This window comes from Pseudomonas sp. FSL W7-0098 (assembly GCF_005930585.1).
GTDB lineage: Bacteria > Pseudomonadota > Gammaproteobacteria > Pseudomonadales > Pseudomonadaceae > Aquipseudomonas > Aquipseudomonas bubulae.
Genome location: NZ_RXHW01000002.1, coordinates 114,551 through 172,221, shown reverse-complemented (window position 1 = coordinate 172,221; position 57,671 = coordinate 114,551). Strand labels below are relative to the sequence as shown.

The following is a 57,671-nucleotide window of genomic DNA, read 5'->3' as shown; positions in this document are numbered from 1 at the left end:
AAAGAAAAATCCCAACGGACCTTGTCTTTGGCAAGCAGCAGGTTGATCGAGGCCTGTTCGCTCTGCACAATCGTGCTCAAGTACTGGGGTTGCTTGGCCTGTGCCACTTTAAATGCCGTCGCCTGATCCAGTTCAAGCCGGGTCACTCGCAAGCTGTCACTGGCGCGCACGGGCGTTGATAGGTCAAGCGCCAAAAGCTTGAGCAGCAACAAGCGGCTCGCCTCCAACTGATTCTTTGCATCTTCCACCGCCAGCTCCTGACTCGCGATATCCGCCTCGATCTGCACAACATCAAACTCGGCTACTCGTCCTGCTGTGATCAGTTGCTTGTTGACCTTGAGCAAAGCGACTGCCCGTTCCAGCGCCTGCGTGGCGATCGTCACCTGATTCTGGGTTTTAAGCAGTACGCGATAAGCCGCAATGATTTCGTAAATGGTTTGGGACACACTGGCTTTCAAATTAAGCTGGTTGACTTGCTCAGCCAATTTCGCCAAGCGCAAGGGCGCAGTTGTGACGTTTTTACCCGCCCCCCGAAGCAAGGGTTGAGTCAAGGTCAACGCGAGGCCATTACTGCTCAAATCACCCGAGTTTCTCGTGGCATTGAACTCCTGGTTCCAGCTCAATTCCACGTTGCTCCCATACTCACCCAGCAGGCTCACCGAAGGCCCAATACCTGTTGCACGACTGCTGTCCACGCTCCCTTTGGAAAGTTTGTGAGTGCCAATGAGCTTGAGCTTGGGGTTAAACATGTCATCAGCGACAAACAAGTCGAACTTCTCTCGCACGCGCTGAAGTTTAAGGCTGCGTATGTTGTAGTTGCGGCGCAAGCCCAGAGACACTGCTTCGACCAACGACAAATCAATCGAGTGCTGACTCATCAAGGCTGTGGGGGGAGCATTAGGGGCCGGCACGTCTGTTTGCGCAGATGCCACCAAGGATTGCATCGCCACACCGCACACCACGGCCAGAATCAGTCCTGTTTTAATAATCACGCAGGGCCTCCACCGGAGTCAGGCGAGAAGCCGTAATGGCAGGTTTCAAACCAAAGAACACGCCGACCAAAACCGTGCTTGTGACGCCCAAGGGGATGGCGCTGAATGCCATGGCGAACACCCAACCCGATACTTGGGCATAAATGTAAGCCAGTGCCATGCCCAGCCCAGCGCCCAACACAGCCCCTAAAACGCTAAGCGCAGCGGCTTCGATCAGAAACAAATTGCGAATGTCCTGACGGCGGGCACCCATTGCCATACGTAAACCTATTTCACTACGGCGCTCAGAAACGTTCATATACATAACGTTCATCACCGCCACTCCGCCGCCTACCAGCGTGATGACCCCCAAGGCCATCAAGAGGTAATGGAAAGTGCGATTCTGGCTATTCATCCCCTCGATCATTTGCACAGGTGTAACCACCTCAATGTCTCGGGACTTGAAAGTACGGGTCAGCATTTCACCGAAGGTCGAGGCTACGTTTTCACTTTTTTTGTGAAGGGGGATACGCGCAACCAAATCATCTATTCTGGCCTCGCTTGCCACACGATTCATGGCCTGCAACGGTACAAAAACTGAAAGATCGGCGGAGACCGGACTGATCAGTGAGTGCGTTCGAGATTGCAATACACCGATAACCCTAAACAGGTAGTTATTGATTTTGAGCCAGTCACCGGTCTTGATCAGAGTTCCATCGCTGCTCAGTGAGGTTGCGATATCGTGACCAAGCACAACCACATTTTCGTCCTGATCAAAGGGATGCAAAAACCGCCCATACGCTAACGACAGTTTCATCACGTCTAACAGGGAAGGCTCGGTTCCTACCAGGCGGATATTGATAGTCCGGTGGTTAAATCCGGCCTGGGCAGGCACTATCGCTGCAGGAGCGATCAACAGACCTTCCAGGACCAACTTCCTGAATGTTGCAGCCTCGATAGAGAGAGGTGACGCTTGCCGCCCTTGCTTGACAGAGAAACTCACCGCAAATGTATCGACGCCCATGTTGTGGAAGACACTTGCGACCTCCTGCCGTGCGTTATGCCCGATATTGATGACTGCGATAATCGAGGCGCTACCTATCACGATGCCTAACAAGGCGAGAATCGAGCGCTTGCCCAGCGTGCGAAAACTGTCTGCTGCATCTGCGCCCACTTGCAGCAGTGATGGAGGCAGGAAAGTCATCAGGGCTAGCACTTGCCCGCCTCCTCAACCCGCCCGTTACATACACGGACTTGCCTGCGCATAAGGCCTGCAACCAGTGGGTCGTGGGTACCAATCAATAATGTGACGCCTTGTTCTTTCTGGATCGACAGCAACAGCTCGAGAATTTCACTGGCCGTCTGGCCATCCAGGCTGCCGGTCGGCTCGTCAGCCAGTATCAGGGATGGCTGCCCCACCAGAGCCCGGGCAATAGCGACGCGTTGCTTTTGCCCTCCCGACAGATCGGCAGGCTTGTAGCCTGCGCGATGAGCCATCCCGACCCGTTGCAACATCAGCATCGCCCGTTCCAGAGATTGCCCGCGGTCAACCCCGTGATAGCGAAGCGGCAAGGCTACATTTTCGACAACATTTAAACGGGGGATCAAATTGAAATTCTGAAAGACAAATCCGATGTTCTTCTTTCTCAGGGCTGCCAACTCGTCACTCTGTTTTTTTGTGACAGGACGTCCCATAAACAGGTACTCACCCGCGTCGGCAAAGTCCAGCAGGCCGATTATATTCAACAATGTACTTTTACCGGATCCGGACGGACCAATAATGGCGCAGGAGTCTGCGACCGCGATATGAAAATCAACGTGGCTTATGACCGGGCTCCCTCCCCCTTGGCACGCATAACTCTTGCTGACCCCCTTCATTGAAATGCATGCCGGGCTGCTCATGACAACACCGCCCCCCCCTGCCCGTCAGACCTGTATTCGACCCATGCACAAACATAAATAGCTGGGACTGACAAACGACCAGAAGAACAAAGAACAGTTGGCTGCTCACATAAAAATGAAGGCATAGAAAATCTCTGAATTTTAAAACTTTGAGCCCACTACAATTAAAACCGCCTAACCAGCAAACACATTTAATCACTGGCCGACACTAGAAAATGTAGGGGCTCGCCTCACAATATGTAGGTAAAGACCACGCGACCAGCTCAATAAAATACGCCCCCAGAACATATAGAACTTGTACCCGCTTATGCTAACTTTAAGCGAGCCGGTTCAGAGTGACCAGAAACAGCTCGGCTGCCAGCTTTCGAGCCATCGCATCTATATACTCACAAGGGTCGTACCGCATTATCAGAGCTCAGTGTTCAGGCGCCGAAAAGCATGACGTTTTTTCCCTGACAATCGAGCGAAAGCCCATATCAGGGCGGACTGTCTTCCTGACTCAACCCGAACAACAGCCAGAACTAAAACTGAGTTCCAATCGCCGCAACAGTCGAACAAACAAATCAAAGAATAAAAAGGCCGACCTAGTATTTCATTATTTTTTTAAATACTGCAGCCCCACGCAGTGCAACCACGCTCAAAACACCACCCTGGCATCTCTATGTACGCCTCCGCGGATTTTATACGCTGGTAACCTTAGAATTTCTTACGCAGAACGCAGGAAAATTTTTGCACTTTACCATTCGCTGATAAGTTGACACTAAACTCAGGTGCTGGTGCATAGGTACGCAGTACAATATTGGCTGGGGTCCAGCTATCACTCATCTTAAAAATCTTCGCCCCAGTAAGCTGCTCGCCGGTAATAAAAAATGATGCGGAGACGCTCCCATAAAAACGTGAACGGTCCACAGGGGTGATTTTGTATTTTGTAACCTGCACAACGGTATGCTTCCCGCTAACAAGCGGAGTAATAGAGCTTACGCCTTCAATTTGCGCAGTCACACCCGACGCACTGCAACTCAATGCCAATGCGCTCTGTACCGCTGGCCCTACAGGCACCTGCGATGCTTTTCTGGCTGCATGGCTTTGTTTTGCACTCTTTAGCGTTTCGGCTCTGCGTGCTGCTAATTTTGCGGCCTTATCTGCTGCTTTTTGTGCTTTATCTGCGGCCACTCGCTTTCGGATTTGTTCGCCGATGGCATCATTTTTTGCATGTACGGCGGCCGCTTTTTTTCGTGCCTCTTCATTTCTGAGTTGGGCTTGTTTTTGAAGACGCGCTCGCTCCTCAGCTTTTTTAATGTATTCCTGGGTTAACAGTTTCTGAAGCTGTTCCTGGGACATTTTATTCCCGGCTTGAACAGAAGATACGGCCCCCACAGATGCACACCCGAGAGCAAGTACTGCAATAGTTTTTTTAAAACTAGCTGAAAGCATTATAGGCACCTGATCATTTAGTTTTTGAACAAATTTACAAACTCAATTTAGCCGTTGTATTTGAGCATCAGAAAAAAACAAATAATGTAGGCCTAGACTTTGCAATCAGTAGGAAAACAGCAAAAAAACAAACCAACCACCAAACATTTCCGGTGTGTAGCCCCCCCCTGAGCCAATTTGCACACGTGAATTTCCGCATAAAAAAACCCCGCTCTTCTTTCGAAGGCGGGGTTTTTCACTCTGGACAGATCAGTGCGCGTAAGTCAGTAACAACTCGGCAGGCGCTTTGAAATCCAGGGACATCATGACGCTCAGCGCGGTGATGGTGAAGATCGAGAACACGAACAGCTTGCGTGCCCAGACCTTGTCGTCGACGGCCTTGTAGCCCGTCCACGCCATGTACAGCCAGTACATGCCCATCGCAGCAGCCACGGCCATGTAGCTCATGCCGGCGTAACCGCCGAGGGTGAGCATCAGGGTCGCGATCAGAAACGCGAGGATGTAGAGCAGGATGTGCTTCTTGGCAACCTTGATCCCGCGCTTCACTGGCAACACCGGAATCGATGCAGCCAGGTAATCGTTGAAGCGGAAGATCGCGATGGCGTAGGAATGCGGCATCTGCCACAGGCTGAACATCACCAGCAAGGTCATTGCAGCCATGTCGAAGCTGTTGCTCACAGCTACATAGCCGATGACCGGAGGCATTGCACCCGACAGACTGCCGATAAGCGTGCCGTGAACCGACTTGCGCTTGAAGTACAGGCTGTACAGACCGACGTAGATCACGAAACCGATCGCGGCGAACAGAGCCGCCAGCGGGTTGGCTACGCGATACAACAGGTACAGGCCGGCGCCCCCCAGCAGGGTGGCGTAAACCAGCGCCACCTTGAGGGAGATCAGGCCTTGAACCAGTACGCGGTTCTTGGTGCGGTCCATCTTGATGTCAATGTCGCGGTCGATGCAGTTGTTGAACACACAACCGGACGCTACCACCAGGGAGGTGCCGATTACCGCGGCCAGGAACAGGGCAAGATCGAAATGCCCCTTCGAGGCCAGGAAGAACCCGCCTGCCACAGAAAGCACGTTACCGAAAATGATCCCCGGTTTGGTGATTTGGATAAAGTGCTTGAAGGACATCGGGTCTTACCTCACTTCGCCATCATTTCAGTGTGGATGCTGAACATGATCCACAGGGACAAGCCCACCAGCAGCACAATTACCAGCGCAGCAAATACCAGCGCGGTGACGTTGTTGCGTTGTGCAGGCGAACGGTCCAGGTGCAGGAAGTACACCAGGTGAACAACCACTTGCACCACGGCGAACAACAGTACGATCGCCAGGGTGGTGAATTTGGGCAGCGATGGGTACATCACCAGCCCGAACGGAATAACGGTCAGGATCACCGACAGGATGAAGCCGATCGCGTAGGACTTCACGCTGCCGTGGTTGGCGCCGTCGGAATGTGCGTTAGCCATTACAAAGTCCCCATCAGGTAAACAACGGTGAATACGCAGATCCACACCACGTCCAGGAAGTGCCAGAACAGGCTCAGGCAGCTCAGGCGGGTCTTGTTGGTCGAGGTCAGGCCGTTTTTCTGCACCTGGTACATCATGATCGCCATCCAGATCAGACCGCTGGTCACGTGCAGACCGTGGGTACCGACCAGGGTGAAGAAGCCAGACAGGAAGCCCGAACGGCTAGGGCCGTAGCCCTCGGAGATCAACAGGTGGAACTCGTTGATTTCCATGGCGATGAAGCCTGCACCGAGCAGGAAGGTCATGGCCAGCCAGAACAGCACCTGCTGTTTCTTGCCCTTGAACAACGCCAGCATGGCGAAGCCGTAGGTGATCGAACTGAACAGCAGCAGGGCAGTTTCACCCAGTACGTACGGCAGTTCGAAGATGTCGTGGCCCGACGGGCCACCTGCAACGTTGTTTACCAATACCGCGTATACCGCGAAGATCGATGCAAACAAGATGCAGTCGGTCATCAGGTAGAGCCAGAAACCAAAAATGGTTGTCTCGCCCGCGTCGTGGTGTTCCTCATGCTCATGGTCGTGACCATGAGCGTGTCCAGCAGTGGTCGCTAAGTTCGACATGGTTTAAGCCTGTTCCAACTTGGTTTCAACACGAGTAGCCGGAATTGCTTTGGCGGCTACCAGACGCTTGTGCTGCTCGGCCTCGATACGCTCGATGGTCTCGACCGGCACCATGTAGCCTTGGTCGTCACGGGCGGCGTGAGCAACGAAGACAACAACCGTACCTACCAGACCCACGATGGCCAGCCACCAGATGTGCCAGATCATCGCGAAACCGAAGACGGTCAGCAAAGCACCCATGTACACACCAGTAGCGGTGTTGTTAGGCATGTGGATAGGCGAGTACTTGGCCGGAACCTGGTACGCAGTGCCGTTTTCCTTGGCTTCGGTGAACGGGTCGATACCGTCGACTTTTGGCAGTACAGCAAAGTTGTAGAACGGTGGTGGCGACGAAGTCGACCATTCCAGCGTGTGAGCATTCCATGGATCGCCGAATTCGCAGGCGTTCTCTGGCTTGTTGCGGTCACGGACGCTGACATACAGCTGGATCAGCTGGCTGGCGATACCCATGGCAATCAGTACTGCGCCGAACAGGGCTACGTACAGGTAAGGCACCCACTCAGGGTTGGTGCTGGCGTTCAGACGACGGGTCATGCCCATGAAGCCCAGTGCATAGAGCGGCATAAAGGCGATGAAGAAGCCGACGATCCAGAACCAGAACGCGCGCTTGCCCCAGGTTTCGTTCAACTTGAAGCCGAACGCTTTCGGGAAGTAGAAGCTGAAGCCTGCGATGTAACCGAATACTGCGCCGCCGATGATCACGTTATGGAAGTGAGCAATAACGAACAGGCTGTTGTGCAGTACGAAGTCAGCACCCGGGATGGCCAGCAGTACGCCAGTCATGCCGCCGATGGCGAAGGTCACCATAAAGCCCAGGGTCCACAGAACCTGGCTGGTGAAGCGCAGACGGCCCTGGTAGATGGTGAACAGCCAGTTGAATAGCTTCACCCCCGTCGGGATCGAAATCAGCATCGTCGCCAGACCGAAGAAGGCGTTGACGCTGGCACCCGAACCCATGGTGAAGAAGTGGTGCAGCCAAACCATGAAGCCCAGCACCGAGATCGCGCCGGAGGCGTAGACCATCGAGTGGTGACCGAACAGACGCTTGCCGGTGAACGTGGAGATAACTTCGGAGAAGATACCGAACGCCGGCAGAATGAGGATGTACACCTCAGGGTGACCCCACGCCCAGAACAGGTTGACGTACATCATTGGATTGCCACCAAGTTCATTGGTGAAAATGTGGAAATCCATGTAACGGTCAAGTGTCAGCAGTGCCAGGGTAGCGGTCAGGATCGGGAACGAAGCCACGATCAGGACGTTTGCCCAGGTGCAGGTCCAGGTGAAGATCGGCATGTCCATCAGTTTCATGCCTGGAGCACGCATCTTCAGTACGGTCGCCAGGAAGTTAACCCCGGTTAACGTCGTACCTAACCCCGATAGCTGTAGAGCCCAGATGTAGTAATCCATCCCCACGCCCGGACTGTACTGCAAGCCCGACAGCGGCGGATAGGCAACCCAACCGGTCTTGGCGAACTCGCCGACGCCCAGCGACAGGTTGACCAGCACAACGCCGGACACCAGCAGCCAGAAGCTCAGGGAGTTGAGGAACGGGTAGGCCACGTCACGGGCGCCGATCTGCAGCGGCACTGCAAGGTTCATCAGGCCGGTGAAGAATGGCATCGCCATGAAGATGATCATGATCACACCGTGAGCGGTGAAGATCTGGTCATAGTGTTCAGGTGGCAGGTAGCCAGGCGAACCCTCGGTGGCCATGGCCAGCTGGGTACGCATCATGATTGCGTCGGCAAAGCCGCGCAGCAGCATGACCATGGCGACGATGATGTACATCACGCCGATTTTCTTGTGGTCGACTGACGTTAGCCATTCGGTCCACAGGTAGGTCCACTTCTTGAAATACGTGATTGCTGCAAACAGTGCCAGACCACCCAGCGCGATCATGGCGATGGTCACCATCACGATCGGCTCGTGGAACGGGACCGCTTCCCAACTTAATTTACCAAACATCGTTTACTCCTCTGCCCCGGCAGCTGAATGCGAACTCATGTCCACCACATCGGTCCCGGCCACTTCTTTCTTCTCGTGCTTCACCGGCTTGCCTGGCGTCATACCTTCGTACTTGTCGACGATTTTCTGAAACAGGTTCGGTGTGTACGAGGAGAACAGTTCAACGGGGTTGTTCTGACTTGGCTTGCTCAAGGCTTCGTATTCAGCTTGGTCAAGCTGTTTAGGTGATGCTTTGACTTCACTTACCCAAGCATCGAAATCAGCCTGAGTAGTCGCGATCGCTTTGAATTTCATGCCCGTGAAACCGGCACCGCTGTAGTTGGCAGAGATGCCTTCCATTTCAGCGTTGCGGTTGGCAATCAGGTGCAGCTTGGTCGTCATCCCGGCCATGGCGTAGATCTGACCGCCCAGGCCTGGAATGAAGAACGAGTTCATGACCGTGTCAGAGGTGATACGGAAATTGACCGGGGTGTTGGCCGGGAACACGATCTTGTTGACGGTAGCGATACCCTGTTCCGGATAGATGAACATCCACTTCCAGTCCATTGCCACCACTTCGATGGTAATCGGCTTGACGTCGGACTCGAGCGGACGATAAGGGTCCAGCGCGTGGGTCGACTTGTAGGTGATCACGCCCAGGGCGATGATGATCAGAATTGGCACAGTCCAGATCACGACTTCGATCTTGGTGGAGTGCGACCATTTAGGTGTATAGGTAGCGCTGGTGTTCGACGCGCGATATTTCCACGCGAAGACGAGGGTCATAATGATGACCGGCACCACGACCAGAAGCATCAGCAGTGTTGCAGTGATGATCAGATTCCGCTCTTCGATCCCGACCTGCCCCACCGGATCGAGCAATGTCATGTTGCAACCTCCCAGCAGCAGCGTGCCGAAAAGTGGCAATAAGCCAAGGAGTCTGGGGTACCTTTTTTTAGTCATCTCACGACCTCTAAAACAGCTTGCACAATGCAGTTGGTTTTTTTCGCCAACACTTCGCCCTGCCAAGGGTTGGCTCTTTTCCGGAATTGAATGAAAGCCTGCTCTATCACCATCAGGCGAACGGGCAAAATTCCGGGTTAGCAGTGATTTCTTATTCGATACGTGGTCAATGGCCTTGTCACAGACCAATTCCATTTGGTGCGGAACTTAGAAGGGTTGCCAGTACCTGGGAGTCGCATGGGACGCCTGTATTGAACAACCCAGTCGGCCTTCAACTTCCCGCTTGGGCTCAGGGATGAGCAGGCTGGACGTTCAGTGCGGGCGATTGTAGTTAGGTAGCTCTCTATAAACCATGTCTCATCCCGAAATAATTCTTATCGGGTACGGTAACAATCCCTGCCTATTATTACGCCAAGCGTTCAAGCCCCCCCTTGAAACAGAGTTGTAGCACGTCTTTAGCCCTGAACTTTTATGCCCCTTTTTAGCGCATGAACACACCCCCCTGACCCCGCCTGAACGCCCAAATAAAAAGGGCTACAGCCGATTTGCGTTGAGTCTCGCAACCCTGATTTCAACCCCTTTGCCAGCGTCAAAATGCCTCAGCTGGGTTACACGAAGTCATACGTTTAAAAGACCACTGGTCAGACCAAAACCAGCCCTGCGACACCCTGCGCGTGACAATATGTCGCAGTGTCGCACAGCCTTTTTCGACGTGAGGATCACGCCTTCTTTACATTTGCGCAGGGACAAAAAAACGCCCCGCACTGCCGAAGGAAGCACGAGGCTGCTCAAGCAAAAATTGGTGGCTGGCTCAGCTCGATTGTTTCCGGTTGCGATAGATGCCCAGTGGCACCAGCACCGCAGTCATTACAAAGGCCACCAGTGCCCACTGTGCCAGCGACAGACCAAGCACCGGCGGATAGGGGGTGGAGCAAAATCCGTCGACCTGAAACCCCAGGGGGAACACGGCTGCCAGCGGCAGACCATCGACGATTGGCTGCAACACATCAAGACCGCAGCTCACGGCCGGGTGAGCGAGGATATAGACGTGGCGCCCGGCGGCGGCAATACCACCGATGGCACTGAGCACCACCAGCACTTCAAACACGGTGAGGCTGCGCCGGCCAGGCATGGCTGCACCGATAAAGGCAAAGATCGCGATCAGCAGCAGTGCATAGCGTTGCAGGATACACAGCGGGCAAGGTGCCTCGCCGAGCACGATCTGCATGTACAGCGCGCCGCCGATCAGCGCCAGGCAGATCACCCCGAGCAGGACCAGGAAGCGTTTCTCCCGGCCCAGTTGCAACATGTCATTGGTCATCCCGCGTCCCTTTGCCTGATTATGTGTAGGCCGCACAGTTTACACCCAGACCCCGGGCCTGGATGTATCTGAACGTTGCAGGAAAAGTGGCGCAAGGGGATTAATGGGGGATTAAGGTCTTGCCTGCTTCTTGTAGCAGCCTTCGTTCCTCGGCAGCTGCCACGCGCCCTACTTCAGCTCGGCTGCCGGGCCGAAGAACTCGTAGCGGCTTTGCTGCTCCGGCACACCCAGGGCTTTGAGATGACGCTTGACCGCCCCCATAAAGCCTTTTGGCCCCAGGAAGTAGGCATCCAGGTCACGCTCTTGCGGTAACCACTGAGCCAGTACTTCTTCGGTCAAAAGCCCTACATGATCTGCAGACTCGCCCTGCTCGTCATAGCAGTAGAAACGCTTCAATTGCGGATGCTGGTCTGCCAGTTCATCGATCCATGTGCGGAAGGCATGCACATCGGCATTGCGGGCACAGTGGATAAAGTGGATCGGGCGTTTTGTCGCCAGGGCCGCTTCAAGCATCGCCAGGGTCGGTGTTATGCCCACACCGCCACTGATCAGCACCAGCGGTTTTTCGCTATTGGCCAGGGTGAAGTCGCCCGCTGGCGGGAACAGTTCCAGGGTATCGCCCACATTCAGACGATCGTGCAGGAAGTTTGACACCACCCCACCCTTCTCGCGCTTGACGCTGATACGGTAGCGACCGACCTGAGCCAGCGCCGACAGTGAGTAGTTGCGACGCACTTCTTCGCCATCGATCATGAGTTTCAGACCGATATACTGGCCCGGGGCAAAGTCGAGGATCGGTTGCTGGTCTACCGGGCGGAAGTAAAACGAAGTGATTTCAGCACTTTCCTGGATTTTGGCAGCCAGTTTGAACTCGCGCCCGCCGCGCCAGCCGCCGGGTGCTGCAGCTTTTTCGTCGTAGATGGCAGCTTCGGCACCGATCAGGATATCGGCCAACTGGTTGTAGGCCGCTCCCCAGGCGCTGAGCACTTGCGGGGTCGCGATGTCGCTGCCCAGCACTTCTTCAATAGCCCGCAGCAGGCAGCTGCCAACAATTGGGTAGTGCTCAGGGAGGATTTGCAACGCAACATGCTTGTTGATGATCCGGGCCACCAGATCGCCCAACTGGTCCAGCTGATCGATGTGCCGTGCATACATCAGCACGCCGTTGGCCAGTGCTCGCGGCTGGTCGCCACTGGCCTGGTTGGCCGGGTTGAACAGCGAACGCACTTGCGGGTATTCCGAGAGCATCATGCGATAGAAGTGGGTAATCAGCCCTTCACCGCCGCTTTCCAGCAGTGGCACGGTAGATTTAACGATGGCACGATCCTGAGCAGTAAGCATATGGGTGACTCCTGAGCACGTAGGCTTCAACAATTACCCTTTACTTATCAGTTTCCGTGCCAACAATTAAACCCTTTAAAATCAGCAAGTTAATACAAACATAGTCATTTTGACACGAGTTACTATACAGTCATAAAGACTACGCGAGGTCAAAATGACTGCAAAACTGCTACTGACCACCCTGCTGCCGCTGGTGGACGATCTGTCCCGTGATCTGCCCGAGAGCGAACGCTATCGCCGCTTGCTGCACGCGCTGCGCACCCTGCTGCCTTGCGATGCCGCAGCCCTGCTGCGACTGGATGGCGAATGGCTGGTGCCGTTGGCTGTTGATGGCTTGAGCCTGGACACCCTGGGGCGGCGCTTCAAAGTCAGCGAGCACCCGCGCTTTCAGGCTTTGCTCGCAAGTCCAGGGCCCACCCGTTTCCCCAGCAACTGCGAACTGCCAGACCCCTACGACGGCCTGGTCGACGGGCTGGCCGAACACCTGGAAGTCCACGACTGCATGGGCTGCCCGCTGTTTGTAGAAGAGCGCCCATGGGGGCTGCTAACCCTTGACGCACTGGATTCCAAACGCTTCGAGCCGGTCTCGCTGGATGACCTGCAGGCCTTTGCCAGCCTGGCTGCCGCTACGGTCAATGTGGCTCAACGGATCGAACGGCTGGCATTGCGGGTCGAGGATGAGCAGCGCAAGGCCGAACTCTATCGGCAAGCCAATGGTTCGCCCAACAAGGAGCTGATCGGCCAGAGCAAGGTGCACAAACGCTTACTGGAAGAAATTGCCCTGGTGGGCGGCAGCGATCTGACGGTACTGATAACCGGTGAAACCGGTGTCGGCAAGGAGCTGGTGGCCCAGGCCATTCACGCAGCCTCGCCACGGGCAGACAAACCGTTGATCAGCCTTAACTGCGCGGCCTTGCCCGACACGCTGGTTGAAAGCGAACTGTTCGGCCATGTGCGCGGTGCCTTTACCGGTGCCACCAACGACCGACGCGGCAAGTTCGAGCTTGCCAACGGCGGCACGTTGTTTCTGGATGAAGTGGGCGAGCTGTCGCTGACCGTGCAGGCCAAGCTGTTGCGGGTGCTGCAAAGCGGGCAGTTGCAACGCCTGGGCTCGGATCAGGAGCACCGGGTCGACGTACGCCTGATCGCAGCCACCAACCGCGACCTGGCCGAAGAAGTGCGCAGCGGTCGCTACCGCGCCGACTTTTACCATCGCCTTAGCGTTTACCCGCTCAGGGTGCCAGCCTTGCGCGAACGCGGCCGTGATGTGTTGCTGCTGAGCGGCTTTTTCCTGGAGCAAAACCGCTCGCGCATGGGCCTGGGCAGCCTGCGCCTGAGTCCCGACGCGCAGGCGGCGCTGGTGCAGTATTCCTGGCCGGGCAATGTGCGCGAACTGGAACACCTGATTGGCCGCAGCGCCCTTAAAGCCTTGGGCAATTGCAGCACGCGGCCGCGCATCCTGACCCTGACGGCGGCGGATCTGGATTTGCCGACCTCCGGCGCCAGCGCTGCGCCGATCGCCCCCCAGAACCTGCCGGATGCCGTGGGCGACTTGCGCCAGGCCACTGAAAATTACCAGCGCCAGCTGATCAGCACCTGCCTGGAACGCCATCAGCACAACTGGGCCAGTGCGGCGCGGGAGCTGGGGCTTGACCGGGCAAACCTGGCCCGCATGGCCAAACGGTTGGGCCTGAAACCCTGATCCCGTAGCAACTGCCGAGGAACGCAGGCTCGACAGCTGCAGGAACACTGCAACTGTGGGAGCGAGCCTGCTCGCGAAGGTCGTTCGCGAGCAGGCTCGCTCCCACAATAGGGCTTGACCTGCAACAGAGTATCTACAAGGGGATTTATGCCGACCGGTTAAAGCCCGTAACATTCAGGTCGATAACCCCGTATCGCTCCCAGCACAGAAGATTTTTATGTCATCGAACAATGCCCGCGCAGACTCACTCTCCCTTCTGCTCTTCACTCTGCGCAGCGGCAAGTTGTTGGCGATCAACCTGCTCAAGGTCAGTGAAATCATTCCCTGTCCGCCGCTGACCAAAATGCCCGAGTCCCACCCCAATGTTAAAGGCATCGCCGTGTTGCGCGGCGCGGCACTGTCGGTAATCGACCTGAGCCGTGCCATCGGCGAGCAGCCGCTGCTCGACCCGGACGCTGGTTGCCTGATCGTCACCGATGTCAGCCGCTCCAAACAGGGGCTGCATGTGCAGGCGGTGAGCAAAATCGTGCACTGCCTGAGCACCGATATCCGTCCGCCGCCCTACGGCTCCGGCAAGCGCTCGTATATCACCGGGGTGACCCAGGTCGACGGTGTATTGGTGCAAGTGCTGGATATCGAAAAAGTGATCCACGGCATCGCCCCGGCCAAGGTCGAGGACGCCAGCGACAGCCTCAGTAAAGAAGAGTCAAAACTGCTGGCCAATGCCCGAATTCTGGTGGTGGATGACAGTCAGGTGGCCCTGCAACAGTCGGTCATTACCCTGCGCAACCTGGGCCTGCATTGCCACACCGCACGCAGCGCCAAGGAAGCCATCGAGCGGTTACTGGAGCTGCAAGGCACGCCGGATCAGATCAACGTGCTGGTGTCGGATATCGAAATGTCGGAAATGGATGGCTACGCCTTTACCCGTACCGTGCGCGACACCCCGGACTTTGCCCATCTGTATGTGCTGCTGCACACCTCGCTCAACAGTGCGATGAACAGCGAAAAGGCGCGCCTGGCGGGGGCCAATGCGGTGCTGACCAAGTTCTCTTCACCGGAGCTTACACAGTGCTTGATCCTCGCCGCGCGCACGGTTGCCGAGCAAGGTTACTGAGTAGCATGAGCCAGTATTGCCTGTTGCTGCGCAAAGATTTGCGCCAGCCATTGCCACCGGCCCACTGGCCCCAGGGCTTCACCCTGGTAACGCTCACCGAGGAGCTGCTGCAACCGGTACATGCCCTGATCAGCCTGAGCCATACCGACGGCACCGGCAGCATGCAAACCCTGCAGGACTGGCAACACGGCCTGCAGCATGACCCCGAGTACGATCCCGCACTGTGTTTTGTGATCCTCCTGGAGGGCCAGGCCGTTGCGGTTGCCCAGGCCTGGACCAGCGCCTACCTCAAGGATCTGGCGGTACACCCGCACCACCGGGGCCGGGGCTTGGGCGGCGCACTGCTCAACCATGTCTTTGCCGTTTTCCGCCAGCGCCGTGAGGCTTGTCTGGATCTCAAGGTCATGGAGCACAACCACAACGCCCGGCGCCTGTACGACAAGCACGGCATGACCCTGATCCGGCGCGAGGCGCTTTAGCGCCGGGTTTGCCAGAACTCTTGCGCAAGCGAGCGCAAACCTGCGGCCAGCTCGGCGACATCCCCTGAATGGCGATGGCTCTGTTGCCCGGCATCCACAGTGACGTCACAGGCACTGCGAATCCCGGCGATATTACGGTTGATATCTTCACTGACCACGCTTTGCTCTTCGACCGCCGAGGCGATCTGCACACTCATCTCGGTGATCTTCTGAACTTGTGCACTGATCCCGTCCAGCGCGCAACTGGCCAGTTGGGTCTGATTGACACTGCTCTGAGCGTATTCACTGCTTTGCTGGATGACCTGCACCGCCGCCCGGGCACCTTCTTGCAGAGCGCTGATCATGGCCTGGATTTCACTGGTCGACTGCTGCGTACGCTGGGCCAGACCACGAACCTCATCGGCCACCACGGCAAAGCCGCGGCCCTGATCACCTGCGCGGGCCGCTTCGATAGCGGCGTTGAGCGCCAGCAAATTGGTTTGTTCGGCAATACTGCGGATCACTTCCAGCACCGAGGAAATATCGCTGCTGTGACTTTCCAGGTGATGCACCACCTCGGTGGCTCGCTCCAGCTCCGTCGCCAGGTGCTGCACCGTGCTGCGGCTCTGCGTCACCAGCTGATGGCCTTCACGGGTTTCACTTTGCACCCGATCGGCTGCTTGCGACGCCTGCTGGGCGTTGATCGCTACCTGCGCCACACTCGCCGCCATTTCGTTGATAGCAGTGGCCACCTGATCGGTCTCCAACTGTTGATTCAAGGTGCTGGCATGGCTGCTTTGCAGATGCTGAACCAGTTCGCTGGCGTGCCCGGCCAATCGCTGCGAGGCATCACCGATACGCCCCACCACAGCGCCGACCTGGGCCTCAAGCATATGCAGGGCAAACTCGATCTGGCCGAACTCATCACGGCGCCCGGTATAAATCTGCTGGCTCAACGGATTGTCGCCAACGCCTTTGGCGCGACGGGTCAATGCATGCAAAGGCCGCAGCAACCAGGCAATGGCCAGCGAACTCAACAGACTGCCCAGCAGCCAGATCAACAGCCCGGCCTGTGCGTCAACGCTGGCCAGCCACAGCGTGCCCACGGCTGTAACGGCGCCAAATACGGCACTGACAAACAATGCCAGCCTGCCCCCCAAGCCAAGGCGCAAGCCGGCCGGCAACAGCGGCTTGCGCCCCGAGCGTAGAGCGGCGTAGTGGGCCTCGGCGACCGCGACACGTTCAGGAGTCGGGTGGGTACGCACGGATTGGTACTCGACGGTCTCGCCATTTTTCATCACCGGCGTGACATAGGCGCTGACCCAATAGTGATCACCGTTTCTGCAACGGTTTTTCACCATCCCCATCCACGAGCGCCCCGCCTTGAGGGTCTGCCACATATGGCTGAAAGCGGCGGGCGGCATGTCGGGATGGCGCAGCAGGTTGTGCGGGGTGCCCAGCAACTCGCTCAGTTCATAACCGCTGACCTCGATAAAGTCAGGGTTGGCGTAGGTGATGGTGCTGTCGAGATCAGTGGTGGAGAGGATGTTGGCGTCGGGGGCAAAATCAACGGATCGGCCGGTAATCGGTAGATTGATTTTCATGACGGGCGCGCTCGGATTATTAGAGAAGAGTCGGCAGGGTCGTCGACTCTAAGCGCACCTATTAAGCAAATACTGATCTGGCGCATGACTAAAGGAGTTAATCAGGCCTGAACAAACACTAATGGCATATTGCCACTTTTTAGGGCATAAAATTAGCGTTTGCCCATGGTTTTGCGGGTGCCATGAGGGGGCGCGTTAGGGGTTTTATCATGACCGCCGAGGCCGCTTTTTTGGTAGTACGCCTTGCCCTGGGACTTGGCCTTGGCAAACTCCGATGGCTTGAACGGAAAAGTGAACGCAGGAATGACCGGTTTTTCCGGGGTATCGAGGTTCTCGGTGCTCACGGCATCAGGAGCGGTCGTTGGTGTAGGAGAAGTCATGAAAGCTCCGATATACGGGAAATAAACAGGCCGGATGGCGCAAGACCGCCCAGTATACCTGCGCACCCTGTATAGGTTGCACTCGCTGGTCGTAAAAATAATCCAACCCGCGGTGAAAACCCGTGACGTAGCAGCTGCCGAAGGAACGAGGCAGCTGCTACAAACCTTAAAGCTGTCACAAATGTCAGTTAGCCGTCACCGTTATGACCGGGTCCACACGCTATAACCTTTCTATAAGCCCCCATTCCACGCACACGGCGTCTATCCGGCATGCCCAATAAAACCAAAAAAATCTTGCTGGGCACGCTGCTGATTGCCCTGATGGGTAGCAGCGTCTGGTGGCTCAATCGCCCGGCGCCCGGCAAATCGGCAGGTAGCGCGCCAGTGCCGGTGCGGGTCGTGCAAGTCCTGCAACAGGATGTACCGCGCTATATCAACGGGATTGGCGCCGTACTGTCGCTGCACAGCGTCATCATACGTCCGCAAATCGACGGCATCCTCACGGGTATTCGGGTCAAGGAAGGCCAGACGGTCAAGGCTGGCGACCTGCTGGCTACTCTCGATGACCGCTCGATCAAGGCCAGCCTGGATCAGGCCAGGGCCCAACTGGGACAGAACCAGGCGCAACTGCAGGTCGCATTGGCCGACCTCAAGCGCTATCAGTTGTTGAGCGTGGACAATGGCGTGTCCCGGCAAACCCTCGATCAGCAGCAAGCCCTGGTCAATCAGCTCAAGGCTTCGGCCCAGGGTGATCAGGCGGCGATTGCCGCGGCACAGGTGCAGTTGTCCTATACGCAAATCCAGTCCCCGGTCAGCGGGCGCGTGGGCATTCGCGCAGTAGATGCGGGTAACTTTCTAAGGGTCAGCGATGCCCAGGGGCTGTTTTCCGTGACCCAGATCGCCCCCATTGCCGTGGAGTTTTCCCTGCCCCAGCAGCACTTGCCCCTGCTCCACGACTTGCTCACGGCCAAACAACCGGCCCGGGTCAAAGCCTTTGTCGGCAATACCGGCAGTAGCGGCACGCAACTGGGCGAGGGCCGCCTTAGCCTGATCGACAATCAGGTCTCGGCAACCACCGGCACAATCAAGGCCAAGGCTCAGTTCGACAACTCCACGCAAAGCTTGTGGCCGGGCCAGCTGGTCAATGTCGAAATCCAGACCGGACTGGACCGCAACGCGCTGGTGGTGCCACCGCAAGTGGTGCAGCGCGGGCTGGATAATTACTTCGTCTACCGGGTCAGCGGCGACAAGGTCGAAACCGTTCCCGTGCAGCTGACTTTTCAGGACACCGAACTGAGCATCATCACCGGCGTCAACCCCGGCGACACACTGGTCAGCGATGGCCAGTCGCGGCTCAAGTCCGGCTCGCGGGTTGAAGTCCTGAGCGGGCCAACGGCTGCCCGGGTGCAGCCATGACCCGCAGCCGCTCGGTGTCCGCCTGGTGTGTCGATCACCCGGTCGCCACGGTATTGCTGACCTTCGCCCTGGTGCTGGTGGGGCTGATTGCCTTTCCACGGTTACCCGTGGCGCCCTTGCCCGAGGCGGAATTCCCGACCATCCAGGTATCTGCGCAATTGCCCGGCGCCAGCCCGGACACCATGGCGTCTTCGGTGGCAACGCCCCTGGAGGTGCAATTCAGCGCCATCCCCGGCATGACCCAGATGACCTCCAGCAGCGCCCTGGGCTCGACCACCCTGACCCTGCAATTCACCCTCGACAAAAGCATCGACACCGCCGCGCAAGAGGTTCAGGCAGCGATCAACACCGCGTCCGGCAAACTGCCCAAGGACATGCCGACCCTGCCGACCTGGAAGAAGGTCAACCCGGCCGACAGCCCGGTACTGATCCTCAGCATCAGTTCGCTGCAGATGCCAGGCACTGAACTGAGCGATTACGTCGAAACCCTGCTGGCCCGGCAAATCAGCCAGATTGATGGTGTGGGCCTGATCAATATCACCGGTCAGCAACGCCCGGCGATCCGCGTCCAGGCCTCGGCCGACAAGCTGGCGGCCATCGGCCTGACCCTGGCCGATATCCGCCTGGCGATCCAGCAAACCAGCCTCAACCTGGCCAAGGGCGCGCTGTATGGCCCGTCGAGCATTTCTACGCTGTCGACCAACGACCAGTTGTTCGACGCGGATGAATATGGCCAGTTAATCGTCTCGTACAAGGATGGCGCCCCCGTGCAGCTACGGGATGTGGCACGGGTTATCAACGGTTCCGAGAACGACTATGTTCAGGCCTGGTCGGGCCACCAGCCGGGGCTCAACCTGGTGATTTCGCGCCAGCCGGGGGCCAATATCGTCGACACGGTAGACCGCATCCAGGCCGCCCTGCCCGGTCTGCAGGCCATGCTTCCGGCTTCGGTCGAAGTGACGGTGCTGAGCGATCGCACCAAGACCATTCGCGCCTCCCTGCATGAAGTGGAAATCACCCTGCTGATCGCCGTGCTGCTGGTGGTTGCGGTGATGGCGCTGTTTTTGCGCCAGTGGTCGGCCACGCTGATTGTGTCGGCGGTACTCGGCGTGTCGCTGATCGCCAGTTTCGCACTGATGTATGTGCTGGGCTTCAGCCTCAACAACCTGACGCTGGTGGCCATTGTGGTGGCGGTGGGCTTTGTGGTGGACGATGCGATTGTGGTGGTGGAGAACATCCACCGCCATCTGGAAGCCGGAGAAAGCATGCGCGACGCAGCGATCAAGGGCTCCAGCGAGATCGGCTTTACCGTGGTATCCATCAGCGTCTCACTGGTGGCCGCATTTATCCCGCTGCTGTTTATGGGCGGGGTGGTCGGGCGGTTGTTCAAGGAGTTCGCCCTGACCGCGACCTCGACCATCATGATTTCCGTGGTGGTATCGCTGACCCTCGCGCCCACACTGGCCGCGCTGTTTATGCGCACACCGGAACACAAGCCGGATGCCAGGCCGGGCTTTGGCGAGCGCCTGCTGGGCCTCTATGAAAAAGGCCTGAAGCGGGCCCTTGCGCATCAGCGATTGATGCTGGGGATTTTCGCCGTGACCCTGGCCATGGCTATCGCCGGCTATATGCTGATCCCCAAGGGCTTTTTTCCGGTGCAGGACACCGGCTTTGTACTTGGCACCACCGAGGCGGCGTCCGACATTTCATTCCCGGACATGACGCAAAAGCATCTGGCGCTGGCCGAGATCATCGGCAACGACCCGGCCGTGCAGGCGTTCTCCCATGCCGTGGGCGTGACCGGCAGCAACCAGACCATCGCCAACGGCCGCTTCTGGATTGCTCTCAAGGACCGCGGCCAGCGCGACGTGTCGGCCAGCGAATTTATCGACCGCATTCGCCCGCAACTGGCCAAGGTGCCTGGCATCGTGCTGTACCTGCGTGCCGGCCAGGATATCAACCTCAGCTCGGGCCCCAGTCGTAGTCAGTATCAATATGTGCTCAAGAGCAACGATGGTCCGACGCTCACCACCTGGACCCAGCGCCTGACCGAAAAACTGCGCGCCAATCCGGCCTTTCGAGATCTGTCCAACGACCTGCAACTGGGGGGCAGCATCACCCATATCAGCATTGACCGTAATGCGGCGGCGCGCTTTGGCCTGACCGCCACCGATGTCGATGAAGCACTGTACGACGCCTTCGGTCAGCGCCAGGTCAATGAGTTCCAGACCGAGACCAACCAGTACAACGTGATTCTGGAAGTCGACGCGCAGCAGCGCGGCAAGGCCGAAAGCCTCAATTACTTCTACCTGCGCTCGCCGCTGACCGGGGAAATGGTGCCGCTGTCGGCCGTGGCCAGGGTCGATGCGCCCATCAGCGGGCCGTTGTCCATCAGCCATGACGGCATGTTCCCGGCCGCCAACCTGTCGTTCAACCTCGCCCCCGGCGTGGCCCTGGGCGATGCGGTGCTGATGCTCAATCAGGCAAAAAACGATATCGGCATGCCCGGCACCATCAGTGGCAACTTTCAGGGCGCCGCCCAGGCCTTTCAAAGTTCGCTGGCCAGCCAGCCCTGGTTGATCCTCGCGGCGCTGGTGGCGGTGTATATCATTCTGGGGGTGCTGTACGAGAGCTTTGTACACCCGCTGACCATCATCTCCACCCTGCCCTCGGCCGGGCTTGGCGCGCTGCTGATGCTGTGGATATGTGGCCAGGATTTCTCGATCATGGCGCTGATCGGATTGGTGCTGCTGATCGGTATCGTCAAGAAAAACGGCATCCTGATGATCGACTTTGCCCTCGATGCCCAGCGCACCCGTGGCCTGAGCCCCGAAGAGGCTATCTACCAGGCGTGTATCACGCGGTTTCGGCCGATCATCATGACCACCCTCGCCGCGCTGCTCGGCGCCCTGCCGCTGATGCTGGGCTACGGCACCGGCGCCGAACTGCGCCAGCCTCTGGGGATTGCCGTTGTCGGCGGGCTGCTGGTGAGCCAGGCGCTGACGCTGTTTACCACGCCGGTCATATACTTGTGGCTTGAACGACTGTTCCATCGTTCCAAACCCGTCAGCTTGCTGGCGACGAATCACTGAGGCGGGTCATGCGCGTTCTGATTATTGAAGATGAAGAAAAAACCGCCGACTACCTGCACCGCGGCCTGACCGAGCAGGGTTACACAGTGGATGTGGCCCGCGACGGCATCGAAGGTCTGCACCTGGCAATGGAGAGCGATTACGCCGTGATCGTGCTCGATGTGATGCTGCCTGGCCTCGATGGCTTTGGCGTACTGCGGGCCTTGCGCGCGCGCAAGCAAACCCCGGTGATCATGCTCACCGCCCGCGAACGGGTGGAAGACCGCATACGCGGTTTGCGCGAAGGCGCCGACGATTACCTGGGCAAACCGTTCTCGTTCCTGGAACTGGTCGCCCGCCTGCAAGCCCTGACCCGCCGCAGCGGCGGTCACGAACCGGTGCAAGTGACCGTCGACGACCTGTGGATAGATCTGATCAGCCGCAAGGCCAGCCGCGCCGGAGCCCGCCTGGACCTGACCGCCAAGGAGTTTTCATTGCTCAGCGTGCTGGCCCGTCGTCAGGGCGAGATCCTGTCCAAGACCGCCATTGCCGAGATGGTCTGGGACATCAATTTCGACAGTGACGCCAACGTGGTCGAAGTGGCGATCAAGCGCTTGCGCGCCAAGCTCGACGGGCCATTCGAACACAAGCTGCTGCACACCATTCGCGGCATGGGCTACGTGCTGGAGCGGCGCAGTGTTTAAGCGCCCCGCCGTCCTGAACTCCATCGCCATGCGCCTGAGCGCAATGTTCGCCCTGGTGGCATTACTGGTGTTTGTGCTGATTGGTGGAGCGCTGTACCAGCAGGTCGACAAAAGTATCGGCCGCCTGCCTGAAGCAGAGCTGGATGCCCGCTACAGCGTGCTTGAGTCATCGATCAACCGCTACGGCAACGCCGAGCACTGGGCCAAGATGAGCACCAAGCTCAAGCTGCTCAGCGAAGAGGACAAACGCATCCGGTTTTGGGCGATCAGTTCAGACCCGGCCTATGAGTACGGCAACCCCGAGGCAGCCGTGCGCAAATTTGCCCAAGGACCCGTGGGCGTGCGGGACTTGCGCCTGCCCGGCCAGGCCTACCCGTTCAAAGTATTGATCAGCGAAATTCCAGCCAAAGAGCAGCGCCCGGCGCTGCGCTTTTTGATTGCCATCGATACCCAGACCTTTCGCCAGACCCAGCATCACTTGCTGCTTGCCCTGATAAGTCTGGCAACGATTGGCGTACTGCTGGCCTCATTGCTCGGCTATTGGGTGGCGCACATCGGCCTCAAGCCGCTAATCAAGCTGTCTGAAGAAGCGCAAAAGCTGGCTCCACCGCGCCTGTCGGGGCGTTTGCACCTGGCACCGCTGGCTCCGGAGCTGGACCAACTGGTCAGTGCCTTCAATTCAACCCTGGACCGCGTCGAGCAGGCCTGGACCCGGCTGGAGTCATTCAATGCGGATGTGGCCCATGAACTGCGTTCGCCGCTGACCAATCTGATTGGCCAGACCCAGGTGGCGCTGACGCGGGGGCGTTCGGCCGAGCATTACTTTGAAGTGCTGCAGTCGAACCTCGAAGAGCTTGAGCGCCTGCGCAGCATCATCAACGACATGCTGTTCCTGGCCAGCGCCGATCAGGGCAGCAAGGCCAGCAAGCTGTCGAGCGCCTCCCTGGCTGATGAAGTGGCGACCACCCTGGAGTATCTGGAGTTTATTCTTGAAGACGCCCGGGTTGTGGTGCGGGTCAGCGGCGATGCCCGGGTCAATATCGAAAAACCCCACCTGCGCCGGGCGCTGATCAACTTGCTGAACAATGCCGTGCAGCACACCGAAGCCGGGCAAGCGATCGAGGTGTCGATCGAGCAGAATTCCGGGCGGGCCATAATCAGCATCAGCAACCCCGGCCTACCGATTGCCGCAGAACACTTGCCGCGCTTGTTCGAGCGTTTCTACCGGGTGGACGCGGCCCGCCACAACAGCGGTGCCAACCACGGGCTGGGGTTGGCCATCGTCAAGGCGATTGCACAGATGCATGGCGGCGAGGTGTTTGTGCACAGCGACGGCGGGCGCAATACGTTCGGGTTGGATCTGCCCGCTTGACCTGTAGCACTGTAGATACTCTGTAGCAGGTCAAGCCCTATTGTGGGAGCGAGCCTGCTCGCGAACGACCTTCGCGAGCAGGCTCGCTCCCACAGTTGCAGTTTTCCTGTAGCTGCCGAGGCTCTAGTCCACGGCCCTCGCATTTGTTACTCAAAACGCAAAAGTCCTTGTCTAAAACAAGGCTTTTTCGCCCCTGCCTGGCGCTATAGATTTAACCCATCACACAGCACTTGCTAAGCAAGAAGGTCTTTGAAATGTCCAGCAGTATGGGTATGGCTAGCGTTTTCGTTTTGTCGTCTTTGTTGTTGTCGCCTTTGGCCATGGCGGAAGAGTCCCCTGCATTCGTCGCACAAAATGCGGCCCGCGCGGCATCGTTTGAACAGCATCAGGCAGAGCTGACAGCACGCCATCAAAACGACGCAAAACCGCAGCCTACACAGGCAAAAGCCAGTGTTTCCGATCAAGCCAAAGACAGCTGATTGCTCACTCGCAGACTTCCCGACCCAGTCGGTCATCTGTCACACATGTGACTGACTGTTTCAAAAGCCGCTATCATAGCGGCTTTTTTTTGTTTTAAAAAAAGCGCTGCCAACACTGGGAGCCCTTCGAACAAGAACAGAATTTGCAAAGAAAATAAAAACTGCCGCCACTTTCAAGGAGCAACAAACTGGTGAAGTACTCACACAAACTCAGTCCGTTATTCATTGCCCTGGCTGCAACGATCCCCACCTACGCCCACGCCGACGAAGACTCAACCAAAGACGGTTTTATCGAAGGTTCCAGCCTTAAGTTCCACGCCCGCAATTACTATATGAACCACGATATCCGCAGCCCCCATGCTGATGACAGCAAGGAATGGGGCCAGGGTTTTGTCGGCAAGTTCGAGTCGGGCTTCACTCAGGGTACGGTAGGCTTCGGCCTGGATGCCTACGCCTTGCTCGGGCTCAAGCTCGATGGCGGTGGTGGCACCGATGGCAGCAGCATCCTGCCAGTCAGTGATGGCAACGGCAAAGCGCCTACCGCCTTTTCGTCTGCCGGTGCCGCACTGAAAATCCGCGCCTTCGATACCGAGCTCAAAGCCGGTGATATGTTCCTCACCAATCCGGTAATAGCCGGCGGTGAAACCCGCATGTTGCCGCAGACCTTTCGCGGTGTCAGCCTGACCAACACCAGCTTCGAAGGCTGGATGTTCGAAGGCGGCCAGGTCAGTTTTGAAAAACCTTACAACCAGAGCGGCATGCGCCGCCTGACCACCACCTACGGTGACCTGGGCGATCAGAGCAGCAAGCACATCACCTGGGCCGGCGCGTCCTGGAGCGGCGTGCCAGAAATCACCAGCAACCTCTACGCCGCCCAGTTGCAGGACATCTGGAACCAGTACTACTACGACTTTGACTACACCTGGGAGATGAGCGAGGGCATCACCCTCAACCCCGGCCTGCACTACTATCACACCCAGGACACCGGCAAGGCCCTGCTGGGCGATATCGACAACAACACCTTCAGCCTGCACCTGGCCCTCGGCATTGACGGCCACAAGGTGACCGCGGTGTACCAGCGGGTCAACGGCAACACGCCTTTCGACTATATCTATCAGGGCGACAGCGTTTACCTGGACAACTCGCAGCAATATTCGGACTTCAACGGCCCGAACGAGCGTTCCTGGAAGCTGCAATATGAGTATGACTTTGCCGGCCTCGGAATCGCCGGCCTGACCGCCAGTGCGTCGTATTCACGGGGTGAGCTGGACCTGACCAAGGCCGACCCCGACAGCATCGGCTACAGCAACTGGTACAACCCGGAAGGCAAGAACGCCCATCACTGGGAACGCGACCTGGGCCTCAAGTACGTGATCCAGGAAGGCAAGGCCAAGGATCTGGCAGTGACCCTGCGCTGGGCCACCAACCGCGGCAACACGGCCTACCAGAGCGTGGACAGCGATGTGGATGAGTATCGGGTGATCATCGACTATCCTATTGATGTGTTTTAATCCATGAACAAAGGGCCAGCGTAAAGCTGGCCTTTTCATATGATTGCGTTCATTTTATGGGGCCGAACCCAGGGCGACAATGAGCATGGCCATCAAGCATATCTTGCGCAGTAACGTGCTGACCCTACGCCTGCTGATCGGCGCCACAAGCGTTTCAATCATTGCCATTCTGAGCATCGTCAGCTTCCTGCTGGTACGCGAACACCGCACCGCAGAACTGGCCGCCATCCGCACTTCCCTCAATATCGTGCAGTTGGTCGGGCGTGACGTTCAAAACACGGTAAATCTCTACGACTCAGCGCTCAACGCACTGATCGACGTATCTAAACGCAGCGACCTGAACAGTGTCTCCCTGCCGCTGAAACATATGCTGTTGTTCGATAAAGCCGAACAGACCCCGGCCAATGGCGGCTTTTACCTGCTCAATGCCCAAGGCGACCTGGTCGCCGACTCACGCACTGAAGTCAGCCCCAAAGAAAACTTCAGCCACTGGCCAAGCTTTGTGGAACACCGTGACTCCAACAGCCCCAACCTGTTTATCTCCCACCCTTTTGACTCAGCTGAAAACGATGGCATTTGCTGCATCAGCTTCAGCCGGCGGATTTCCGGGCCTGACGGCAGGTTTCTCGGCGTCGCGGTGGCGCAGATGAAGCTGGATTATTTCAAGAACCTGTTCCAGAGGCTCGACCTGGAACCCCATGGGTTTATCCGTCTGATCAGTACCGATGGCACGCCACTGACCCAGCATCCGGAACCGGCATCCGCCGACGCGCACACCAACCTGAGCAACAACCCCGTGTTTGTCCGCTTTCTGCAAGAACACAGAGGCAGTTTTATCGCCCTCTCCAGCGTTGATGGCGATGAGCGGCTGTACAATTTTTCCGAGGTCGGTGACCTGCCGTTGATTGTGGTGGTCTCACTGGCCACTGAGGATGTGTTCAGCGCCTGGAGGCGCAACGCCATTTTGGTCGGTATCGGTACGCTATTGTTGTGTAGCGCCCTGCTTACGCTCACCTGGCTGCTGGGTCGTGAATTGCATTTGCGTCAACGCGCCGAGCGCCAGCTCGAAGCGCTGGCAACCACCGACCCGCTGACCGGGCTGGCCAACCGCCGCAAGCTGGACCAGACCCTGGAACAGGAATGGCGGCGGGCGCAGCGCTCAGGCACGCCGCTGTCGCTGATCATGTTTGACATTGACCATTTCAAGAATTTCAACGACACCTATGGCCATCAGGACGGTGACGAGGCCTTGAAACGTGTGGCACGGACTATCCAGCAGTGCATGCACCGTTCCACCGATCTGGCGGCCCGTTATGGTGGCGAAGAGTTTGCAGTGGTGCTGAGCGATACCGATGCCAGTGGCGCGTACAACCTGGCACAGAGCATCCGCCAGGCCGTCGAACAACTGGAACCGTTAACACCCTCCCATCGCCGGCTCACCACCAGCATGGGGGTCAGTACCTGCCAGGTTAAACCGGGCGACCAGCTAGCAGGCTTGATCAACAGCGCCGATCAGGCCCTGTATCAGGCCAAGAAGGCCGGGCGCAATTGCGTAATCAGTGCAGCAGAGTTGTCCTGAGTGAGTGCCAGCCTTGAATGAAAGGCCCGCTGTACATGGTTTTTTCTTCAGAGGGTCAAGCCATTAAATATCATCTGCGCACACCGGTTATCACCCGCCGCATGCTGGTCTGGGCCAGCGCCTTGTCGGTGGTTGCGATTGTGAACATCGTCGGCTACCTGCTGGTCAGGGAATACCGCAATACCGAAGATGATGCGGCTCGCTCTGCCTTGAATATCGTGCAGCTGATCAGCCGTGATATCCGCAATACCATTTCCACCTATGACTCGGCGCTCAACAGCCTGGTCAGCCTGGTGCAAAGCCAGGCGCTGGCCTCGCTTTCGCCGCAGACACAACAACCCCTGCTTTTCGACAGAGCGGCCGAGGCGCCGTCCAATGCCGGTTTTTTTGTGCTGGATACCGACGGCAAGGTGATTGCCGGCTCACGCCCGGTCGAGCCCCTGCTCAACAACGCTCGCCAACAGTCCTGGTTCAAGGTTCATCTCAAGGGGCAAACTGAAGGCATCTTTATCAGCCGCCCCTTGCCTGCCAGCGATGCCCCCAATGACTGGAGCCTGGTACTCAGCCGCAGGATCACTACCCCGGACGGCAGGTTTGGCGGCGTCGCCGTGGCCCTGATGAAGATGAGCTACTTCCAGAACCTGTTTCGCGGCCTGGACCTGGGCCCGAAGGGTAATATCAGCCTGGTCAGCAGCGAAGGCATCATGCTGATCCAGTACCCGGCCACCACCATGTTCTATACCGGCCAGGACCTGGGGCACACGCCGATCTTCCTGCGTTTTCTGACCGAGCGCCACGGCAGCTTTACCGCCGTGTCCGGTATCTATCACCTGCAGCGCCTCTACAACTTCGCCCAGATCAGCGAGTTACCCTTGCTGGTGGTGGTGGCTTTGTCCACCGAGCATATATTCAGCAACTGGCGACACACGGCCCTGTTGATCGGCAGCGCAACCCTGCTGCTGTGCCTGGGCCTGCTGTGGCTGACCTGGCTGCTGGTACGCGAATTGCGCCTGCGCCAGCGCGCCGAAGGCGAACTCGCGGCCCTGGCCGCCACCGACCCGCTGACCGGACTGGCCAACCGGCGCATGCTGGACAAGACCCTGGATCTGGAATGGCGCCGCGCACAACGTACAGGCGCGCCGCTGTCACTGATCATGATTGATATCGACCACTTCAAGCCCTTCAACGATGCTTATGGTCATCAGGCAGGGGATGAGGCCCTGCGCCAGGTCGCCCGGGTCATCAAGGCCAATGTGCGACGCCCCGCCGACCTGGTGGCCCGCTACGGCGGTGAAGAGTTCGCGGTGGTGCTGACCGAAACCGACGCGGCAGGCACGCGCCTGCTGGCAGAAAAAATTCGCGCCGCGGTTGAGCAAATGGAGCCGGTCGACCCCACCACCAAAAAACTCACTGTGAGCCTGGGCGCCTGCACCCGCTACGCCAAACCCGGCGACGACCGGGAAGAACTGCTCAGCACTGCCGACAAAGCGCTTTATCAGGCCAAAAAACGCGGGCGCAATCGGGTGATGGATATCAATGAAACCGGCCTGAATGCGCTGAAACCTAAAAACGAAACATAAAAAAAGGCCACCCGAGGGTGGCCTTCAAAAACTAGAGAAAGAAGTTTTACTTAAACTGCCGCAACCGGACGCATATACGAAATCGGTGCAGTGCTGGCATCTTCAAAGGTCACGACTTCCCACGCATCGGTCTGTTCAAGCAGCTTGCGAATCAGCTGGTTGTTCAGTGCATGGCCAGACTTGAAGCCCTTGAATTCACCGATCAGGCTATTGCCCAACAGGTAAAGGTCGCCAATTGCATCGAGGATCTTGTGCTTCACGAATTCGTCTTCATAGCGAAGGCCGTCTTCGTTCAGTACACCATCCGCGTCGACCACGATGGCGTTTTCCACGCTACCGCCGAGTGCGAGGTTGTGCTTGCGCAGGTACTCGATATCACTCATGAAACCAAAGGTACGCGCGCGGCTGACTTCTTTTACAAACGAAGTGCTGGAAAAATCCACGGTTGCACTTTGGGTGCGGTTACGGAAAACCGGGTGATCGAAATCGATCTCGAAGCTCACCTTGAAGCCTTCGAAAGGGACGAAAGTGGCGCGCTTGTCGCCATCTTCCACTGTCACTTCACGCAGGATGCGGATGAACTTCTTCGGCGCGTCCTGTTCTTCCAGGCCGGCAGATTGAATCAAGAACACGAAAGGTCCGGCGCTACCGTCCATAATCGGGACTTCAGACGCGGAGAGTTCGACGTAGGCGTTATCGATCCCCAGGCCAGCCATGGCCGAGAGCAGGTGCTCTACCGTGTCTACTTTTACATCGCCGTTGACCAGCGTGGTCGACATCGTCGTCTCGCCGACGTTTTCCGCGCGCGCAGGGATCTGCACAACAGGGTCAAGGTCTGCACGACAAAACACGATGCCGGTGTCCACAGGCGCAGGCTTGAGGGTCAGGTAGACCTTCTCACCGGAGTGCAGGCCGACACCTGTGGCACGGATAATATTTTTCAGGGTGCGTTGTTTAATCATGGCATTGGCCGCTTCAGCGCAAATTGCGAACTGGTATCAACAAAGGCTGGCGATAATAGCAGACCGAGCCTTTGCTGAACACCAATCACCTTAATACCCCTGATTGATTTCATTAATCAGCCTGGCGACGCAGGAAAGCCGGGATGTCCAGGTAATCCAGATCATCTTGCGGATTGAGCTTGGCAGCAGTCGTCGCGCCTTGCTGGGCCTGGTTGCGCATCACGGTCGGGCGATCCAGATCACGGTAGTTGACCACCGGTTGTTCCTGACGCTCGGTACGGGTTTCCTGACGAACAGGGGCGCTGTGTGCTGCCGAAGCTGCGTACGAAGCCTGCAGGGTGTTGTCGACAACCTTGACCGGCTTCTCGATTTTTGCACCCAGACCGGTAGCAACCACAGTGACATGCAGCTCGTCACGCATGTCCGGATCGATAACAGTACCGACCTTGACCATTGCGTGTTCCGAAGCGAAGGCTTCGATGATGCTGCCCACGTCGGAGTACTCACCCAGGGACAGGTCAGGGCCGGCGGTGATGTTTACCAGGATGCCGCGAGCGCCTTCCAGGTTCACGTCTTCGAGCAACGGGTTGCGAATGGCCGCTTCGGTGGCCTCACGTGCACGGTTCGGACCGCTGGCGCAGCCAGTGCCCATCATCGCCATGCCCATTTCGCTCATCACGGTGCGTACGTCGGCAAAGTCGACGTTGATCATGCCCGGACGCTTGATGATGTCGGAGATACCGCGAACGGCACCGGCCAGTACGTCATCGGCCTTGGCGAACGCAGACAGCAGGCTTGCGTCTTTACCCAGGATGGTGAGCAGTTTTTCGTTCGGAATCGTAATCAACGAATCGACGCTTTCGGACAGCAGACGAATACCTTCGTCGGCGATCTGCATGCGCTTGCGACCTTCGAACGGGAACGGACGGGTCACCACCGCAACGGTGAGGATGCCCATTTCCTTGGCCACTTCGGCAATGATCGGCGCAGCACCGGTACCGGTACCACCGCCCATGCCCGTGGTGATGAACACCATGTTGGTGCCCTGCAACACTTCAGCAATACGCTCGCGGTCTTCCAGGGCAGCCTGACGACCGACCTCAGGGTTCGCGCCGGCACCCAGGCCCTTGGTCACGCCAGTGCCCAGTTGCAGGATGGTACGCGCACCAATGCTTTTGAGCGCTTGTGCGTCTGTGTTGGCGCAGATGAATTCCACGCCTTCGATGTTGCTCTTAACCATGTGGTTAACAGCATTGCCACCGCCACCACCAACACCGATAACTTTGATTACCGGGCTTTGCGGGATGTTGTCTACGAGTTCGAACATGGTCCCTCTCCTTTCATTTCTCTAGTTTTTTTCGCCTACTTCTACCGCTTTGAATCTGTTTACAGCTCAAGCTTTAAAAGTTGCCCTGTACCCAGCGCTTGAGGCGCTCAAGCACAGGGGCTTTTTGTTCGTCACTGCTGTAGTTGTCGCGGTTGCTGATACCCGATATCGAAATACCGTCTGACTGCTTTTGCAGCCCGTACAACAACAAGCCCACAGCGGTGGAATAAATCGGATTGCGCACAACGTCGGTGAGGCCCTTGAAACTGTGCGGCACACCCAGACGGACCGGCATGTGGAAGATCTCTTCGGCCAGTTCGACCGCGCCTTCCATCTTTGAAGTACCACCGGTCAACACGATGCCCGCCGGAATCAGGTCTTCGTAACCGCTGCGACGCAGCTCGGCCTGAATCAGGGTGAACAGCTCGTCGTAACGCGGCTCGACCACTTCGGCCAGGGCCTGACGGGACAGTTCACGGGGTGGGCGATCGCCCACGCTTGGCACCTTGATGGTTTCGCCGGCACCGGCCAGTTTGGCCAGTGCACAGGCGTAACGAATCTTGATTTCTTCGGCATATTGCGTTGGTGTACGCAGCGCCATGGCGATGTCGTTGGTCACCTGGTCACCGGCAATCGGTATCACTGCCGTATGGCGAATCGCGCCTTCGGTGAAGATCGCGATGTCGGTGGTGCCGCCGCCGATATCAACCAGGCAAACGCCCAGTTCTTTTTCGTCATCGGTCAGTACCGAGTAAGCCGATGCCAACTGCTCAAGGATGATGTCGTCCACCTCAAGGCCACAGCGGCGTACACACTTCTCGATGTTTTGCGCGGCATTCACGGCGCAGGTCACGACGTGAACCTTGGCTTCAAGACGTACGCCCGACATGCCCAGTGGCTCACGTACGCCTTCCTGGTTATCGATCACATAGTCCTGCGCCAGGGTGTGCAGCACACGCTGGTCAGCCGGGATCGCGACAGCCTGGGCGGCGTCGAGGACGCGCTCAAGGTCGGCGGTGCTGACTTCACGATCACGAATCGCCACGATGCCGTGGGAATTCAGGCTGCGGATGTGATTGCCGGCCACGCCGACAAATGCCGAGTGAATCCGGCAACCGGCCATCAGCTGCGCTTCTTCGATGGCGCGCTGGATCGATTGCACGGTGGACTCGATGTTCACCACCACGCCTTTCTTCAGGCCACGGGACGGGTGCGTGCCAATACCGACGATTTCGATCGTGCCGTCTTCACCGACCTCGCCTACCAGCGCAACCACCTTGGAGGTGCCGATATCGAGGCCGACGATCATTTTGCCGCTTTGCACATTTGCCATGGGTCCTGCCTCTTCTTAATTCTTCGCGACAGCGGGTTGGGCTATCGTGGGTGCCACAGGTTCCCGCCAGCCGACGGCCAATCCGTTGGCATAACGCAAATCGATGCGCGCTATGTTTGTAATCTGTTCTTTCAGCGTTTTTTCATAGATGGCTATGAAACGACGCATTTTTTCTACCAGATGATCGCGCCCCAACAACAGCTCGATCCCGGGCCCTGCACTACCGGCTCCAGTGGTCAGGAACCAGCTACCGCGCTCACGCAACTCCAGCCGGGCTATGGAAAAGCCCATCGGACGCAGCATCTGGCTCAACACCTGATACTGCTGCATCACCTGCTGCTGAGCCCGTTGTGGACCAAACAGCTGCGGCAAATGTTCGTAATTGGCCAGCTCACGCGGGGTGAACGCCTGGCCCTGGTTGTTCAACAGTGCCTCATCCCCCCAACGCGCAACCGGCAGTTGCTCTTCAAGGCGAATCACCACCTGGTCGGGCCACACGCGACGGACTTCGGCGTGGGCGATCCAGGGCATCTGCTCGAGCTCGGTGCGCATGCCTTCCAGGTCTACGGTGAAGAAGCTCGCTGCCACATAAGGGGCAATGCGCTGCTGCACGGCTTGCTGGCTGATATAGGTCAAATCGCCCTGCACGTTGATATTGGTGATCGGGCGGTCGGCATAGGGCATCAGGCGCTGCGCACCTTCATAGGTGCCATAACCCAACGCCACCAGCAGCACCGGCCAGAACAACGCTTTCAAAAAGCCGAAATTGGCTTTTGGCAAACGCACCGACATCGGCTCTTTCGCCACCATCCGGCTGGCGCCACGCGGCACCGGCTTGCGGCCGGGAGCGGGTGGTTGATGACGAAGCGATGCACCTTGCATGGACTTAACCCCGCGCCTCTAAACTTGCCGCCAGAATCGACAGCACCAGCTGTTGGAAATCCAGACCCGCCGCCTTGGCCGCCATCGGCACCAGGCTGTGATCGGTCATGCCCGGCGCGGTGTTGACTTCCAGCAGCCAGAACTGGCCTGCAGTGTCCTGCATCACGTCCAGACGGCCCCAACCGGCAATGCCGATCGCCTCGCAGGCTTTCGCCGTGAGGTCCATGAGCTCCTGTTCCTTGGCACTGTCGAGGCCGCACGGGATCCGATACTGGGTATCGTTGGCCACGTACTTGGCGTCGTAGTCGTAAAAGCTGTGGGGCGTACCCAGGGCAATCGGTGGCAACACCTGGTCACGCAGGGTGGCGATGGTGAACTCGGGACCTGTGATCCACTGCTCAACCAACACTTGCGAGTCGTACTTGCTGGCATCGGCCCACGCGACGATCAACTCGTCCACGTTACTCACTTTGGCCATACCGATACTTGAACCTTCATGAGCCGGTTTGACGATCAAAGGGAAGCTCAGTTCCTTGGCCGCAGAAATACAATCGGCTTCGCTGCTCAATACTGCGTGACGTGGCGTTGGAATACCCAGGCTGTGCCACACCTGTTTGGTGCGCAGCTTGTCCATGGCCAGGGCCGACGCGAGGATGCCGCTGCCGGTGTAAGGAATGCCCAGGCACTCCAGTAGGCCTTGCATGCTGCCGTCTTCACCGCCACGACCATGAAGGATGATGAACGCGCGGTCGATTTTTTCGCTGGTGATACGGGTGATGAAGTCATCGCCCACATCAATACCGAAGGCATCCACACCGGCGCTTTGCAGCGCGCCCAGCACGGCATTGCCCGACTTCAACGAGACTTCACGCTCAGCGCTTTTGCCGCCGAACAACACGGCCACACGGCCGAAATCGGCTGGGGCAATGGTCGAGAACAGATTGGCATAGGCAGCAGTCATTTCAACTTTCCTTCACTGGTAGCGGCAACAGCGCCGGCGAACAGCGGGCTCTTGATAAGTTGCGGTGCCAGACGGCCGATATCGCCCGCCCCTTGGCACAACAGAATGTCGCCAGCGCGCAGCAGCGGCTTGACGATCGGCGCCAGCTCGACGCCGCGCTCGATGTAGATCGGGTCCAGCTGGCCGCGCTGACGGATGCTGTGGCACAGCTGGCGGCTGTCAGCCCCGGGAATCGGCTCTTCGCCAGCCGGGTAGACTTCCATCAACAGCAATACGTTGGCATCGGCCAGGACCTGGACGAAATCGTCGTACAGGTCACGGGTGCGGCTGAAACGGTGCGGCTGGTACACCATCACCAGGCGACGTTCCGGCCAGCCACCACGTACGGCCTTGATCACCGCGGCGACTTCGGTCGGGTGGTGACCGTAGTCATCGACCAGCATCACGCTGCCGCCATCAACTGGCAGCTCGCCATAAACCTGGAAGCGTCGCCCCACCCCTTCAAAGCCCGACAGGCCCTGAACGATGGCTTCATCGCTGATGCCTTCATCAGAGGCTATGCAGATGGTGGCCAGGGCATTGAGCACGTTGTGGTTGCCCGGCATGTTCACCGACACATCCAGCGGCTCGCGGTCAGGGCGCAACACGGTGAAGAAGGTTTGCATGCCCTGCTGGCGCACATTGATCGCGCGTACATCAGCGTTTTCGCTGAAGCCATAGGTCACGGTCGGACGCTTGACCAGCGGCAGGATTTCACGCACCACCGGATCGTCCAGGCACAGCACGGCCAAGCCGTAGAACGGCAGGTTGTGCAGGAACTCGACGAAGGTCTTCTTCAGCTTGTTGAAGTCGCCTTCGTAGGTCGCCATATGGTCGGCGTCAATATTGGTGACCACCGCCACCAACGGCTGCAGATGCAGGAAGCTGGCATCGCTTTCATCAGCTTCGGCAATCAGGTAACGGCTGGTACCCAGTTGTGCATTGGTACCGGCTGCATTCAGGCGGCCACCGATCACGAACGTCGGGTCCAGGCCACCGGCCGCGAACACCGAGGCCAGCAAGCTGGTGGTAGTGGTTTTGCCGTGGGTACCGGCAACAGCGATACCGTGGCGATAGCGCATCAGCTCGGCCAGCATCTCGGCACGAGGCACCACCGGAATGCGGCGCTCAAGTGCGCTCGCAACCTCGGGGTTGGAGGTATTCACGGCACTCGATACCACCAGCACATCGGCGTTGGCAGCGTTCTCGGCGCGGTGGCCGATATAAATGTGTGCGCCGAAGGACTCGAGCCGCTCGGTCACAGGCGAAGCGTTCAGGTCCGAGCCCGACACTTCATAGCCCAGGTTCAGCAACACTTCGGCGATACCGCACATTCCCACACCGCCGATACCGACGAAGTGGATGCGACGGATACGGCGCATTTCCGGTTGTGGCATAGCTTTTTGATTCTCAACCATTGGCCACCTCCAGGCAGATATCTACAACGTTGCGGGTCGCATCGGGTTTGGCCAGGCGGCGGGCATTGGCCGCCATGCTGTTGAGTCGTTCCGGTTGCATCAAAACCTCTGTCAGGCGTGCAGCCAGTTCGGCTGCGCCAGTTGTCGCTTGCGGCATCAGGAAGGCTGCGCCCTCGCGTGCCAAAAAGTCGGCGTTACGGCTCTGATGGTCATCGATCGCGTGGGGCAATGGCACCAGCAGCGAAGGCAGACCGGCCGCAGCCAGTTCACTGACGGTCAGCGCGCCTGCGCGACAAACCACCAGGTCGGCCCAGCCATAGGCATGGGCCATATCCTTGATAAAAGGCTGTACGTCAGCCTCGACGCCGACCGCGACATAGCGCTCGGCGGTAATCCGGTCATGCTGCTTGCCGGCCTGGTGAAACACTTCAGGGCGAACGTCAGCCGGGACCTTGGCCAGCGCTTCAGGCAACAACTTGTTCAACGGCTCGGCGCCGAGGCTGCCGCCCAGTACCAGCAAGCGCGCCTTGCGCCCTTCGAGCGCAGCCCGAGGCGCCAGGGTAAACAGCTCGGGGCGTACCGGATTACCGGTGCTACGCAGCGTCTGCGAGGCTGCAAAGGTGCCGGGAAAGGCTTCGCACACCCGACTGGTCATCGGCACCAGCAGGCGGTTGGCCGTACCGGCTACCGCGTTCTGCTCGTGAATGATCACCGGTACACCGCAGGTTTTCGCCGCCAGGCCACCTGGCCCGGTCACGTAACCGCCAAAACCCAGCACACACACCGGCTTGAGTTGACGAATGATCCTGCGCGCCTGAAACAGCGCCTTGAGCAGTACAAAAGGGGCCTTGAGCAACGACAGCTTGCTCTTGCCACGCAGGCCCGCCACGTTAATCAGGTGCAGTTTGAAACCGGCAGGCTCGACCAGTTCATTCTCGATGCCACGGGGCGTACCGAGCCAGTGCACGGTGTAGCCGCGGGCTTCGAATTCGCGGGCGCAAGCCAGCGCCGGGAACACGTGGCCACCGGTGCCGCCCGCCATGATCAGCACGTTAGCGCCCATGGGTCGGCTCCTCTGCAAAGTCGCTTTCTTTGAAATCGGTCTCTTCACTGCCCAGGTGGGTTCGACTCTCCCACTCGATGCGCAGCAACAGCCCCATGCACACGCAGCAAATCACCAGCGAGCTGCCGCCATAACTGAGGAACGGCAGGGTCAGGCCCTTGGTTGGCAACAAGCCGACGTTTACCCCGATATTGATCAGGAACTGGCCGATCCACAGGAACGACAGGCCGTAGGCCATATAAGCCGAGAAATACTGCTTGGCGCGCTCGGCCCACATGCCGATGTACATGCCGCGCACACACACAAATACGAACAGGGCCACGGTCAGCAGCGAGCCGACAACACCCAGCTCTTCTGCCAGTACCGAAAACACGAAGTCGGTATGTGCTTCAGGCAGGTAGAACTGCTTCTGCACACTGTTGCCCAGACCGACACCAAACCACTCGCCGCGACCGAAGGCGATCAGGGCCTGGGTCAACTGGTAGCCGGAGCCGAACTGGTCGGACCACGGGTCGGTAAAGGTAATCAAACGCGCCATGCGGTAAGGCTGTGCCTGTACCAGCACGAACACCGCGCCGACAGCCAGCGCCACCATCAGAGCGAAACGGAACAGGCCGACACCACCGAGAAACAGCATGGCAGCAGCGGCGCCCATCATCACAACCGTGGCTCCGAAGTCGGGCTCCATCAGCAGCAGGCCGGCCATTGGCAGCAGCACGATAAATGGCTTGAAAAAGCCCATCCAGCTATCCCGCACTTCCTTCTGCTGACGCACCAGGTAGCCCGCCAGGTAGATCACCACAAAGACCTTGGCGATCTCCGAAGGCTGCACGTTGAAGAAGCTGAAACCGATCCAGCGCATCGAGCCGTTTACCTCACGGCCAATGCCCGGGATCAGTACGGCCACCAGCAAACCGAATGCACCGATCAGCAACATGAAGCCCATGCGTTGCCAGGTCGCGATCGGCACCATCATGGTCATGATGCATGCGCCCAGGCCGAGCACGATGTAAAACAGGTGGCGGATCATGTGGTACAGGGTGTTGCCCGACTGCAACGCCGCCACTTCGGACGAAGCCGAAGTGATCATCACCAGCCCCAGACCGAGCAAGGCCAGGCAACCGGCGAGCAACGGGAAGTCGAGGTCGATGCCACGGCCCGTAATCAGCGGTGAAGGATAAGGCTTGAGGATGCCGAACATCATGCCAGCACCTCCACGGCGCGAGCGAACAACTGGCCGCGCTCTTCGTAGTTTTTGAACATGTCGAAACTGGCGCAGGCTGGCGACAGCAAGACTGCATCACCCGATTGCGCCAGTGAGCGGCTCAGTGCGATGGCTTCGTCCAGCGAACCGGCACGCACTTGCGGCACGGCATCGCCAAGGGCGTCGGCTATCAGCCCCGCATCACGACCTATCAACACTGCCGCGCGGCAGTGCTTGGCAACCGAATCACGCAAGCCGCTGAAATCCGCGCCCTTGCCGTCGCCACCGGCGATAAGGATCAGCTTGCCATCCATGTCCATCCCCAGCCCTTCGATAGCAGCCAGTGCCGCGCCGACGTTGGTGGCCTTGGAGTCGTTGTAGTAGCTCACGCCATCCAGCTCGCGCACCCACTGACAGCGATGCTCAAGACCGGTGAAATTGCGCAGGCTGGCGAGCATGGCGTCGAACGGCAGACCAACCGCGTGACCCAGCGCCAGGGCAGCCAGGGCATTGGCCTGATTATGTGCGCCACGCACTTTCAGCTCGCGCACGGGCATGAGGTTCTGGAATTCGAAAGCGAGGTATTTTTCGCCGTTTTCTTCACGCAGGCCGAAGGCCTTGAAGTCCGGCGCGCTGAGGCCGAAAGTCCAGCACGGCTGACCTTCGCTCATCAGCGGGCGGGTCAGGGCATCCTGACGATTGACCACCACCTGCCGGGCGCCACGGAAGATCCGGTGCTTGGCCAGGTGGTACGCAGGCAGGCCGCTGTAGCGGTCCATATGGTCTTCGCTGACATTGAGCACTGTGGCCACTTCAGCACCCAGCTGGTTGGTGGTCTCCAGCTGGAAGCTCGACAGCTCCATCACGTACAGCTCGATATCATCGCTGAGCAGGTCCAGTGCCGGCGTGCCAAGGTTGCCACCCACCGCAACGCGCTTGCCGGCTGCCGCAGCCATTTCGCCGACCAGGGTGGTCACGGTGCTTTTGGCGTTGGAACCACTGATTGCCACGATAGGCGCTTTCGCGTTACGCGCGAACAGGTCGATGTCGCCCGACAGTTTCACGCCGCGGGCAGCAGCAGCTTGCAGCGCCGGAGTCGCCAGGGCCAGGCCGGGGCTCACGTAAAGCTCGTCGGCGCGGCACAGGAATTCGACATCCAGCTCGCCACAACGCACTTCCACTTGCGGGTAGTCACGGCGCAGCGTGGCAAGCTCCGGCGGGTTTTCCCGCGTATCTGCCACGGCAAACGACACGCCCCGTTGCGCCAGGAAGCGCACCAGGGACATGCCGCTCTTGCCGAGGCCGACAACGATGCGGAAGTGGTCAGAAGCGATCAGAGACACAGGTTCTACCTCAGCTTCAGTGTGGCAAGGCCGACCAGTACGAGAATCACGGTAATGATCCAGAAGCGGACGATCACACGTGGCTCAGGCCAGCCTTTGAGTTCAAAGTGGTGATGAATCGGCGCCATGCGGAACACCCGCTTGCCGGTCAACTTGAAAGACGCTACCTGGATCACCACGGACAGGGTTTCCATCACGAACACACCGCCCATGATGAACAACACGATTTCCTGACGCACGATCACGGCGATAGTGCCCAGGGCTGCGCCCAGCGCCAGTGCGCCGACATCACCCATAAAGACTTGTGCCGGGTAGGTGTTGAACCACAGGAACCCGAGACCGGCGCCAATCAATGCGCCGCAGAACACAATCAACTCACCCGCGCCCGGTACATAAGGGATCAGCAGGTAGTCGGCAAATTTCACGTTGCCCGACAGGTAGCAGAAGATACCCAGCGCACCGCCGACCATCACGGTGGGCATGATCGCCAGGCCATCGAGGCCGTCAGTCAGGTTGACCGCATTGCTCGAACCCACGATCACAAAGTAGGTGAGAACAACAAAGCCGATGCCCAGCGGAATGCTGGCGTCCTTGAGGATGGGCAGGATCAGCGTGGTTTCTACCGCGCTTGGCGCCGTCACGTACAAGAAGATCGCCGCGCCCAGACCGAACACCGACTGCCAGAAATACTTCCAGCGGCTTGGCAAGCCACGGGAGTTTTTTTCGATTACCTTGCGGTAGTCATCCACCCAGCCGATGGCGCCGAACAACAGGGTCACGATCAGCACGACCCACACATAACGGTTGCTCAGGTCAGCCCACAACAGGGTGCTGATGGCGATGGCCGACAGGATCAACGCGCCGCCCATGGTCGGAGTGCCCGATTTGGACAGGTGCGATTGTGGGCCGTCATTACGTACCGACTGGCCGATCTGACGGTTTTGCAGGGTGCGGATCATCCACGGCCCCAGGCACAGCGACAAGGTCAACGCGGTCAGCACCCCGAGGATCCCGCGCAGGGACAGGTACTGGAAGACCGCGAAGCCTTTATGGAACTGTTGCAGATACTCCGCTAGCAGCAGCAGCATTAATGTTTCTCCCCGCTGGAACCGCACAAAGCCGCAACGACGTTTTCCATCGCAGCGCTGCGCGAGCCCTTGATCAAAATAGTGGTGTTTGTTTCGTGCTCAGCGCGAAGCGCCTTGATCAGGTCAGCCTGATTGGCGAAGTGACGAGCCTGGTGTCCAAAAGCAGTGACGGCATGAGCCATCATGGGTCCCACCGCATAGAGCGCTGAAACTTTGTCGGCGGCATAAGCGCCTACTTCACGATGTCCTTGCTCCGCCCACTCACCCAGTTCGCCAATATCTCCGAGCACCAGGACGGTGCGGCCGGAAAAGGCGGCGAGTATATCAACGGCAGCGCACATTGAGGTGGGGTTTGCGTTGTAAGTGTCATCAATAATTCGCAGGCCCGCGGCGGTCAATTGCGCGACAGCGCGACCTTTTACCGGCAACACGGCTTCAAGGCCGGTTTTGATACCAAACAGCGACACGCCGAGGGCGTGAGCAGCTGCCGCAGCGGCCTGTGCGTTGGCCACGTTGTGGGTGCCCAACAGGTTAAGTTGGACCTGCTCGCTACCCAGCGGGCTGTGCAAGGTGAAGCCCGGGCAACCGCGAGCGTCACGGCTCAGATCGCTGGCATAAAAATCGGCTTGAGGGTTGTTCAAGGCAAAACTCAGCACCTTGCGCCCCGCTGCCCGGTTCTTCCAGATGGCGAATGCCTTGTCATCCAGATTCAGGACAGCGATTCCGTCAGCCTTCAGCCCTTCGATGATTTCGCCCTTGGCTTCGACGATTTTATCCGGACCACCGAACTCGCCCACGTGGGCAGTACCGGCATTGTTGAGCACGGCGACATGGGGCTGGGTCATGGCCACGGTGTAGGCAATTTCGCCGAGGCGTGAAGCGCCCAGCTCAATAACCGCAGCCGTGTGCTCAGCTGTCAGTTCCAGCAGCGTCAGCGGCACGCCCAGATCGTTGTTCAGGTTGCCCTTGGTCGCCAGCACCGGGCCACGGGTGCGCAGAATGCAGGCGAGCATTTCTTTGACCGTGGTCTTGCCGCTTGAGCCGGTAATCGCCGCCACCGGTTTGTCGTAGCCGGCACGGTTGAGCGCACCCAGGCGACCCAAAGCTTCGCGGGTGTCCTTGACCACCAGTTGTGGCAGCGCCGACTCCGGCACTTCGCGCTCAACCAGCGCGGCAACGGCGCCCTTGGCAGCCACTTCATTGAGGTAGTCGTGGCCATCGAAACGCGGGCCGGTCAGCGCAATAAACAGCTGACCCTTGCTGATCGCCCGGCTGTCGATGCTGACCCCACTGAAACGGCAGTCGACATCGACCACACGCCCCTGCAGGGCAGCAGCCACTTCACTGAGCAACAGAGGCTTAAGCATGGGCAGCCTCCCAGGTGTTCAAGGCTTTTTCGGCTTCGACCAGATCAGAGAAGTCATGGCGTTCGCCGTTGATTTCCTGATAGTCCTCATGACCTTTACCCGCCAGCACGATTACGTCAGCGGCGCTGGCACCGGCGATCAACTGCGCAATGGCATCACCGCGACCGGCGACAAAAGTGACGTCCTGCGGCGCGACAAAACCCTCACGAATATCATCAAAAATTTGCCCCGGTGCTTCGGTGCGCGGGTTGTCGTCAGTCACCAGAACACCATCAGCCAAACGCTCAACCACCTGCGCCATCAACGGACGCTTGCCGCGGTCACGGTCGCCGCCGCAGCCAAACAGGCACAGCAACTGACCTTTGGCATGCGGGCGCAGGGCCAGCAGTACTTTTTCCAGTGCATCCGGGGTGTGGGCGTAGTCGACCACCACCAGCGGCTTGTTGCCGCCACCCAAACGCTGCATGCGACCGACCGGGCCTTCCAGCTTGGGCAGCACTTTGAGAATTTCGTCCAGCGGGTAGTCCAGCCCAAGCAAGGCGCCAACGGCAGCCAGTACGTTGCTCAGGTTGAAGCGTCCCAGCAGCGAGCTGCGCAACAGATGCTCGCCTTGCGCCGTCACCACGGTGGCCCGCACACCGTCATCATCAAAGATGGCATCACGGCAGTACAGGGTGGCCCCTGTGTCCTCAAGGCTATAGCTGATCAGGCGCGACTCATGCTTTTCAGCGGCCAGTTGGCGGCCAAATTCATCGTCCAGGTTCAGCACCCGGCAGCGCAGGTCCGGCCAGGCAAACAACTTGGCCTTGGCGGCGGCGTAAGCCTCCATCGTGCCGTGGTAATCCAGATGGTCGCGGGACAGATTGGTCAGCACAGCGACGTCAAATGCCAACGCACTGACGCGCCCCTGATCCAGGCCATGGGAAGAAACCTCCATCGCTACCGCTTTGGCCCCGGCCTTTTTCAGGTCGGCCAGCATGGCCTGTACGGCAATCGGGTCTGGCGTGGTGTGACGGCCACTTTGCAGCGCGCCATAAAAACCGGTGCCCAAGGTGCCGACGATGCCGCAGTGCTGACCCAGCAGGTCAAGCGCCTGGGCCACCAGCTGAGTGACGCTGGTTTTGCCGTTGGTGCCAGTGACACCTACCAGATTCAGATGCCGGCTGGGCTCACCATAAAAACGCCCGGCGATATCCGACAGCTGGGCCGCAAGGCCCTTGACCGGAATCAGCGGCACGGCAGAGATAGGCAGCACATCAGCGCCGTCCACTTCATAGGCCACGGCAGCAGCGCCGCGCTTAAGGGCGTCAGCGATATGTTCACGACCATCGAGCTTGCCGCCAGGCACCGCAAGGAACAGATCACCTGCGCGTACATTGCGGCTGTCGAGGGTCAGTTCACGGATCAGCAGATCGTGACCGGCGTGAGGAAAAATCTTGTTCAGGCTCAGGGACATTAGCCACGCCCTCCTTTGGCTGCTGCAGCGGCTGCCGCTGCTTGTTGCTCCGCTGCCGTTGGCAGGTTATCCGGGATCACGTTCATCAGACGCAGCGTGCCGGACATGACTTTGCTGAATACCGGTGCCGAAACCAGACCACCGAAGTAGCCCGCCTTGCTCGGCTCATCGATCACCACGACGATCGCGTACCGCGGGTCGCTCATGGGACCAAAGCCGGCAAACAGGGAACGGTAGGAGTTCACTGCGTAGCCTTTTACCCCACCACCCGTGGTTTTACGCGCCGTACCCGACTTGCCGCCGACGTGATACGCCGGAACCTTGGCACGCCATACACCACGCGGATTTTCGATTACTTCCTGGAGCATTCCCTGCAGCGTCTTGGCGACTTGCTCCGGCATGACCTGAGCGGCCTGAACAGGTTTGTCCTTGTCTGTCTTGAGCAGGGTCAGCGGAGCGAGCTTGCCGTTGTTGGCCAGGGCCGAGAAGGCATGCACCAGCTGGATCGCGGTCACGGACACGCCGTAGCCGTAAGACAGGGTCGCGGTTTCCGCCTTGCGCCATTCACGGTAGTTGGGCAGGTTGCCCACACGCTCGCCCGGGAAGCCCAGACCGGTGTCCTGGCCCAGGCCCATCTTGGCCATCTGGCGGAAGATCGCTTCACCGCCGATATCGAAGGCCACCTTGCTCATCCCCACGTTACTGGAGTTGATCAGGATGCCGGTCAGGTCGAGTACCGGACCTTCAGTGCGCGATACGTCACGAATGGTGTATTTGCCCAGCTGCAAGGTGCCCGGGTACACCTCAACCTTGTCGGTGGGTTTCCAGCGCCCGGTTTCCAGGGCGGCACTCATGGAGATCGGTTTGACCGTCGAGCCCGGCTCGAACACGTCGATCATGGCGCGGTTACGCATCATCGCCGGTTGCAGGTTGCGACGGTTATTCGGGTTGTAGGTGGGCTGGTTGACCATGGCCAGAATCTCGCCGGTCTTCACATCCATGATCACCAGGCTGCCAGCCTTGGCGCCGTTCTCGACCAGCGCATTGCGCAGTTCGCGGTTGGCCAGGTATTGCAGGCGCAGGTCAATCGACAACGCCAAGGTCTTGCCGGCCTTGGCGTTTTTGGTCACTTGCACGTCTTTGATCAGACGCCCGCGCCGGTCCTTGATCACTTGCCGCTTGCCCGGCACCCCGGCCAGCCATTCGTCATAGGCCAGTTCGACGCCTTCGCGTCCTTTATCGTCGATATCGGTAAAGCCGACCATATGCGCCGTCACCTCACCCGCAGGGTAGAAACGACGGAACTCTTCAATGCCATAAACACCCGGCACCTTGAGGTCGAGCACCACCTGGCCCTGCTCGGGAGTCAGGCCCCGCACCAGATAGATAAATTCTTTGTTGGCTTGCTGCTCCAGGCGTGCGGTCAGCACCTTGGGGTCTTGCCCAAGCGCGTGTGCCAGGGCTGGCCAACGGTCTTTGGCAACCTGCATTTCCTTGGCATTGGCCCACAGGGTGGTCACCGGCGTGCTCACGGCCAAAGGCTCGCCATTGCGGTCGGTAATCAGGCCACGGTGTGCAGGGATAGGGATATGCCGCAAGCTGCGAGCATCGCCCTGGCCCTTGAGGAAGTCATGGTCGATAACTTGCAGATAAACGATCTGGCACGCGATTGCACCTACCAGCAGTGCCAGCAATGCCAGCACCACACGAAAACGCCACGGATAGAGCGCGCCTTCGAGTTTGATCATGGCGCCACCATTCGAACTTCTGCTGCGCCAGGAATGCGCATCTTCAGTTGTTCGCTGGCCAGGGTTTCAATGCGACTATGGGCAGTCCAGGTGCTCTGCTCGAGAATCAGGCGGCCCCATTCGGCCTGCGCCTTGTCCCGTACGCTCAGCTCCCCGTACAGGGTGTTGAGCAACTGGCGGTTCCAGTGGGCGCTATACGAAACGCCCACAGCCGAAACCAGCACGCCAATAAACAACAGCAGCATGAAAAAACTTCCGCCGGGAAGTGGTTTGGCGAAGAGCTTGTTCAACGAAGCTTCTCCGCGACGCGCATGACAGCGCTGCGCGAGCGCGGATTGGCTTTGAGTTCGGCATCGGACGCGGTCTGTGCCTTGCCATGAATCTTGATCTTCGGTTCGAAGGCAACGTGCTGCACGGGCAAGCCGCGCGGCAGGTTGTCGGGCTCGCCCTTGACCAGTTTGCGCATAAACAGTTTGACGATGCGGTCTTCCAGCGAGTGGAAGCTGATAACGACCAAGCGGCCGCCGATAGCCAGGGACTCAAGGGCAGCTTCAAGGCCAGCCTCAAGGTCACCCAGTTCGTTGTTCACATGAATGCGCAGGCCCTGGAAAGTGCGGGTCGCCGGGTGCTTGCCCTTCTCCCAGGCCGGGTTGGCCACTTTCAGCACTTCGGCCAGGTCGCCTGTACGCTCGAACGGCTTGATATCGCGACGCTCGACAACCGCACGGGCCATGCGACCGGAAAACCGCTCTTCGCCGTATTCCTTGAATACGCGGGCAATTTCCTCCTGGGAGGCAGTGTTGACGAACTCGGCCGCGCTGATACCGCGATCAGGGTCCATACGCATGTCCAGCGGGCCGTCATTCATAAAGCTGAAGCCGCGCTCCGGGTCGTCAAGCTGTGGTGAGGAGACACCCAGATCAAGCAACACGCCGTCGACCTTGCCAGCCAGACCGCGCTCGGCAATTTCGGATCCCATTTCCGCAAAACTGCGCTGCACAATGACAAAGCGGCCGTCTTCGGCCGCCAGCGCTTGCCCGGTGGCAATCGCTTGTGGATCTTTATCGAACCCGAGCAGACGCCCCTCAGGGCCCAGCTTCTGGAGTATCAGGCGGCTATGTCCGCCGCGACCGAAGGTGCCATCCAGATAGCATCCATCAGGGCGTACGGCGAGAGCCTCTACGGCTTCGTCGAGCAGTACGGTGATGTGGTTGAAGCCGCTATCTATAGTCACAGAATTAAATCACGCAGTTCGTCAGGCATCGCGCCCGGTTGTTGAATGGCTGCAAGGTCAGCGGCAGAAACCGCCTCCCAAGCATCCTCGTCCCACAGTTGAAACTTGTTCAGCTGGCCCACCAGCATTGCGCGCTTGTCCAGTCGGGCATATTCACGCAAGCGGGGCGGTACCAGAAAACGACCACTGCCATCGAGCTCAAGGTCGACGGCGTTACCAATCAACAGACGTTGCAAGCGGCGGTTTTCTTCACGCAGCGAAGGCAACGCCCGAAGCTTGGTTTCAATCAACTCCCACTCATCGAGGGGGTACACACACAAGCAGGGATCAACGGCATCAATGGTCACGATCAGTTGCCCGGAACTGCGCAAATTCAACTCGTCACGGTACCGGCTCGGCATTGCGAGACGGCCCTTGGCATCGAGACTGATTGCGTTGGCTCCGCGAAACACTGGCCGCATCTCCAAATATTAGCGTTTTACGTCTAAAAAACCCACTTCACGCCACTTTTCACCACTTATGCACACTATAGGAATGCGCCCACACCACCGTCAAGGAGCGGCCTACAGGAAAACCCTTACATAACGGAGATTTAGGAGGGGAAATAGACGTGGAGCAGTAAGCGGAGAGATTTTTTGACCCGCGACGCGCCGCAAATTCAAAGCTCTGGACTTCAAACTTAAAGTAGTTTGTTAAGAGTAAGAACTTTTCGGCATTACGTCGGGAAATAATCTTGCGATGAATTGCAGGGGGGGATAAGGCAATTGCGAATATAGCAATCTGCCTGCAGCGCAGGCAGAAGAAAAAAAGGTGGAGAGTCGATCTGTAAGCCGGGTTCTGTCGTGAACAGTCATTCGTCTACGATGGCCATCACTGGACATCTTTAGCAACCTACCCGGTCCCAGCGCGGGCCACGCCTTGGGACCCTATTTGGTCTTGCTCCAAGTGGGGTTTACCTAGCCACGAACTGTTGCCAGTCGTGCGGTGCGCTCTTACCGCACCTTTTCACCCTTACCGGCGCCGAAGCGCTTAGGCGGTTATTTTCTGTGGCACTTTCCGTAGGCTCACGCCTCCCAGGCATTACCTGGCACTTCGCCCTATGGAGCCCGGACTTTCCTCCCCCCCCTAATTTTCATAGAGGGCAGCGACTGTCCAATCGACTCTCCGGCGCGAAGATTAACTGTACAGAGCGTATAGAACAAGCGTTAAAAGCCGCAAGGCAGGTTGATTTGCCTGACTTGCGGCCTTTAGCCACGGGCTAGAACACAAAGAAATATCAAAGTGCCATCACCCGATATCAATTGTTACTCACTTTTCTGCTTTTCAAGTGCAACTTGGTACAACACGTTTTTGCGCTCACCGGTTATTTCAGCTGCAAGTGCAGCAGCACGCTTGAGCGGCATTTCTTTAAGCAGCAAGTCGAGAATACGCATTGCCTCACTGCTGACCGCGTCTTCCGTTTCTGGCGCAGTCCAGCCGGCAACCAGAACCACACACTCGCCGCGCTGCTGGTTACTGTCGCTTTCAACAAAAGCGCGCAGCTCGGACAGGGGCAAACCTTTGAGCGTCTCGAATGTTTTAGTCAGCTCACGCGCCAGCAATGCCGGGCGCTCGGGCCCGAATACCAATTCAAGATCTTGCAGGCACTCAAGAATACGGTGCGGGGCCTCGTAAAAAATCAGTGTGCGCGGCTCTTCCTTAAGTAATTGCAGCCGCGAACGACGCCCAACCGCCTTGGCCGGCAGGAACCCCTCAAAGATAAAGCGATCAGAAGGCAGCCCCGCAGCCGACAAGGCGGCGATCAAGGCGCAGGCTCCCGGCACGGGCACGACCTTGATCCCGGCAGCACGCGCCTGACGCACGAGGTGATAACCGGGGTCGGAGATCAGCGGGGTACCGGCATCCGAGATCAATGCCACATCTTCACCCGCCAGCAAACGCTGGATAAACCGACTGCCTTCATCACGCTCGTTATGCTCGTGACAGGCACCCAGCGGCGTGGAGATACCAAAATGCTGCATCAAGCGCAGGGAGTGGCGCGTGTCTTCGGCCGCAATCAGCGATACATCACGCAATACCTTGAGCGCACGCGCACTGATGTCGTCCAGGTTACCGATGGGCGTGGCCACCACATAAAGTGAGCCAAGAACGGAATTCAAATCACCTGGAGCAGTCAAAACGCACACCTCATAAGAGTTAAAGGCGCCATTGTAGCGCGTAGAGCCCTCATGAACGCACCCACCCTGCAGGCCGCAAAACGCCAACCGGGTAAACTTTTAATGCCACAACGTACATAACGCATCTAAATTCAGGCTTTATTGCCTCTAACATCGCGCCCCGGCCAGTGCTTGGGTACACTTCCCAACTCATTTGATCGAGTATCAGGAACACTACATGATCGCTTGCCTGCGGCTGTTCACTGCCCTCTGCCTTGCTGCCCTGCTGGCGGCTTGCGCCAGCTCGCCCTCGTCCAGCCTTGGCGAACTTCCACGGACCCCGGATGCCAGCCTTGAGCAATTGCTCCAGCAGGCCACCGAGAGCACCAATCCGGAAAAGGCCGCCCTGTTGCGCCTGTCGGCAGCCGACCTTGCCCTGCGCCAGCAAAACAACGCCCGCGCCGCGCAGATCCTGGCCATGGTCCCGCTGGACCAGCTCAAGCCCGCACAACAGGTTTTTGCCAACACCCTGGCAGCCGAACTGGCGATGAACCGCAATGATCCCAAGGCCGCAGTCGCCGCCCTGAATCATCCAAGCACATCGATCCTGGGCGAGCTGCCCGTCGACCTGCAAGTGCGCACCCGTACCGTACATGCCCGCGCCCTGGAGGCTGACGGCCAGGCCCTGGCCGCCGCCCGTGAACGCGCAGCGCTGAGCCCGAACCTGACCGGCGATGCCGCCAACAGCAACAACGACGCTATCTGGGCACTGGTGGCCAGCTTGCCGGCCGAGCAACTGCACGCCCAGGGCAATGATGTACTGAGCGGCTGGATGTCCCTGGCCCTGGCGGTGAAAAGCGCCGGCACCCTGCAAGACCAACAGAACGCGATTGATCAATGGCGCGCACAGAACCCGGCCCACCCGGCCGCTATCCAGCTGCCGACCCCACTGGTCAAGCTCAAGGAGCTGGCCAGCCAGCCCCTGACCAAGATCGCCCTGCTGCTGCCACAGGACGGCCAACTGGCCTCGGTGAGCAAAGCACTGCGTGATGGCTTTATGGCTGCACACTATCAGGCCCAGCAAGCCGGCCAGAACCCGCCGAGCATTCAGTTCTATGACAGCTCGCGCCTGACCTCGCTGGACGAGTTCTACCGCCAGGCACAAGCCGACGGCGTGCAACTGGTGGTTGGCCCACTGGAAAAAAACCTGGTCAAGCAACTGAACAGCCGCCCGCAACTGCCGATTACCACCCTGGCCCTGAACTACAGCGAGGGCACCCAAGGCCCGGCGCAACTGTTTCAGTTCGGTCTGGCGGCTGAAGACGAAGCCCGCGAAGTGGCTCGCCGCGCCCGGGCCGACGGCCTGACCCGCGCTGGCGCCATGGTCCCGGTCGGTGAGTGGGGCGATCGCGTGCTCAAGGCATTCCGCCAGGAATGGGAAGCCCATGGCGGCACCGTCGTTGGCGTTGAACATATCGACAAACCTGTAGCCCTCGCCCAGCAAGTGGCCGATCTGGTGCAACTGCGCAAAAACGGCGGCTCGAGCGAACCAACGCGTCGCCAGGACATGCAGTTCCTGTTCCTCGCCGCGACCCCGCAGCAGGCCCAGCAGATCAAACCCACGCTGAACTACCAGTACGCAGGTGATCTGCCGGTTTACGCAACCTCCCACGTATTCAGCGCCAGCGGCGACCAGAACCAGTACAACGACATGAACGGCATCCGTTTTTGCGAGACCCCCTGGCTCCTCGACCCGAACAACCCGCTACGCCAGCAAGTGACCGCACAATGGCCGCAAGCAGGCGGCAGCCTGGGCCGCCTGTATGCGATGGGTATCGACGCCTATCGCCTGGCACCGAGCCTGGGCCAGCTTAAAGCCCTGCCCGACAGCCGGATCGACGGTATGTCCGGCAGCTTGAGCATGAGCCCGACCCAACGTGTAGAACGTCAACTGCAATGGGCCGAATTCGCCAATGGCCAGCCTCAACGCCTGCCGGCTACCGCCAACTGATGCCCGAACGCTCAAGCCAGCAAACTGGCAAGGATGCCGAGCGCCTCGCGCTGCGGCATCTTGAGCAACAGGGTTTGCGCCTGCTGGCACAGAACTGGGCATGCAGGCGCGGCGAGCTGGATCTGGTCATGCTTGACGGCGATACAGTAGTATTCGTCGAAGTTCGTTACCGTCAACATGCGCAATGGGGTGGCGCACTGGCCAGTATTGACGGCCGCAAGCGTCAAAAACTGATACTTGCCGCCCAGCATTTCTTGCAGCAACAGACACGCTGGGCCAATCACCCGTGCCGCTTTGACGTGGTGACGATGGACAGCACAACACCCCGACTGAACTGGCTACGGAATGCCTTTGACAGCCAGTAGCGCTGCCAGGCCGATTCCAGCTCCCTTTTTCAACGATTTTGCTTTGCTTTGCGGGCTGCACATTCTTGTGCCGGGAAGTCACCCAGGAACACCTGGTTCACGCCCGACCAGCCGCCCTACTTAAGGTCACATAGATGGACATGCAATCCCGGATTCGCCAGCTTTTTCAGGCCAGCATCGACACCAAGCAGCAGGCGATGGAAGTGCTTGCCCCTCATATCGAGCAAGCCAGCCAGGTGATGGTTAACGCACTGCTCAATGAAGGCAAGATGCTCTCGTGCGGCAATGGCGGGTCGGCAGGCGACGCCCAGCACTTCTCATCCGAGCTGCTCAACCGCTTCGAGCGCGAGCGCCCGAGCCTGCCTGCCATCGCACTGACCACCGACACGTCGACGATCACCTCGATCGCCAACGACTACAGCTTCAACGAAATCTTCTCCAAGCAGATCCGCGCCCTGGGCCAGCCCGGCGACGTGCTGCTGGCCATTTCCACCAGCGGCAACTCGGCCAACATCATCCAGGCCATCCAGGCGGCCCACGATCGCGAAATGATCGTGGTCGCAATGACGGGCCGTGATGGCGGCGGCATGGCCTCGCTGCTGCTACCCGAGGACGTGGAGATCCGCGTTCCTTCCAGCGTCACTGCACGCATCCAAGAAGTCCACCTGCTGGCGATCCACTGCTTGTGCGATCTGATCGACAGCCAATTGTTCGGGAGTGAAGAATGACTTTAAATCGCCTAGGCCTGGTAGCCCTGACCCTGTGTCTTGGTCTGACCGCCGGTTGCAGCTCGGTACTGACCGCTACCCGCGACACCCCTATCGAGGATGATCGCGGCACCCGCACCTTCGGCAGCAAAATCGATGACTCGCTGATCGAAACCAAGGTCGCCGTGAACGTGGCCAAGGCCAATCCGGATCTGGATACCGGTTCGCACATCGTCGTCACCAGCTACAACGGTATCGTGCTGCTGGCCGGCCAGACCCCGCGTGCAGACCTCAAGGCCCAGGCCGAACAGGCGGCAGCTTCAGTCCAGCGGGTGAAAAAGGTCAACAACGAGCTGCAGGTCATGGCTCCTTCGTCAATCCTGGCGCGCAACAACGACGCCTGGCTGACCACCAAAATCAAGACCCAGATGCTGACTGACAGCGCCATCCCTGGCTCACGCATCAAAATCGTCACCGAGAACGGTATCGTCTACATGCTCGGCCTGGTCACCAAACAGGAGGCCGCCCGCGCCACCAGCCTGGTGCAAGGTGTTTCCGGGGTGCAGAAAATCGTCAAACTGTTTGAGTACATCGACTGACGGCCACGGCTGCCAGACACAAAAAAGGCGACCTTTTCAGGTCGCCTTTTTTATTACTTCACCACTTTCAGGCTTGGCCGGCCTGTAGGTCGCGGCGGCTCGGAGCCTGGCGGCGGACTATCATCACCCGGCTCAACCTCGTCATCAGCCTCGAGAGGCTCTTCCAGGTCAAACACCATGCCCTGGCCGTTCTCACGGGCGTAAACGCCCAGAATGGCTGCAATAGGCACGTACAAGGTGTGTGGCACACCACCAAAGCGCCCTTCAAAGCTTACTGCTTCGTTGTCCATGTGCAATTGACGCACGGCGGTTGGCGAAACATTGAGGACAATCTGCCCGTCACTGGCAAAACCCGCAGGCACTTGCACCTTGGGGTAGTCAGAGTTAACCAGCATGTGCGGAGTGCAGTCGTTATCAACGATCCACTCGTAGAGCGCACGCACCAGATAAGGTCGACTTGAATTCATCGAGGGCTCCTAAAGCTTTAGCGCATGTCGCGTTCGACACCAGACAGACTCGCCTGGAAAGCCTCACGCGCAAATTGGCGCTCCATATAGTCGAGCAACGGCTTGGCTGGCCGCGGCAATTCAATACCCAAAACAGGCAGACGCCAGAGTATCGGCAATAGACAGCAGTCGACCAGACTTTGCTCATCACTGAGGAAAAAAGGTTTGTCGGCAAATAATGCAGAAACACCCGTCAGGCTCTCGCGCAACTCCTTGCGGGCCTGCACGCGCGCCGGCTCCTTGGTCCGCGAATCAAGAATCAGGTCGACCAGCGCACACCAGTCGCGCTGAATACGATGAATCAGCAGGCGGCTATTGGCCCGTGCCACCGGGTACACCGGCAACAGCGGCGGATGCGGATAGCGCTCATCCAGATATTCCATCACCACAGTCGACTCCCACAACGCCAGGTCACGATCGACCAGGGTTGGCAGGCTGCCGTAGGGGTTCACTTCGATCAGCTTCGGCGGCTGACGGCCCGCCTCCACACTGATGATCTCGGCGCTGACACCTTTCTCTGCGAGCACAATGCGCACTCGGTGGGAATAGTGGTCGGCGGGGTCGGAGTAACAGGCCAACCGATTGGTCACGCCCATGGCGGTCCTCCTCGCTTGTTGAAATTATCGGGAGCGGAAAAACGAACGCGCCCAAGGAAAGCCTCTGATAACCACAGGCCAGGTGACTGGCAAGGTCATTGACCCCGCCTGTCACCCGCCCTGCACTGTTACCTTTTCAGAGACACCCTTGGGCGCGCACGATTAACAGCATTGCGTGTAACTATATCAGTGCACATCTTTCCAGTATTCGCGCTTGAGCAGATAAGCGAATACAAAAAGGAAGGCCAGGTAGATCAGCACGTAAGTACCGATGCGCTGATGCTCCAGCTTCACCGGGTTGGCCGAGTAGGCCAGGAAGGTCACAAGGTTCTTGATCTTCTCATCGAACTGCTCTTCAGTCAGGGCGCCGGTTTTTGGCAGCACTGTCAGCTGGTCGCACGCTTCATGGGTCAAAGGCGTGCCGGTGAGCGGATCATACTGCTTCTTGCCGTCTTCGACGATCTGTACTTGCTTGCAACCGATAACCTGGCGACCCTGCAACGGTGCCAGCACGTTGGGCATGCCCACGTTCGGGAACACTTTGTTGTTCACACCCCAAGGGCGCGACGGGTCTTCGTAAAAGGCACGCAGGTAGCTGTACAGCCAGTCCGTGCCACGCACACGGGCCACCAGTGTAAGGTCAGGCGGTGCAGCACCGAACCAGGCCTTGGCATCGTTAGGCTGCATGCCGATGTTCATGTGGTCGCCAATCTTGGCACCGGTGAACACCAGGTTATCGAGCATGACCTCATGGGGAATGCCCAGGTCATCAGCGACCCGCTCATAACGCTGGAACTTGGCACTGTGACAACCCATGCAGTAGTTGGCGAACGTACGCGCACCATCCTGCAGGGCCGCCTTGTCAGAAACATCGATGTCGACCTTGTCGAGCTGCACGCCTTGCTCTGCCGCAAAGGAGAACACAGGCATTACCGCGAACATCAATACAGCAAATAGCTTTTTCATCAGCCAGTCACCCTTTCCGGAACCGGTTTGGTCTTCTCAAGCCTGGTGTAGAACGGCATCAGAATGAAGTAGGCGAAGTACAGGAACGTACACACCTGCGACAGCAGCGTGCGGCCCGGGGTAGGAGCCAAGACACCCAGCACACCCAGAATCACGAAGGAGATGCAGAACACCCACAGCCATACCTTGCTCATCCAGCCTTTGTAGCGCATGGATTTGACCGGACTGCGGTCAAGCCACGGCAACACGAACAGCACGGCAATCGCGGCGCCCATGGCAATCACGCCAAGCAGCTTGTCCGGGATGGCACGCAAGATCGCGTAGAACGGCGTGAAGTACCAGACAGGGGCAATGTGTTCCGGCGTTTTAAAGGCGTTAGCCTGTTCAAAGTTCGGTTTTTCCAGGAAGTAACCACCCATTTCCGGGAAGAAGAACACAATCGAGCAGAAGATAAACAGGAATACCACTACGCCGACGATATCTTTCACGGTGTAGTACGGGTGGAAGGGAATGCCATCCAGCGGTATGCCGTTTTCGTCTTTGTGTTTCTTGATATCCACGCCGTCCGGGTTGTTGGAGCCGACTTCGTGCAGGGCAAGAATGTGCAGCACCACCAGGCCCAGGATTACGATAGGCAAGGCCACGACGTGAAGGGCAAAGAAGCGGTTCAGGGTAATACCGGAGATCAGGTAGTCACCACGAATCCACTGGGTCAGGTCGTTACCGATAACCGGGATCGCACCGAACAGCGAAATGATCACCTGGGCGCCCCAGTAGGACATTTGCCCCCAAGGCAGCAGGTAACCCATAAAGGCTTCAGCCATCAGGGCCAGATAAATCATCATGCCGAACAGCCAGACCAGCTCACGGGGCTTCTGGTAAGAGCCGTAGAGCAGGCCGCGGAACATGTGCAGGTAGACGACGATAAAGAACGCCGATGCACCGGTAGAGTGCAGCAAGCGCAGGATTGAACCGTATTCGACGTCACGCATGATGTATTCGACAGAAGCAAACGCCTCTTCTGCCGATGGCGTGTAGCTCATGGTCAGCCACACACCGGTAACGATCTGGTTGACCAGAACGAGCAGTGCGAGAGAACCAAAGAAATAGAAGAAGTTGAAGTTCTTCGGAGCGTAATACTTGCTGAGGTGGTCTTCCCACATTTTGGTGGCGGGGAAGCGGGCATCTACCCAATCCATGAACTTGCTCATTACGCGTTCCCCCCATCGAGGCCAACGACGACAATGTTGTCCGTCTCATAGTAGTACGGCGGCACTGGCAGGTTCAGCGGCGCTGGCTGGGCCTTGTACACGCGGCCGGCCAGATCATAGTGCGAACCATGACAAGGGCAGAAATAGCCGCCTACCCAGTCCTTGCCAAGATCAACCGGCGCGACCTCGGGACGGAACGTAGGCGAGCAACCCAAGTGGGTGCAAATACCGATCAACAACAGAATTTCTGGCTTGATCGACCGCAGCTCCGGATTTACATAAGCAGGCTGATCAGATTGCTTGGAATCCGGGTCAGCAAGCTGCCCTTCAATCTTCTTCAGATTTGCCAGGATTTCCTCGGTGCGACGTACGATGAATACCGGCTGGCCACGCCATTCAGCAATCATTTGCTGACCTGGCTCAACCTTTGCAATATTCACTTTCACCGGTGCGCCAGCGGCTTTCGCCTTGGCACTGGGAAACCACGACCCCACGAACGGGACCGCCGCCCCCACCGCTCCTGCAGCACCCACCACGGATGTGGCTGCTACGAGGAAGCGACGCCGGCCGACATTTACGCCGTCATTGCTCATTCAGTCCTCTCCCATCAGCTTTGTGGCCTGTTAAATCAGGCATCTACTAAATATGCATCTATTACTTATAAAAATTTTGCAGAATGGTAATGAAAAGCCCCTAGTCTTACAAGGTAATTACCGCTCTGGGGCGGCTACAGGCCTTGTAGTATAGGCGTTTGCTGGATGTGGCAAGTTGTCACACCGCTAAATCATCGCCCATAAAAAAAGCCCAGCTCCCGAAGGAGGCTGGGCTTTTTTGAACGAAGCTGCGAATTAACGCTTCGAGTACTGCGGACGCTTACGCGCTTTACGCAGACCGACTTTCTTACGTTCAACTTCACGAGCATCGCGAGTAACGAAGCCAGCTTTGCGCAGAGCGCCACGCAGGGTTTCGTCATACTGCATCAGTGCGCGAGTGATACCGTGGCGGATTGCGCCAGCTTGACCACTTACACCACCACCGATCACGGTGACGTAGATGTCGAATTTCTCGACAGTCTCAGTCAGTTCCAACGGCTGACGAACTACCATGCGGGCAGTTTCGCGACCGAAGAAATTCTCCAGAGTGCGGTTGTTGATGGAGATGTTACCGGTACCCGGACGCAGGAAAACGCGAGCGGTTGCGGTTTTACGACGGCCAGTGCCGTAGTTTTGAGTCGCCGACATAATGAACTATTCCGTTAAAACTTCAGTTCTTGGGGCTGCTGAGCAGTATGAGGGTGAGCAGCGCCCGCATAGACTTTCAGCTTACGGTACATGTCGCGACCCAGTGGGTTTTTAGGCAGCATGCCTTTAACCGCGGTCTCGATCACGCGCTCAGGAGCTTTGGCGATCAGCTTTTCGAAGTTGATCGACTTAATCCCGCCCGGGAAACCGGAGTGAGAGTAGTACATCTTGTCAGTGGTTTTAGCACCAGTAACACGGATTTGCTCAGCGTTGATAACAACGATGTAGTCACCGGTGTCAACGTGCGGAGTGTATTCCGGCTTGTGCTTGCCACGCAGACGGCTCGCGATCTCGGTGGCCAGACGACCCAGGGTCTGACCAGCAGCGTCGACGACAAACCAGTCGCGCTTTACTGTTTCTGGTTTAGCAGTAAAAGTTTTCATTCTTTATAGCCTCAGGGGCCGCCCTGTAAATTAGACGGCGGATCTTACTGAATAGTGCGTACTTTGACAAGTCAAAGGCAGCCGGATACAGACGCTATCGGGGGCTCGGGTCAGCGCGTCCGTTCAACGGCAAGATTCTTCGGCAGGCGGCGCATCACTTCCACTGCAGAAAGAGGTGGGCAATTATCCAGATTGCGCAAAAAATTACAACCTGCTTTTATGTTTGTTTACCCGAAGGAGCACCCGATGGACTACCGAAAGCTTGGCCGTACCGATCTGAAAGTAAGCGCAATCGCCCTCGGGACCATGACCTGGGGTGAACAGAACACCCAGACCGAAGCCTTTGAGCAGATCGCCTGCGCCAAAAATGCCGGCATCAACTTTATCGACACCGCCGAAATGTACCCGGTGCCACCCAAGGCCGAAACCTACGCC

At 58.3% G+C, this 57,671-nt stretch carries 53 protein-coding genes, 1 other RNA gene and 1 pseudogene (2 of these 55 running past the window's edge); 16 read left to right on the top strand and 39 right to left on the bottom strand.

Annotated elements, in window-relative coordinates:
* From FHL07_RS03795 to hmpA, 11 genes are all read right to left on the bottom strand, one after another.
* Window positions 1–944, bottom strand: partial view of a TolC family protein gene (locus FHL07_RS03795; RefSeq protein ID WP_095025470.1) — the 5' portion only. The gene continues 475 nt to the left of window position 1, outside the view; the window shows 944 of its 1,419 coding nt (coding positions 1–944); the start codon lies at window positions 942–944; the stop codon falls past the left edge of the window.
* Window positions 945–981: 37 nt separating this feature from the next.
* Complete coding sequence (locus FHL07_RS03790) at window positions 982–2,187, bottom strand: ABC transporter permease (protein ID WP_238705499.1); 1,206 nt, start codon at window positions 2,185–2,187, stop codon at window positions 982–984.
* Window positions 2,181–2,873: an ABC transporter ATP-binding protein gene (locus tag FHL07_RS03785; RefSeq protein ID WP_138738122.1), complete on the bottom strand. Its 693-nt coding sequence runs from the start codon at window positions 2,871–2,873 to the stop codon at window positions 2,181–2,183. Before FHL07_RS03785 ends, FHL07_RS03790 begins: the two co-directional genes overlap by 7 nt.
* Window positions 2,874–3,569: 696 nt before the next feature.
* Window positions 3,570–4,307: a hypothetical protein gene (locus tag FHL07_RS03780; protein WP_095018306.1), complete on the bottom strand. Its 738-nt coding sequence runs from the start codon at window positions 4,305–4,307 to the stop codon at window positions 3,570–3,572.
* 249 nt (window positions 4,308–4,556) lie between these two features.
* Window positions 4,557–5,444, bottom strand: a complete 888-nt coding sequence (gene cyoE / locus FHL07_RS03775; protein ID WP_095001514.1) for a heme o synthase — start codon at window positions 5,442–5,444, stop codon at window positions 4,557–4,559.
* An 11-nt stretch (window positions 5,445–5,455) separates the two neighbouring features.
* On the bottom strand, window positions 5,456–5,782 hold the full coding sequence (gene cyoD, locus FHL07_RS03770) for a cytochrome o ubiquinol oxidase subunit IV (protein WP_016779556.1): 327 nt from the start codon (window positions 5,780–5,782) through the stop codon (window positions 5,456–5,458).
* Window positions 5,782–6,405, bottom strand: a complete 624-nt coding sequence (locus FHL07_RS03765; protein ID WP_095001515.1) for a cytochrome o ubiquinol oxidase subunit III — start codon at window positions 6,403–6,405, stop codon at window positions 5,782–5,784. Before FHL07_RS03765 ends, cyoD begins: the two co-directional genes overlap by 1 nt.
* A gap of 3 nt (window positions 6,406–6,408) precedes the next feature.
* The gene (gene cyoB / locus FHL07_RS03760; RefSeq protein ID WP_095001516.1) at window positions 6,409–8,433 is read right to left on the bottom strand and encodes a cytochrome o ubiquinol oxidase subunit I; all 2,025 of its coding nucleotides are present in this window, start codon (window positions 8,431–8,433) and stop codon (window positions 6,409–6,411) included.
* A gap of 3 nt (window positions 8,434–8,436) precedes the next feature.
* Window positions 8,437–9,375, bottom strand: a complete 939-nt coding sequence (gene cyoA / locus FHL07_RS03755; protein WP_095001517.1) for a ubiquinol oxidase subunit II — start codon at window positions 9,373–9,375, stop codon at window positions 8,437–8,439.
* Window positions 9,376–10,186: 811 nt separating this feature from the next.
* The gene (locus FHL07_RS03745) at window positions 10,187–10,696 is read right to left on the bottom strand and encodes a disulfide bond formation protein B (RefSeq protein WP_095001518.1); all 510 of its coding nucleotides are present in this window, start codon (window positions 10,694–10,696) and stop codon (window positions 10,187–10,189) included.
* Window positions 10,697–10,864: 168 nt separating this feature from the next.
* Window positions 10,865–12,037 carry an NO-inducible flavohemoprotein gene (hmpA, locus tag FHL07_RS03740; protein WP_095018305.1) on the bottom strand — a complete coding sequence of 391 codons (1,173 nt, stop codon included), beginning with the start codon at window positions 12,035–12,037 and terminating at the stop codon, window positions 10,865–10,867.
* A gap of 154 nt (window positions 12,038–12,191) precedes the next feature.
* Here hmpA and norR point away from each other — a divergent pair, with 154 nt between their 5' ends.
* From norR to FHL07_RS03725, 3 genes are all read left to right on the top strand, one after another.
* Complete coding sequence (norR, locus tag FHL07_RS03735; RefSeq protein WP_095018304.1) at window positions 12,192–13,739, top strand: nitric oxide reductase transcriptional regulator NorR; 1,548 nt, start codon at window positions 12,192–12,194, stop codon at window positions 13,737–13,739.
* A 217-nt stretch (window positions 13,740–13,956) separates the two neighbouring features.
* Entirely contained in the window at window positions 13,957–14,856 is a 900-nt protein-coding gene (locus tag FHL07_RS03730) for a chemotaxis protein (protein WP_095001521.1), read from the top strand.
* Between the two features lie 5 nt (window positions 14,857–14,861).
* A complete protein-coding gene (locus FHL07_RS03725; protein ID WP_095038587.1) occupies window positions 14,862–15,335 on the top strand; it encodes a GNAT family N-acetyltransferase in 474 nt (157 codons plus the stop codon).
* On the opposite strand, the gene FHL07_RS03720 is transcribed toward FHL07_RS03725, so the two are convergent.
* The 3 genes and pseudogenes from FHL07_RS03720 to FHL07_RS03715 all read right to left on the bottom strand — a co-directional run bounded on the left by FHL07_RS03720 (window position 15,332) and on the right by FHL07_RS03715 (window position 17,298).
* Window positions 15,332–16,378, bottom strand: coding sequence for a methyl-accepting chemotaxis protein (locus FHL07_RS03720; RefSeq protein WP_370688595.1), 1,047 nt, complete (start codon window positions 16,376–16,378; stop codon window positions 15,332–15,334). The genes FHL07_RS03725 and FHL07_RS03720 overlap by 4 nt on opposite strands.
* Window positions 16,379–16,636: 258 nt before the next feature.
* Window positions 16,637–16,918 (bottom strand): annotated as a pseudogene (locus FHL07_RS23970) (PAS domain-containing protein); the annotation flags it as partial.
* Between the two features lie 152 nt (window positions 16,919–17,070).
* Window positions 17,071–17,298 carry a hypothetical protein gene (locus FHL07_RS03715; RefSeq protein WP_095001524.1) on the bottom strand — a complete coding sequence of 76 codons (228 nt, stop codon included), beginning with the start codon at window positions 17,296–17,298 and terminating at the stop codon, window positions 17,071–17,073.
* Between the two features lie 270 nt (window positions 17,299–17,568).
* Between FHL07_RS03715 and FHL07_RS03710 the strand changes: the two genes are divergently transcribed.
* The 8 genes from FHL07_RS03710 to FHL07_RS03675 all read left to right on the top strand — a co-directional run bounded on the left by FHL07_RS03710 (window position 17,569) and on the right by FHL07_RS03675 (window position 29,010).
* Window positions 17,569–18,714: an efflux RND transporter periplasmic adaptor subunit gene (locus FHL07_RS03710; protein WP_095018301.1), complete on the top strand. Its 1,146-nt coding sequence runs from the start codon at window positions 17,569–17,571 to the stop codon at window positions 18,712–18,714.
* A complete protein-coding gene (locus FHL07_RS03705) occupies window positions 18,711–21,806 on the top strand; it encodes a multidrug efflux RND transporter permease subunit (protein ID WP_138738121.1) in 3,096 nt (1,031 codons plus the stop codon). Before FHL07_RS03710 ends, FHL07_RS03705 begins: the two co-directional genes overlap by 4 nt.
* 8 nt (window positions 21,807–21,814) lie before the next feature.
* Window positions 21,815–22,489, top strand: a complete 675-nt coding sequence (locus FHL07_RS03700) for a heavy metal response regulator transcription factor (protein ID WP_095001527.1) — start codon at window positions 21,815–21,817, stop codon at window positions 22,487–22,489.
* Window positions 22,490–22,517: 28 nt separating this feature from the next.
* A complete protein-coding gene (locus FHL07_RS03695) occupies window positions 22,518–23,861 on the top strand; it encodes a heavy metal sensor histidine kinase (protein ID WP_095032002.1) in 1,344 nt (447 codons plus the stop codon).
* Between the two features lie 254 nt (window positions 23,862–24,115).
* A complete protein-coding gene (locus tag FHL07_RS03690; RefSeq protein WP_095001528.1) occupies window positions 24,116–24,340 on the top strand; it encodes a hypothetical protein in 225 nt (74 codons plus the stop codon).
* A 191-nt stretch (window positions 24,341–24,531) separates the two neighbouring features.
* On the top strand, window positions 24,532–25,851 hold the full coding sequence (locus FHL07_RS03685; RefSeq protein ID WP_138738120.1) for an OprD family porin: 1,320 nt from the start codon (window positions 24,532–24,534) through the stop codon (window positions 25,849–25,851).
* A gap of 85 nt (window positions 25,852–25,936) precedes the next feature.
* Window positions 25,937–27,430 carry a sensor domain-containing diguanylate cyclase gene (locus FHL07_RS03680; RefSeq protein WP_138738119.1) on the top strand — a complete coding sequence of 498 codons (1,494 nt, stop codon included), beginning with the start codon at window positions 25,937–25,939 and terminating at the stop codon, window positions 27,428–27,430.
* A gap of 35 nt (window positions 27,431–27,465) precedes the next feature.
* A complete protein-coding gene (locus FHL07_RS03675) occupies window positions 27,466–29,010 on the top strand; it encodes a GGDEF domain-containing protein (RefSeq protein WP_342354447.1) in 1,545 nt (514 codons plus the stop codon).
* Window positions 29,011–29,060: 50 nt separating this feature from the next.
* On the opposite strand, the gene lpxC is transcribed toward FHL07_RS03675, so the two are convergent.
* The 18 genes from lpxC to rsmI form a co-directional block, all read right to left on the bottom strand.
* Window positions 29,061–29,972 carry a UDP-3-O-acyl-N-acetylglucosamine deacetylase gene (lpxC, locus tag FHL07_RS03670; protein WP_019823785.1) on the bottom strand — a complete coding sequence of 304 codons (912 nt, stop codon included), beginning with the start codon at window positions 29,970–29,972 and terminating at the stop codon, window positions 29,061–29,063.
* A gap of 112 nt (window positions 29,973–30,084) precedes the next feature.
* Window positions 30,085–31,299 carry a cell division protein FtsZ gene (ftsZ, locus tag FHL07_RS03665; protein ID WP_095001531.1) on the bottom strand — a complete coding sequence of 405 codons (1,215 nt, stop codon included), beginning with the start codon at window positions 31,297–31,299 and terminating at the stop codon, window positions 30,085–30,087.
* 73 nt (window positions 31,300–31,372) lie between these two features.
* A complete protein-coding gene (gene ftsA, locus FHL07_RS03660) occupies window positions 31,373–32,632 on the bottom strand; it encodes a cell division protein FtsA (RefSeq protein ID WP_016779533.1) in 1,260 nt (419 codons plus the stop codon).
* Window positions 32,633–32,647: 15 nt separating this feature from the next.
* Window positions 32,648–33,514 carry a cell division protein FtsQ/DivIB gene (locus FHL07_RS03655; RefSeq protein WP_095001532.1) on the bottom strand — a complete coding sequence of 289 codons (867 nt, stop codon included), beginning with the start codon at window positions 33,512–33,514 and terminating at the stop codon, window positions 32,648–32,650.
* 4 nt (window positions 33,515–33,518) lie between these two features.
* A complete protein-coding gene (locus FHL07_RS03650) occupies window positions 33,519–34,475 on the bottom strand; it encodes a D-alanine--D-alanine ligase (RefSeq protein ID WP_088379010.1) in 957 nt (318 codons plus the stop codon).
* Window positions 34,472–35,932 carry a UDP-N-acetylmuramate--L-alanine ligase gene (murC, locus tag FHL07_RS03645; RefSeq protein ID WP_095001533.1) on the bottom strand — a complete coding sequence of 487 codons (1,461 nt, stop codon included), beginning with the start codon at window positions 35,930–35,932 and terminating at the stop codon, window positions 34,472–34,474. Before murC ends, FHL07_RS03650 begins: the two co-directional genes overlap by 4 nt.
* Entirely contained in the window at window positions 35,925–36,995 is a 1,071-nt protein-coding gene (gene murG / locus FHL07_RS03640) for an undecaprenyldiphospho-muramoylpentapeptide beta-N-acetylglucosaminyltransferase (RefSeq protein WP_095026394.1), read from the bottom strand. Before murG ends, murC begins: the two co-directional genes overlap by 8 nt.
* A complete protein-coding gene (gene ftsW, locus FHL07_RS03635; RefSeq protein WP_095001535.1) occupies window positions 36,985–38,199 on the bottom strand; it encodes a putative lipid II flippase FtsW in 1,215 nt (404 codons plus the stop codon). Before ftsW ends, murG begins: the two co-directional genes overlap by 11 nt.
* Entirely contained in the window at window positions 38,196–39,542 is a 1,347-nt protein-coding gene (murD, locus tag FHL07_RS03630) for a UDP-N-acetylmuramoyl-L-alanine--D-glutamate ligase (RefSeq protein ID WP_095001536.1), read from the bottom strand. The genes ftsW and murD overlap by 4 nt, the downstream gene beginning before the upstream one ends.
* Window positions 39,543–39,547: 5 nt before the next feature.
* Complete coding sequence (gene mraY / locus FHL07_RS03625) at window positions 39,548–40,630, bottom strand: phospho-N-acetylmuramoyl-pentapeptide-transferase (RefSeq protein WP_095001537.1); 1,083 nt, start codon at window positions 40,628–40,630, stop codon at window positions 39,548–39,550.
* On the bottom strand, window positions 40,630–41,997 hold the full coding sequence (locus FHL07_RS03620) for a UDP-N-acetylmuramoyl-tripeptide--D-alanyl-D-alanine ligase (RefSeq protein WP_138738118.1): 1,368 nt from the start codon (window positions 41,995–41,997) through the stop codon (window positions 40,630–40,632). Before FHL07_RS03620 ends, mraY begins: the two co-directional genes overlap by 1 nt.
* A complete protein-coding gene (locus FHL07_RS03615) occupies window positions 41,990–43,453 on the bottom strand; it encodes a UDP-N-acetylmuramoyl-L-alanyl-D-glutamate--2,6-diaminopimelate ligase (protein ID WP_095018296.1) in 1,464 nt (487 codons plus the stop codon). The genes FHL07_RS03620 and FHL07_RS03615 overlap by 8 nt, the downstream gene beginning before the upstream one ends.
* Window positions 43,453–45,201, bottom strand: a complete 1,749-nt coding sequence (locus FHL07_RS03610) for a peptidoglycan D,D-transpeptidase FtsI family protein (RefSeq protein WP_095018295.1) — start codon at window positions 45,199–45,201, stop codon at window positions 43,453–43,455. Before FHL07_RS03610 ends, FHL07_RS03615 begins: the two co-directional genes overlap by 1 nt.
* Window positions 45,198–45,491 carry a cell division protein FtsL gene (ftsL, locus tag FHL07_RS03605; protein WP_019823808.1) on the bottom strand — a complete coding sequence of 98 codons (294 nt, stop codon included), beginning with the start codon at window positions 45,489–45,491 and terminating at the stop codon, window positions 45,198–45,200. The genes FHL07_RS03610 and ftsL overlap by 4 nt, the downstream gene beginning before the upstream one ends.
* Window positions 45,488–46,435: a 16S rRNA (cytosine(1402)-N(4))-methyltransferase RsmH gene (gene rsmH / locus FHL07_RS03600; RefSeq protein WP_165446504.1), complete on the bottom strand. Its 948-nt coding sequence runs from the start codon at window positions 46,433–46,435 to the stop codon at window positions 45,488–45,490. Before rsmH ends, ftsL begins: the two co-directional genes overlap by 4 nt.
* A complete protein-coding gene (gene mraZ / locus FHL07_RS03595; protein ID WP_095001541.1) occupies window positions 46,432–46,887 on the bottom strand; it encodes a division/cell wall cluster transcriptional repressor MraZ in 456 nt (151 codons plus the stop codon). Before mraZ ends, rsmH begins: the two co-directional genes overlap by 4 nt.
* Before the next feature lie 358 nt (window positions 46,888–47,245).
* Window positions 47,246–47,599, bottom strand: an RNA gene (gene rnpB / locus FHL07_RS03590) — RNase P RNA component class A.
* Between the two features lie 140 nt (window positions 47,600–47,739).
* The gene (gene rsmI / locus FHL07_RS03585) at window positions 47,740–48,594 is read right to left on the bottom strand and encodes a 16S rRNA (cytidine(1402)-2'-O)-methyltransferase (RefSeq protein ID WP_095001542.1); all 855 of its coding nucleotides are present in this window, start codon (window positions 48,592–48,594) and stop codon (window positions 47,740–47,742) included.
* A 235-nt stretch (window positions 48,595–48,829) separates the two neighbouring features.
* Here rsmI and FHL07_RS03580 point away from each other — a divergent pair, with 235 nt between their 5' ends.
* The 4 genes from FHL07_RS03580 (at window position 48,830) to FHL07_RS03565 (ending at window position 52,273) form a co-directional block, all read left to right on the top strand.
* Window positions 48,830–50,602 (top strand): penicillin-binding protein activator, encoded by a 1,773-nt coding sequence (locus FHL07_RS03580; protein ID WP_095018294.1) that lies wholly within the window; start codon window positions 48,830–48,832, stop codon window positions 50,600–50,602.
* Window positions 50,602–50,967 carry a YraN family protein gene (locus tag FHL07_RS03575; protein WP_095001544.1) on the top strand — a complete coding sequence of 122 codons (366 nt, stop codon included), beginning with the start codon at window positions 50,602–50,604 and terminating at the stop codon, window positions 50,965–50,967. The genes FHL07_RS03580 and FHL07_RS03575 overlap by 1 nt, the downstream gene beginning before the upstream one ends.
* Before the next feature lie 134 nt (window positions 50,968–51,101).
* Window positions 51,102–51,695, top strand: coding sequence for a phosphoheptose isomerase (locus FHL07_RS03570; protein ID WP_095001545.1), 594 nt, complete (start codon window positions 51,102–51,104; stop codon window positions 51,693–51,695).
* Window positions 51,692–52,273 carry a BON domain-containing protein gene (locus tag FHL07_RS03565; protein WP_095001546.1) on the top strand — a complete coding sequence of 194 codons (582 nt, stop codon included), beginning with the start codon at window positions 51,692–51,694 and terminating at the stop codon, window positions 52,271–52,273. The genes FHL07_RS03570 and FHL07_RS03565 overlap by 4 nt, the downstream gene beginning before the upstream one ends.
* A gap of 53 nt (window positions 52,274–52,326) precedes the next feature.
* Here the strand turns inward: FHL07_RS03565 and FHL07_RS03560 are convergent, their stop codons facing one another.
* The 7 genes from FHL07_RS03560 to rplM form a co-directional block, all read right to left on the bottom strand.
* Window positions 52,327–52,740 carry a ClpXP protease specificity-enhancing factor gene (locus FHL07_RS03560; RefSeq protein ID WP_095001547.1) on the bottom strand — a complete coding sequence of 138 codons (414 nt, stop codon included), beginning with the start codon at window positions 52,738–52,740 and terminating at the stop codon, window positions 52,327–52,329.
* Between the two features lie 17 nt (window positions 52,741–52,757).
* Entirely contained in the window at window positions 52,758–53,375 is a 618-nt protein-coding gene (locus FHL07_RS03555) for a glutathione S-transferase N-terminal domain-containing protein (protein WP_016779514.1), read from the bottom strand.
* Between the two features lie 186 nt (window positions 53,376–53,561).
* Window positions 53,562–54,341, bottom strand: a complete 780-nt coding sequence (locus FHL07_RS03550) for a cytochrome c1 (protein WP_095020341.1) — start codon at window positions 54,339–54,341, stop codon at window positions 53,562–53,564.
* Window positions 54,341–55,552 (bottom strand): cytochrome b, encoded by a 1,212-nt coding sequence (locus tag FHL07_RS03545; protein WP_016779512.1) that lies wholly within the window; start codon window positions 55,550–55,552, stop codon window positions 54,341–54,343. The genes FHL07_RS03550 and FHL07_RS03545 overlap by 1 nt, the downstream gene beginning before the upstream one ends.
* Entirely contained in the window at window positions 55,552–56,145 is a 594-nt protein-coding gene (petA, locus tag FHL07_RS03540) for a ubiquinol-cytochrome c reductase iron-sulfur subunit (protein ID WP_138738117.1), read from the bottom strand. Before petA ends, FHL07_RS03545 begins: the two co-directional genes overlap by 1 nt.
* Before the next feature lie 255 nt (window positions 56,146–56,400).
* Window positions 56,401–56,793 carry a 30S ribosomal protein S9 gene (gene rpsI, locus FHL07_RS03535; protein ID WP_003216038.1) on the bottom strand — a complete coding sequence of 131 codons (393 nt, stop codon included), beginning with the start codon at window positions 56,791–56,793 and terminating at the stop codon, window positions 56,401–56,403.
* A 14-nt stretch (window positions 56,794–56,807) separates the two neighbouring features.
* Entirely contained in the window at window positions 56,808–57,236 is a 429-nt protein-coding gene (gene rplM, locus FHL07_RS03530; protein WP_007917032.1) for a 50S ribosomal protein L13, read from the bottom strand.
* Window positions 57,237–57,482: 246 nt separating this feature from the next.
* On the opposite strand from rplM, the gene FHL07_RS03525 reads away from it, so the two are divergent.
* Window positions 57,483–57,671, top strand: the start of a protein-coding gene (locus FHL07_RS03525; protein WP_138738116.1) for an NADP(H)-dependent aldo-keto reductase. The gene runs 852 nt beyond the window's last position; only the first 189 of its 1,041 coding nucleotides appear in the window; the start codon lies at window positions 57,483–57,485; its stop codon lies off the right edge, out of view.

What these genes read in the sequence shown, in the direction of transcription:
- FHL07_RS03785 (WP_138738122.1), bottom strand. Translation starts at nt 2,873, where the DNA reads ATGAGCAGCCCGGCATGCATTTCAATGAAGGGGGTCAGCAAGAGTTAT.
- FHL07_RS03780 (WP_095018306.1), bottom strand. Translation starts at nt 4,307, where the DNA reads ATGCTTTCAGCTAGTTTTAAAAAAACTATTGCAGTACTTGCTCTCGGG.
- cyoE (WP_095001514.1), bottom strand. Translation starts at nt 5,444, where the DNA reads ATGTCCTTCAAGCACTTTATCCAAATCACCAAACCGGGGATCATTTTC.
- cyoD (WP_016779556.1), bottom strand. Translation starts at nt 5,782, where the DNA reads ATGGCTAACGCACATTCCGACGGCGCCAACCACGGCAGCGTGAAGTCC.
- FHL07_RS03765 (WP_095001515.1), bottom strand. Translation starts at nt 6,405, where the DNA reads ATGTCGAACTTAGCGACCACTGCTGGACACGCTCATGGTCACGACCAT.
- cyoB (WP_095001516.1), bottom strand. Translation starts at nt 8,433, where the DNA reads ATGTTTGGTAAATTAAGTTGGGAAGCGGTCCCGTTCCACGAGCCGATC.
- cyoA (WP_095001517.1), bottom strand. Translation starts at nt 9,375, where the DNA reads ATGACTAAAAAAAGGTACCCCAGACTCCTTGGCTTATTGCCACTTTTC.
- FHL07_RS03745 (WP_095001518.1), bottom strand. Translation starts at nt 10,696, where the DNA reads ATGACCAATGACATGTTGCAACTGGGCCGGGAGAAACGCTTCCTGGTC.
- hmpA (WP_095018305.1), bottom strand. Translation starts at nt 12,037, where the DNA reads ATGCTTACTGCTCAGGATCGTGCCATCGTTAAATCTACCGTGCCACTG.
- norR (WP_095018304.1), top strand. Translation starts at nt 12,192, where the DNA reads ATGACTGCAAAACTGCTACTGACCACCCTGCTGCCGCTGGTGGACGAT.
- FHL07_RS03730 (WP_095001521.1), top strand. Translation starts at nt 13,957, where the DNA reads ATGTCATCGAACAATGCCCGCGCAGACTCACTCTCCCTTCTGCTCTTC.
- FHL07_RS03725 (WP_095038587.1), top strand. Translation starts at nt 14,862, where the DNA reads ATGAGCCAGTATTGCCTGTTGCTGCGCAAAGATTTGCGCCAGCCATTG.
- FHL07_RS03715 (WP_095001524.1), bottom strand. Translation starts at nt 17,298, where the DNA reads ATGACTTCTCCTACACCAACGACCGCTCCTGATGCCGTGAGCACCGAG.
- FHL07_RS03710 (WP_095018301.1), top strand. Translation starts at nt 17,569, where the DNA reads ATGCCCAATAAAACCAAAAAAATCTTGCTGGGCACGCTGCTGATTGCC.
- FHL07_RS03705 (WP_138738121.1), top strand. Translation starts at nt 18,711, where the DNA reads ATGACCCGCAGCCGCTCGGTGTCCGCCTGGTGTGTCGATCACCCGGTC.
- FHL07_RS03700 (WP_095001527.1), top strand. Translation starts at nt 21,815, where the DNA reads ATGCGCGTTCTGATTATTGAAGATGAAGAAAAAACCGCCGACTACCTG.
- FHL07_RS03695 (WP_095032002.1), top strand. Translation starts at nt 22,518, where the DNA reads ATGCGCCTGAGCGCAATGTTCGCCCTGGTGGCATTACTGGTGTTTGTG.
- FHL07_RS03690 (WP_095001528.1), top strand. Translation starts at nt 24,116, where the DNA reads ATGTCCAGCAGTATGGGTATGGCTAGCGTTTTCGTTTTGTCGTCTTTG.
- FHL07_RS03680 (WP_138738119.1), top strand. Translation starts at nt 25,937, where the DNA reads ATGGCCATCAAGCATATCTTGCGCAGTAACGTGCTGACCCTACGCCTG.
- FHL07_RS03675 (WP_342354447.1), top strand. Translation starts at nt 27,466, where the DNA reads ATGGTTTTTTCTTCAGAGGGTCAAGCCATTAAATATCATCTGCGCACA.
- lpxC (WP_019823785.1), bottom strand. Translation starts at nt 29,972, where the DNA reads ATGATTAAACAACGCACCCTGAAAAATATTATCCGTGCCACAGGTGTC.
- ftsZ (WP_095001531.1), bottom strand. Translation starts at nt 31,299, where the DNA reads ATGTTCGAACTCGTAGACAACATCCCGCAAAGCCCGGTAATCAAAGTT.
- ftsA (WP_016779533.1), bottom strand. Translation starts at nt 32,632, where the DNA reads ATGGCAAATGTGCAAAGCGGCAAAATGATCGTCGGCCTCGATATCGGC.
- FHL07_RS03655 (WP_095001532.1), bottom strand. Translation starts at nt 33,514, where the DNA reads ATGCAAGGTGCATCGCTTCGTCATCAACCACCCGCTCCCGGCCGCAAG.
- FHL07_RS03650 (WP_088379010.1), bottom strand. Translation starts at nt 34,475, where the DNA reads ATGACTGCTGCCTATGCCAATCTGTTCTCGACCATTGCCCCAGCCGAT.
- murC (WP_095001533.1), bottom strand. Translation starts at nt 35,932, where the DNA reads ATGGTTGAGAATCAAAAAGCTATGCCACAACCGGAAATGCGCCGTATC.
- murG (WP_095026394.1), bottom strand. Translation starts at nt 36,995, where the DNA reads ATGGGCGCTAACGTGCTGATCATGGCGGGCGGCACCGGTGGCCACGTG.
- ftsW (WP_095001535.1), bottom strand. Translation starts at nt 38,199, where the DNA reads ATGATGTTCGGCATCCTCAAGCCTTATCCTTCACCGCTGATTACGGGC.
- mraY (WP_095001537.1), bottom strand. Translation starts at nt 40,630, where the DNA reads ATGCTGCTGCTGCTAGCGGAGTATCTGCAACAGTTCCATAAAGGCTTC.
- FHL07_RS03620 (WP_138738118.1), bottom strand. Translation starts at nt 41,997, where the DNA reads ATGCTTAAGCCTCTGTTGCTCAGTGAAGTGGCTGCTGCCCTGCAGGGG.
- FHL07_RS03615 (WP_095018296.1), bottom strand. Translation starts at nt 43,453, where the DNA reads ATGTCCCTGAGCCTGAACAAGATTTTTCCTCACGCCGGTCACGATCTG.
- FHL07_RS03610 (WP_095018295.1), bottom strand. Translation starts at nt 45,201, where the DNA reads ATGATCAAACTCGAAGGCGCGCTCTATCCGTGGCGTTTTCGTGTGGTG.
- FHL07_RS03580 (WP_095018294.1), top strand. Translation starts at nt 48,830, where the DNA reads ATGATCGCTTGCCTGCGGCTGTTCACTGCCCTCTGCCTTGCTGCCCTG.
- FHL07_RS03575 (WP_095001544.1), top strand. Translation starts at nt 50,602, where the DNA reads ATGCCCGAACGCTCAAGCCAGCAAACTGGCAAGGATGCCGAGCGCCTC.
- FHL07_RS03570 (WP_095001545.1), top strand. Translation starts at nt 51,102, where the DNA reads ATGGACATGCAATCCCGGATTCGCCAGCTTTTTCAGGCCAGCATCGAC.
- FHL07_RS03565 (WP_095001546.1), top strand. Translation starts at nt 51,692, where the DNA reads ATGACTTTAAATCGCCTAGGCCTGGTAGCCCTGACCCTGTGTCTTGGT.
- FHL07_RS03560 (WP_095001547.1), bottom strand. Translation starts at nt 52,740, where the DNA reads ATGAATTCAAGTCGACCTTATCTGGTGCGTGCGCTCTACGAGTGGATC.
- FHL07_RS03555 (WP_016779514.1), bottom strand. Translation starts at nt 53,375, where the DNA reads ATGGGCGTGACCAATCGGTTGGCCTGTTACTCCGACCCCGCCGACCAC.
- FHL07_RS03550 (WP_095020341.1), bottom strand. Translation starts at nt 54,341, where the DNA reads ATGAAAAAGCTATTTGCTGTATTGATGTTCGCGGTAATGCCTGTGTTC.
- FHL07_RS03545 (WP_016779512.1), bottom strand. Translation starts at nt 55,552, where the DNA reads ATGAGCAAGTTCATGGATTGGGTAGATGCCCGCTTCCCCGCCACCAAA.
- petA (WP_138738117.1), bottom strand. Translation starts at nt 56,145, where the DNA reads ATGAGCAATGACGGCGTAAATGTCGGCCGGCGTCGCTTCCTCGTAGCA.
- rpsI (WP_003216038.1), bottom strand. Translation starts at nt 56,793, where the DNA reads ATGTCGGCGACTCAAAACTACGGCACTGGCCGTCGTAAAACCGCAACC.
- rplM (WP_007917032.1), bottom strand. Translation starts at nt 57,236, where the DNA reads ATGAAAACTTTTACTGCTAAACCAGAAACAGTAAAGCGCGACTGGTTT.